The sequence below is a fragment of the bacterium SCSIO 12741 genome (genome assembly GCA_024398055.1).
In the GTDB taxonomy this organism is placed as follows: domain Bacteria; phylum Bacteroidota; class Bacteroidia; order Flavobacteriales_G; family Salibacteraceae; genus SCSIO-12741.
Genome location: CP073749.1, coordinates 519,044 through 576,714, shown reverse-complemented (window position 1 = coordinate 576,714; position 57,671 = coordinate 519,044). Strand labels below are relative to the sequence as shown.

Sequence of the window (57,671 nt, the reverse complement as noted above, 5' to 3'; positions counted from 1 at the left end):
TTAGCCATGTATATCTGGGCGGCCATCGTATCCTACAGCCGTATCTATTTGGGTGTACACTATCCGGGCGACATTGCCGGAGGTATTTTGTTAGGCCTAACCATAGGCTGCTTTACCGGCTGGCTTTTCACCACCGTCCACCAAAAAAAATGGGGAAGCCTCCCAAGCTGGACATAATTACACTTTTCAAAATTGAGGATTCAAGATTGGAGATTGGAGATTGAAAAGTTCACTCCGCCCGACAGCGTTTCTTACACCCAATCAAAGCATCATTATCCGCTTTTGATAATTGAGCCATAGGACCAATTTTCTTTAGCATTGGACGAGCCTTATCGCATTCACCCCGTTCACAGTAGGAAACACCAAGCCGGTATAAATAGATGGGATTATCGGGATCCAAATCCAGGGCTTGTTCCATGTAATCAAACCACTTTTTTTGGTAGCCAGCAGCGGCATTCGGATTGTCCTGAATCATCATGTTCTGGCAATCGGCCAGGTAGGAATAGAGTGCGGGATCTTCTGTGTCATTTTTTAATGCTCGTTCAAAGTAACCAACCGCATGCGAAGCTTGTCCTCTTTGGTAATAGCTAAGCGCCATTTGTTTATAGGCTTCAGGTCGATCCCGGTCAATTTTTGCAGCTTCCTGAAGAACGTTCCAAGCCAGTCGATAAAGACTATCACTGCGGGTAGGATTGGATTCGTTTAAGGAGAGGTAGTCCAAAACTTCAGCCTTTACGCAACGAGCCAGATAGGGTTCCTCTTGGTTTGCAATCAATTGATCGCAACGTTTCAACGACAGGTTAGCATCACCTACATCTCGATAGAAATAGGCCGCCATCATGTCCAGGCTGTTTATCTCTTCCCGGGGCTGATGGAAGGGGTTTAAAACCTTGGTCAACACCTTAGAAAGCGTACCCGGCTCCAGAGCTTGAGCATCAGAAAATATGTCCTGGTGGGCCTGATCGGGTTTCTTTTGAAAAAGGACACTAATTGGATCGGCATAGATCATCGTCCAATTTTCGGATTGGTTCAGGTAGCCAATGAGTGTGACAAAATCTGTTCGTTTGAGGTAGGCATATTGAAAGTCATGGCGTTTGTCAAAGTCTTCAAAAAAACGTGGGTTTTGATTCGCGATCAATACATCCGCAAAGAATTGTTCAGGAAATACATCCAAGTCTCGTAAATCGATAAAGGATCGGTAATCCGGACTCAAAGCCCATAGCGGATAGGACGAGGTTAGGTAATCTGAAAAATGGGGCTTGGAGTAGTCTATTTTCTTGAGAGCTTCTGTCATGCCAACGGGGGCGTATTCTTTATACACCTCCAAACCATAACGATCTCGTGAATCCGTCATCCGATAAAAGGAGTCGGTAACCACCAATACGTACAAAGCCAAAACCACTAACGGAGTGGCCGTACTCATCAATCGGCTAAGCTTTTCTTTCTCCCAAAATGAATAGGACCCAGCTAAAGAGGCCAGGAGGGGAGTGGCTGCAAAAACGAAAAAAGGAACATTCCGTTGAGATGTGAATCCCAAATAGGCCAGTCCGGCCAGCAAAACCAAGTAACCGAGGGAATGGTGGCCGAGAAAGGAACGGAGTCCCTGTTTTTTCAGATCGAGCAGCAGCAGGATAACGGTTAGGCCAATCCAGGTGAGAAAGGCATAAGATTGCCAGGGTTCCCACCAGGTAGCTGCAGAAACGGAATGGAGCTCCGTAGTAAATTGATTGGCTCCAAGCTGACCATAAATCTCCAAAGGATGAATGAGCATATACCATCCACGTGGGTTAATCATCACAGCCAGCACAGCAGCGGCGGCGGCCATCAGCCATTTTTTGTCCCACGTTTTTTCTTGGCGCCTTCTGATATCCCAAAGTTCGCTGGCCGATAATAGTCCAATGATTACGAACCCGGTACCATAAGCTTCGTGCAAATTGACCCACAAAGCCATGAGCGGTGCCCAAAGGAAAATGACCCAATCTCTTTTTCGGCGGTAAGCCAGGTAGATAGCCACCATCAGTAAGGTGAATAAATGGCTGATGGTTTCCGGACGAGCGGTCATCCGGTAGGAGCAAATAAGCAGCGCAAATGCGGCAATGAGATAGATTAGTGGTGACTGCCTATGGTTAGACAGTTCTCGATAAATCCAAAGCAGGGAGCCAACAATTCCAACAGCAACCAGCGATTGAAAAACGCCGACAAATTCGGGCCCAGATACTTGGGAAAAGGCATAAAGAATCCACTCGTAAAGCCATTTTACGTTAATCCATTCTGTACCGGGAAACGTGAATGAAAACTCATCCACCGTTGGAGCCGACCCATTTTGATGAATCCATTCTCCGGTTCTCAGGTACCACCAAATATCCGGTTCCAAAAGCTTTTTAAATCCTAAGGCAACGGCCAGAATAAAAAGAAATATTGCACTGATTCGGTTCTTGGTAAATGATAGTTTGTTTGCCATAGCCAGGACCAAAAATAACCATTTGACCGGCACTATCATCACCCTTTGGTATTCACGAAAATGTGTTGAGTTTTTTGCGAAACAACTGGAATTGGAGACCTCAAATCCGCTAAATTGCCGGCAAAACTCTCCTATGCTTGCAACGGTTGACTGGATCATAATAGGCTTGTACCTGGCTTTTACCCTGTTCATTGGATTTCGATTTCGAAACCAAGCCGGACAGAGCCTTGCCGATTTCTTTCTCGGTGGCCGAAACATGCCTTGGTATGTGGCCGGTATTTCCATGGTAGCGACCACGTTTGCTGCCGATACGCCATTGTGGGTAAGCGAGAAAATTGCACAATATGGAATCAGCGGAAACTGGCTCTGGTGGAACGCTTTGATCGGTGGAATGCTCACCACTTTTTTCTTTTCCAAGCTTTGGAGAAGGGCAAATGTATTGACGGAGTTGGAATTCATCGAATTACGATATAGCGGTATTCCAGCCCAAATCCTGCGGGGTTTCAAATCGGTGTACATGGGGCTCTTTTTGAATGTGGTGATCATCGGCTGGGTCAACTTTGCTTTGATGACCATCCTGCATGTATTTTTCGATATACCGGCCTACGATTCCAGTATTCCCTTTTATGAAAATGAGCTGCTCTGGTACATTGGTGCGGCCATGCTTTTGGTGGCCATATACTCGTCTTTGTCCGGATTAATCGGTGTGGCAATTACGGATATGGTGCAGTTTTTCATTGCCATGGCCGGCTGTATTGCCTTGGCCTGGTTTGCCTTGGATACACCTCAGGTGGGGGAATTGCTGGATTAAAAGAGCAGTTGCCCGAATGGAGATTCAACTTTTTCCCGGATATTGGCTCGGCATCGGTAAGTGATCAATTGGGGGTATATAGCATCAGTATTGCGGCCTTTTTTACCTTTTTTCTGGTGCAATGGTGGGCTAGCTGGATGCCAGGAGCTGAACCGGGTGGTGGTGGTTATGTAGCCCAACGAATGATGAGTACCCGAAACGAAAAGGATGCTTTGAAAGCAACCCTCTTTTTTCAAGTGGCCCATTATTGCTTACGCCCTTGGCCTTGGATTATCACTGGATTGTGTGCCCTGGTCTTGTTTCCGGATTTAGCTCCTTCAGAGGCCGGAAAGGGATTTGTACTCATCATGAAACACTACTTACCAGCAGGAGTCAAAGGACTGCTTTTGGTGGCTTTTCTTTCGGCCTATATGAGTACCATTTCCACTCAATTGAACTGGGGAGCGAGCTTCTTAACGAATGACCTCTACCGCCGTTTTATTCGGCCGGAAGAATCCTTTGCGCAGTACGATGGTCTATCCGATGATTCTGAAAAAGCAGCGCAAAAGCACTATGTAAAGGTTGCTCGCTGGTTTACCCTGCTTATCATGGTGATCGCGTTTTTTACCACCACCATGATCAGTACCATCGATGAAGCGGTCCGATTCTTAATTGCCGCAGGTGCTGGATTGGGTATGGTTCTAATCCTGCGCTGGTTTTGGTGGCGCATCAATGCCTGGAGTGAAATTAGTGCTTCACTATTTCCATTGGTGGGGTACCTCATAGCCAAAAAGGTCCTTCTCCTTTCAGAGCCCATGGATTTTTTGTTTACCGTAGCGGTTACCTCCGTGGGATGGATTTTGGTAACCCTGCTTACACCTCCTGAAAAGGAAACAACTTTGGACCATTTTTGTGATCGGGTCAAGCCTGAAGGATTCTGGAATCAGCGCAAGGGTAGTAGAGGCTGGCAAGGAACCTGGCCTTTATTTACGGCCTGGATTATGGGTGTTCTCATGACCTATTCCATTCTTTTTGCCATTGGCTACTTATTGTTCGTAGAATGGTCCTTGTTCGCGATTTGGGCTGGTTTGGCCTTGGTGAGTGGAATTATTCTTTTCAGAATGTTGGGAAAAGTGACGACTAAAGGTACTTAAGCACCTTGTTGATGAGTTCGCTGTGATCAACCGGCTTTGGTAAGAAATCATTGATTCCCGATTCGCGATAATCCCGTTGCAGCATGTGTCCCGAAGTAGCACTAATGGCGATGATGGGCAGTTCCTGCTCAGAATACTTTAGCCGGATTTTTTCAGCCGTAGAATAACCGTCCAATTCGGGCATTTGCAGATCCATAAGAATCAAATCGTAGTAGTCCGGCTCGATTTTTTGCAAGGCTATAAGACCATTTTCCGCAAATTCTACCTCACAATTGATGCCTTGTAGGTACTTGGAAATAATTAATCGGTTAATTCGGTTGTCTTCTACCAATAGCACCCTTCCGGTCTTGAGTTTTCCATCGAGTTCTTTGGTTTCAGGTTTGATAATCTGGAGTTTTTCTGCCCCGCATTTCAGGTTCAACGTAAAGTAAAAAGTGGATCCTTTTTGCAATTCACTGTTCACTTCAATTTCTCCTCCGAGAAGGTTGATTAGCTTTTGAGTAATTCCCAGTCCAAGTCCGCTTCCGCCATAGAGTCTTGGGGTGTCTGTTGTGGCCTGAACAAATTGACTAAATATCGCTCCGATTTTACTCGGTTCAATCCCGATTCCTGTATCCATAACAGAAAACTTCACGGGCACCTTCTCCTCCTGAGGGCCAACCCGTTCAACGCGCAAAGTGATGCTTCCGGAATGAGTGAACTTAATTCCGTTCATGATCAGATTAAACAGAATTTGGCTTATTCGCGTAGGGTCGGTAATTACTTGATTGGGGATGGTATTGTCGTACTCCAGTTGCAGGCTTAGGTTCTTGGCATTCGCATTCGGCTCAAGCGATCCAATAATCTTAGTTAGGAGTTTCTTGAGGTTAAACTCCCGGTCCTCTAACACCAGTTTTCCTGCTTCAATTTTCCCGAAGTCCAGTACATCATTAATCAGGCTGAGTAAGCTTTCAGATGAAAACTTGAGCAGATCCAGGTTCTTGGCCTGTTGGTCCGTCGATTTTTCCGTGGTTATAATATTGGTCAAGCCAATGACGGCATTGAGCGGCGTCCTTATCTCATGGGAAAGCATGTTGAGAAAGGCAATTTTTGCACTTACGCTTCGCTCCATCTCGTAATGAGCCTCATTGAGTTTGATGTTGGTCTCATTCAAAATTCGGTTCTTGTTAAGATTCTGGACATAGAGGATGGAACTAAGTAAAGCAAAGAAACAGGCGATGATACTGAGTACTCCAACCAGAATCCATTGATCTTTCAGACTCAAAGTATCTTCATACAGCTTTTGGTTTTCTTGCTGAATGAGCTCATTGGTCAATTGATAAAATTTGGCGACTTCCCGCTTGGAGGTGTTGACATCCAGGTTTGAGAGAAACAGGGTGATTTTACCAAGTAATTGTGGAGGGATGCAGCGTTTACAAATGGGTTGCGCGAATTCCTGCTGCAACTGCTCTGTATCCATCACATCAATATGACTTATGTCCTGGCGAAGTAGATTTAACTCCTCATTTAGCTTGCCCAAGGAGCGGAGGGTCACTTGATGCTTTTCTACTCGCGACTGAATCGTGGAGGCCTTAAACACCGTGAGCAGTATACTGGCGATAAAAGCTAAGGCCAGCACCGGGAGTATCCAGTATTTTAGTTTGTCTCTTTTCATCGAATCGGTCGAGTCGGTACAAAGATGAGAATTTCAAAGATGGTTCTAAGGTTATTTTTTGGGGACCGATTCAAAAAAAATGACGGACCAAAGTCCGCCATCATAAAGGTCCGAAAGAATGTAAATCCGCTGCATTCAATACGTATCATCCGGACCTCGTCAGGATAAAATCTCTTTATACGATTGAGTGCAGAAGTTCCCCTGCAAAAATGGGGCCTTAAAATTTTTGTAGATGGTGGTAGAGGGCGTTCATCGGCAGACCCACCACATTGTAGTAAGTTCCCTCCATCATTTTTACGCCAGTAAGTCCTATCCACTCCTGAATTCCGTAAGAACCAGCCTTGTCAAATGGGGAATAGGTATCCACATAAAAGTCAATGTCTTCTTGGCTTAGCTTAGAAAAGGTAATGTAGGTGACTGCATGAAAAACCACTTGCTGTTCATCGGATTGAATACTCACTCCGGTGATTACCTCGTGAGTCTTGTCAGAAAGCATCGAAAGCATTCGCACCGCCTCATCACGATTGGCTGGTTTGTTCAAGATTTCGTCTTCAAAGGTGACCAGCGTATCTGCTGTAATCACAATGGCTTTTTCATCGACCAAATCCTCGTAAGCTTCCGCTTTTTTGCGAGCCAGGTACTCTGCTACTTGACGTGGATTAAGATGTTTAGGATAATCTTCTTCAACTGATCTAACCAATACCTCAAAATCGATACCTAACTGCTCCATGAGAGCTTTGCGTCTTGGAGAGCCAGAGGCCAATACAATTCGACGATTCGTTAAGTTGGATAGGGGCATGATCAGGCAGATAAATGATAATAGACGATAAGCATGTACAAGATGCCCACCACGGAGGCAATTTTGTTCATCTCAGCCGGAAAACGAAACTGCTTGGATTCCTTTCCGCTATAGGTGAGCCACATGATAAACAGAATCAAGGGCCCCAGGAATCCATAAAAATACAAGGCCGAGAGTCGGTCGTACACATAGTTTACATGGAGAAAAACCACTAAGCCAAGTACAATAAGATAGATGGTGATGAGTATCCAGGAGGTTTTCCGAATTCCAAAAACCACTGGCATGGTCTTGCAACCAAAGGCACTATCACCCTTCATGTCCACAATATCCTTGGTGATTTCCCGAGCAAAAGTCATGAGAAAGGCAAAGCCAGAAAAAGCCAACGTCCAGAAAAATAGAGTTTTGATGGTATGCATGAAAGGGCCGTAAGCCTGTGGATGTTCCTCCAAGAAGGGATGATACTCGTCTACCAATGCAGGAACTTCATATATGCTTACCATTAGCGGGACAATGGCCACACAAAGAGCAATTGCCAAGTTTCCCCAAACCAACCGGCGTTTAAAATCCGTGGAATAGAACCAAAGTGTCGCAATAAGAATAACATGGATAAGTGCCAACTGATAGGAACCTGCTTTGATGGCAACATAACCTGCCAGGGCCACCGCAATTCCATTCATGACTATGTGAGATGCCATGGCTACCCGGCGTTTAATGTGCCTTCCCACGATAATTCGGTCAGGCTTATTTACGCGGTCAATCTTAATGTCGAAGTAGTCGTTGATGATATTTCCGGCACCAGCAACCAAAATCACGGACAATACGAGCAGGAAGAAGTCGAGTTCACTGAACTGAAGCTCTAAACTTTGGAGCGCTAAATAAGGTTTGAAAACAGCCCATCTAAGCAAGTACATGATGAGCGCCATGATGGCGAGATTTTGCCATCGAACGGCTTTTATATAGGCAACTACTGGATTCATTACCACATAAAGTCTTTAAAGTTACGTTGAGATTCTTCTTCTTTAAACCAGGTTCCCTGGGCCATCATGACTCCTTGAATCAAATCACGAACACACCCTTCTCCGCCAGCATAGGGAGAAACATATTGGCTAATTCCCTGAATTTCGCGAGCAGCATCTTTAGGACAAGCAGCCAAACCAACTCGCTGCATCACCTGATAGTCGGGAATATCGTCTCCCATGTAAGAACATTGAGCAGGATCGATGGAATAACCGGTAATGTGATCTTCAAATACCTCGAGCTTGTCATGGCATTTTAGGTAAATGTGTTTAATCCCCAATTGTTCGAGCTGAGCCTTAACGGCGGCGGAATTTCCACCGGTAAAGACGGCTAAATGATAGCCCTTTTTTACCGCTAACTGAACCGCGTAACTGTCCCGAGCATTGAGGGTTCTCACCAGTTGGCCATTTTCCATAACCCTTACATGGCCGTTAGTAAACACACCATCTACATCGAAAAAAAACGATTTGATTTGGGTTAGTGTATGGGCGAGTCCTGCCTTCATGATGGATTACGAAGATAGCGAATTGGGGTCGCTTGATTGTCCTCGTTGAATACTTTCAGTAAAGGATTGATAGAGCCCCTGAAGATTAGGATCGTCAGCCAACATGGCCAAATGCTTTTCCACGGTTTGCGAATCCCCTCTACGTGCAGGGCCGGTTTGAGCCTTATCTGGCCCCATTTCAATGGCCTTCGACAGGGTTTCAAACAAAAGAGGATAAAGTACCGCCTTAGGCAATTGCTGACTTTCTAACCAATCCATGGATAATTGGAACAAATGATTGGTGAAATTGTTGGCAATAACTCCTGCCAGATGCAACTTTCGACGATTTTCAGAACTCACTTCATAAGGATTGGCTCCTAAAGAAAGAGCCAGCTGACTCAAAGGTTCCAAAAAATTGGCCTGCGATACTTCCAGAAAAATAGGCACCTGTTTTAAACCAATATCTCGCCCCTTGGTAAAGGATTGGAAAGGATAAAAAACAGCCTTGGGTCCGGCATAGCGAATCTCTTCCAATGACTTGGCACCGCTGCAATGAACGGCCATTGCGTTAGTTACCGGCAATTGTTCTGAAACCGGGCCAATTTGATCGTCGCTAACGGCTAAAAAAATCAAATCGCTGGAAGGAAGGTCCGATAATGAATCGATGACGGATGTGGAAAGAGTTTGTGCCAGTTCAGCTGAATGTGCTGAATTTCTGGAATACACGGCCTTTAGTTCAAGCCCAGCATTTACCAAGGCTTTGCCCAGGACGTGTGCCACATTTCCTGAGCCAATCAAAGTGGCCGTTTTAAAACTCATTGTGTTTTATTGAAACCGAATCCGGTTATAGATCGCTAAGATAGTACCCAAAAACATCAGAATACTGCCAATCCAAAGAATATTGATGTAAGGAAACACAATAGCCTGCATCACGATGAAGTCACGACTCATTCCCTTCTTCTCTTCAATGGCGATTTCAAAGTTGTTTTCCATCGGATTGATCTTCGTGAAGGTTACGCGCATACCAATCTGCTCCAATTCATCTGGAATCGGAATGACATAGCTTGAATCGCGAAGTACAAATACCGGTGAAAGGTGATGGTGATCCGTATTAAAATCCCAGACCGAAAGATGGGCAGCTACAGATAGGTCCGTAGGCTTTAGGCCCAAAGAGGTGTCTGTGTAGCGAGCTACACTATCCAGTACCACTATCGCGTTTCTGGCAAATGCGGTATCCCCAATTTGAAGGGTAACCATTTTAGGCTCTTCGTAGTCGCCTTCTATGGGATCTTCCAATCGAGCCCAGGTAACGTGGGTATAAATGTCTTTGTTCAGGAAATGGCGCGTATCCGGCTCAGGTACATTACCCATTCGAGGGTTGGTTTGCACCCGAGGTCTGAGTGTAAAGGCATAGGGACCTGGACGATTGTTTTCTCCTTTTTCAAAGTACTCTACTTCGAATAGGATGTTTACTCCATCTCGTTCTTTACCTCCATAGCGAACCCAATAGTCACCCATCATGAGGGTGTCGTTTTCCATCAATAAGATGTTCTCCCGGTTGTTAAATTCCTTGTCCAATTGGCTCACGTCATAGCGAGAAGTATTGGCCGAAATCTTATCTTGTTTACCCATGGAAATGACGATTCCGAGCATCATCAGCCCAAAGCCAATGTGTGAAATAGAAGCACCGGCGTGGCGAATTTTTCCTTTGAGAATACGAAGCCAGTAATCAGTATTTCCAACTACAGCAAACCAGGAGGCTACCACTAAGAGTAGATGGAAGGCATCTGATATTTCCAGCAAGAGTCCCGTGCCAATGCCCAGTAACAAACTAATGATACCTGCTACTGAGGTTCGGTTGAGGTATTTTTTGAAAGGCGTTTTTCGGTAATTGAGGTATTGCGAAAACCCGATCAAGATCAAAATGATCAAGATAAATGGCGTTTGCCATGCGTTGTAGTGATCGATGGCATCTACCGGAGGAGCCATGTTGGTTCCAAATACTTTGTTGATGACCGGCTTGGAGGTGCTAAAGGTGATCTGGAACGAAGAGATCAATAAAACCAAAGAACCCGTAAACATCCAGAATTCTCTCGACCAGAGGGCTTCATCCTGATTGACCCGCGGAAAGCGGCGGTAGTTGCGAATGATAAGTCCGGCGGATAGGAAAAAATAGAACAACAGGTAAACCAACAATTGACCTGACATTCCTAAGTCGGTAAAGGCATGAACAGAAGACTCTCCCAATACACCACTTCGGGTAAGGAAGGAAGAGTACAATACCAGCACAAAACTTAAGGTTGAAAGTAAGAATAGGGTTACCAAAACACCACCTTTCTTCTGCTGAATGAGCATGAGGTGTGCAGCACCTACTATGATAATCCAGGGAACGAGGGAAGCATTTTCTACTGGATCCCAAGCCCAAAACCCACCAAAACTTAGCGCTTCGTATGCCCAGGCTCCACCCATTAAAATACCCAGCCCCAAAATGAAAATACTAAATACGGTCCAGGGCAATGCAGGCTTTATCCAAGAGTTAAAATCTTGCTTCCACATACCTGCTATGGCATAAGCGAAGGGGACGATGGTAGAGGCAAATCCTAAGAAAAGAGTAGGGGGGTGAATCGTCATCCAATAGTTCTGAAGCAATGGATTGAGTCCCCGGCCATCGATCAAATCGGTGTAATTCGGATTTTGAAAGGCAGGCAAGAACATAAAGTCAGGATGCTCTCGTAGCAATACGGTAAATGGATTGGATCCCAGGCGGTATTCGAATAGGTAAACTCCAAGAATCATCGAGATCAAGAATGCTTGGGTAGAACTGATTACCGCCATTACAGGGGCTTCCCAAGTTTTGGAGGTTCGGGTTAAAATGACTCCCAACACCGCATGCCAAAAAGCCCAAAGCAAAAAGCTCCCTTCCTGACCTTCCCAGAAACAGGAGAAAATATAACGTAGCGGAAGTTCCGAGCTGGAGTGGTACCAAACATAATGGTACTCAAACATATCTTGGAACAACATGTAGAAGAGGGTGCCTACAATTCCAAAGATTCCTGCAGTATGCAGGTAAAAGGCCTTGCGACCAATCGCTTTCCAACCGGCATCCGATCGGGTAGTGGCAAAGAAATAACTAATGGTTGCGAGCAGTGCTGCGCAGAAACTTAGAATGACAAAAAAATTACCTACCTGTCCTGGTAAAAGGTGCTCTCCGGGATATTCCATCTACTTCAGGCCTCAGCCATTGTTGCGTTCGGATTCGTATTCTTCCGGTGTTTTGAATTCCGGATTTCCATCGTTGTATTTGGATGGGCATTTTAATAAAATCTGGCTGGCGTGAAAGTCTTCTCCTTGAGCTTCTCCGATGATCACGATCTGCTCGGCATGCTCAAAATCCTGAGGTTTGTTTTTATGCAAAACCACTTTGCGCTCCTGGCCTTGCTTATCAACCATGTAAAACACAAAGCGATCCGGATCTACTTCCGGATTGTATTCAGTTTCCCTTCCGGGGCTAAGTTCGCCAACCACGTGAAACTCCGTTCCAGGTTGACCAAAGGCTTCTCCAAAATCGGCATAAGTACCGGCATCACCGATGGATCCGAAAATCACACCAATGGCGACAGCAATAATGATGATACCGATGATATGGGTCTTTTTCATGAGTCCAAATGCTTTTCAAGTTTTTTTACCTTTCTGTCGAGGTAAAACAAGTAGATCGCTACGCCGAGAAAAACGATACTCATCACAGCTACTACCACATAGATTTTTCCCTCTGCCCGAAAAGTATCAGCCATTTCTACTTTGGGGTTCGCCAAAGCTGCCTGAATGGAGCCAATCCAAAGAAGGACAACCGCCAAAAAGGTTTTCAAGCCTCGGGAAATGTTTATTTTATTCATCATGGTTTCGATTTTGAACCATTCAACAACAAGTGTTTCTCAATTTGATTCAGTTTGACCCGAAGCTGGGTAATCCACCATCCGATCAAAATCCATCCGACCACGGCAGGATAAAAAACCATTCTCATGGTATTGTCCATATCGTATTGGCTAAACGCAGGGTTACCTCCGTTTCCAGGATGCAGTGAGTCAGTAAGTCGGGGAAGTACGTTGATGAACAAGATCATCAGCACAAAGGCAAAGATGTTGTAAACAGCGGCTACTTTGCCTCGCTTTTGCTCGTCATCTAAAGAACCTCGCAAGATGGTGTAAGCTAAATAGATTAACAAGGAAACAGCGGTTCCGTTCAGTTTAACATCGTTGGTCCAGAAACTATTCCAGGTAAATTGGGCCCATACCATTCCAGTAAGCAATCCAAGTGTACCCAACATCAATGATACCTGAACGCTTTCGTTGGCAAGACGATCATACTTTTCATCTTCCGTTCTCAGGTAACGAATACTATTTACAATGGAAACAGTCATGAGGGCCATCATGGAGAACCACATGGGAATATGGTAATACGTATTTCGGATGGTTTCGTTAAGAATACCCCGGGCAGGAACATCAATAAGAAGTCCGCCAATGATCGAGTAAAAAACCAGTAAAATACCGAGGATTTTCCACCAATTCGCTTGCAACATCAGCCCCTCAATTAATCGCGCCAAAGGTAGGGAAATAATAGATAGGAAAGTATGACGACGATCACATTGATGGCCGACAAAACAAGGACCAAACGGAGGTTGATATCGGCGTCAATTCCACCAATTGCATTGCGTGATAAGGCAATTAAAGTGATGAGAAATGGAAGGATAATAGGAAAGCTCAAAATGGCCATCAAGGTGGGATTGTTTCCTGACTTGGCTGCTATGGCCGAAACCAGGGTGAGGGTGGAAGAGAAACCCAGGCTACCAAGTACCAAACAGAGCAAAAACAAGGGCATATCCTGAATGAGGTTGCCCAGAAGCAGGGTATACACCACAAACGATAATAAGGCCAACACCAACAACAAAATGCCGTTGTAAATAATCTTGCTCAGAATTACTCCTTGCGGACTTACGACCGAATAGAAGTACAGCATCCGCTCATCGTTTTCACGGATAAAGCTGCGGGAGACCGTATTGACTGCCGCAAACAACATGAGCACCCAGAAAAGGGCGTTATACATATCTTCGTGAACAATCCTTTTAAAGGCCAGCGAGCACAAGAACAAACTGGATACAACATAAATCAAAATCCCGGAAAGGGAGTTCTTCTGTTTCCACTCTGAAAGGAATTCTTTCTTTGTAAGCGATATGACTTCGCGGTAAACCAAAAGCAGCGTTGTTTTGTACTTAAAGCCTGCAAAGGTAAGTGCTAATAAAAAAGGAAATGATGAAACTGGATATTTTAGCAATTGGCGCTCATCCCGATGATGTGGAATTGGGAGCATCAGGAACCATTCTAAAACAAATTGAGCAAGGCTCTTCTGTAGGAGTGGTGGATTTGACCTTGGGTGAATTGGGTACCCGAGGAAGTGCAGAGTTGCGCCTGAAAGAAGCGGCAGCTGCTGCAAAAGTTTTGGGATTGACGGAAAGGCACAACCTGGAAATGGCTGATGGGTTCTTCGAAGTTTCAGAGGATAACCTCAAAAAATTGATTCGTCATATCCGTTATTTTCAACCAGACATTGTTTTGTGCAACGCTCCCAGCGATCGCCATCCGGACCATGGACGTGGATCGGAGCTGGCTTCCAGGGCTTGTTTTCTTTCTGGGTTAAGAAAGATTGAAACCAAGTGGGAAGGAAAGGTTCAGGAGCATTGGCGTCCTAAGGCGGTTTATCACTACATCCAGGACCGTTATATCGAACCTGACTTTGTGGTTGATATTTCTCCTTATTGGGAAAAGAGAATGGAATCCATTATGGCTTATTCGTCGCAATTTTTTGATCCGGCTTCCAAAGAGCCAGAATCACCCATATCCGGGCAATCTTTTTTGGATCACCTAAAAGGACGTTCTCAAAATTTCGGTCGCTTGATCCATGCGGAATATGGAGAAGGTTTTGTAGTTGAAAGACCGGTTGGTGTAAGAGACTTAAAAGATTTGTTCTGATCCTTTGATCAGAATTTAGAGCAAAAAAAATCCCGGTCATCCATTTGGATCGACCGGGATTTTTATTTCATAAACTTTCGTTATTTAGTGAACCATCACTCTTTCAGTGAAGGATGCACCGTCTCCTGAAATGTTCAGGAAGTATACGCCGTTATCCAAACCGTTCAGTTGAATAGCTTCAACTTGGTTTCCAGAAACAGCTACAACGTTTTGGTAAACCAACTGACCCAAAGAGTTACGTACCTCAATAGTCATATCGTCGATTTCAATTCCGCTGAAGGCTACTTCGAAGTTACCGTTGTTAGGGTTAGGGTAAACATTCACAGAAGTGTTTGTTCCGAATACTTCAGATACACCAATATTTGACTTGAATGTCTCTTCGTTTGAATCTTCAGACTCACATCCGTTGTCTTCAACGATTGCCTTAACACGAGTGTTGTTGCTCAATCCAGCAGCATTACCGTCGTAAGTCTGAGCAGTTACACCTGAGTAAATCCAGCTGTTACCATCGTAGAAGTACCACTTAGCGTTAGCTGTGTTAGCAGTGAATACACCAGCGTTCTGGCTAATTACAGGAGCGTTTGGCAAAGCCTTAACAGTTACTGTAATGTCGTTAGAGATAGCCGAGTCGTTACATGCATTGTAAGAGTAGCAGTTGTAAGTAGCTACTTGAACAGAGTCAGTGTTGATAGAGATGCTTGAAGAAGTCGCTCCAGTGTTCCACTTGAAAGTAGCACCAGTTTGACCAACAGCAAGAAGACTCAATGCAGCCTCACCTTTACACAATACTACTGCACCACTGGCAGAGATAGTTGCACTTGGAGCAGGCTCTACGGCTACCGTAATAGAATCTTTTGCAGAGAAACTTCCCTGACAAGCAGTAACTGTGGCAACGTAAGTTCCTGTTTGAGTTACGTTCAACTGACGGTTGTTTCCAACAACGCTACCAGAAAGAGTCCAAGTATAAGTTCCGTCTGGGTTATCTGGCACTTCCAATACTCCAGTTTCACCTGGGCAAAGGAAAGGACGACCAGAAACAGTAGCATCAGCGCTGCTAACAGAACCAATAGTGATAGAAGAGCTGGAAATTCCACCAACACAGTTAGTCACTTTTACAGTTACCACACCAGGACCAGTAGTTACGAAAGAATCAACTTGAGTAGAGATACCGTTGTTGTTCCACTCGTAGAACCCTGAAGATCCGATTGAGCTGTGCTGTACTTTAACAACAGCTTGGCTTCCTGAAGGACAAAGCTCAGTTGCAGAAGTAGTCAAGTTAATTTTCGGACCAACACCAACAGCCGGAGTTTTAACGTCAATTGTTTCGGTTACAGATCCACATGGAGTAGTCATGGTACAAGTGTAAGTACCGATAGTTTTAACCCAGATGGAAGCAGAAGTCTCACCAGTACTCCAGCTGTAAGCAGAAGCACAAGCAGCAGTCAATTCTACAGAATCACCAGGGCAAATTTCAGTTTCACCAGAGATGAAAGTGATACAACGATCAGCAGTAGCAGGGATAGCTGAAGTAGCTTGCTCTACGTATACGATTTCGTTAGTTACATCACTGTGGTTACCGTTTTGACCTTCAGGTCCAACAGCAGTACCAGGAGTCAAATCTTCTTGGTAGATGAAGCGAACTTTGTTGTCAACGTCTTTAGCCATACAACCGTAAGCACACTCTTCAAATCCGTTACCAGCATCGGTAAGGTCCATAGGCTTACCCCAGGTACATCCGCCGTCTTCTGACTTCATTACGAATTGGTGACGGTAGTGCTTAACACCATCGTTGTATCCTTTTCCGGAAGGACCAGTAGAACCATCTTCCATGATACCCATGAAAAGAAGGTAAATGTGTCCGTTAGCGTCCATACCCACAGATGGGTAAGAGTTCAAAGATTTTGAACCGTAATCAGTAAGAGCGTCAAATCCGCTACCGATGTTTACGAAGTTGAAGTTTGTTGGGTCACCATCTTGATCAATCAAGCTAACCAATCTTTGGTGGTTATCTTCACCAAAATCTTCTCTCCAGTAGTTCAAACCGTTAGCCAACTGGAATACAGAGTAGCTCTGGTCAGAAGTATCATCGTCCATCCACTGCCAGCTTCCGAAGAAAACGTGCAATTGATCGTTCTTGTCGATCAAAACATCACAGTTGTTGTCTGAAGTGATGGTAGTGTCAACCAATCTGTCTCCCAAAGAGAAAGCATCGTATGGGAAGTCAATTACTTTGTAAGAAGTCCAGGTAGATCCGTTGTCCATAGACTTAGCTACTGTAAGGTCTCCAAAACGGTGAGCCAAAACAACAGCTACAACATCTCCTCTAGAAGTAATAGAGTAAGAGTCAGCGTTTACGTTTGCATAAACTGTAGAATCCATTCCAGGAAGTACAATGTGCTTTCTGTCCCAGGTATTTCCACCGTCAGTAGAGCGGTTGTAAACCAATGCTCCATCCAATCCTTGGTAAGGAAGAGAACCAGTAGAACCTTGAAGTGTTGATGGCTCAGTAAGAGCAATCATGTGCAAGGTGTTTCCATTGTTTCCACCCACAACCATACGTGGCCATAGAAGGTAACCAGTTCCGATGTTATCGGTTTTAGCTCCGGTAGGATCCTTTACAGCAGTCCAGGTTCCAGAACCTTTACCATTACGGTGAATTAAGTGAATTTCGTCATTGTCAGTAGAGTGAGAAAGAATAACCTCACGTCCGCTTTTGGTATAGCCTACTGATGGCCAACCGATACGCTCGCCTTCTTCTCTTGAAGTAGGATTTTGTACAGTCCAGGTAGAACCATCATAGTAAAGGTAACCTGTACCACGATCTGCATAAGGATCAGCCTGAGTAGAGAAGGTATATGCTGCCGTCATTGTACCGTCTGAGTGGCGCTTCACCCGGTTGTCGATACTGGCGTTTGATTGTAAGTCGTAAATAGAGGTTCCGAGTTTTGTACCATTACTGGCAGTGGCACGGACACCTGTGTTCAAATGAATCACTCCTGATGAGGATCCTGTAGGTTTGGAACCATTACGGTCCAGTCTAACTACCTCATCAATGGATGCAGGGTGGGACGTATTTACATCCACCTTCCCGTTTTGTTGGGCAGTGGCTGTAAGTGCTCCCGCAGCCATCATAATAAACAGAGATAATTTTCTATTCATAGCCTGTGTTTTAGTTAACGAAATGTTTATGAATTGTTAAAAGCCTTCAAAAATAATTATTCAACCCTTTAACGCAAAATAATTGTAGCGGTTGGTAGACCAGATTACCCAAATAGGGGAAATTTTTTCCGAAAAGTGGGCCGAATCGAAAAAAAAATGAATTGATATTTTGTGTAATTAGCTGTTATTGAAGTGTTTGGTTTGTTTTTTGGCGAGCAAGCAGAATTAGGAGATACCAAAACGATTACACCAAATTCCCAGGGTAATCCACTTAAATAAGCGGTAATTCTCCATTTCTGGACCTGGATTATCCACTGCTTGAGACCAATATCGCCTCAAATTCTGCTTATTTACCCAAGAATCGGGAATGTAGTCGAGGTATTCCAGGAGTGCTGTTTTTTCTTCCTTGAGCCATTGATTATGTGGAGTGGCAAAACCCAATTTATCCTTCCTCTGCAAGAAGGAAATAGGGAGGCACTTCTTTTTTTGCAACAGACTTCTAAGCAAGGGTTTGTTCTCACCCGGCCTCAACTTAAACCCGGAGGGCAAAGCGAAAGCCCATCGAGCTAATTCCAGGTCATCAGCAAAGGGAACCCGGGACTCGATGCTAAATCTCATACTGTTGCGATCCTCAGCTCTCAATAGCGTACTGAGAAATCCTTGGTAATAATCTGCATACAAGTGTTCGTTGACGGTCGAATAGGCTGGATCGCCTGAAGGCTGGGCAAAAGGAGCAAATTCCGTGGACAGTAATTCGGGTTCGGGCAAGGTTTTTTCCAAGAGAGCGCTTCTAACCCCATCGAGTTTTAAGTTGGTAATTCCAGGTTTTAACCTCGATTTCAAGGTAGCTAAATTGAAGCCGGATTTGCTGAAAGCTTTGGCATTCTTAAAGTCCAGACGTTGGGCAAAATTCCAACTGGCTGTTTCAAAGTACCGATCGTAACCACCTAACAGTTCGTCGGCACCCTGTCCGTTCAATAGTACTTTTACATTTTGTTCCTGAGCCTTTTTCATCACCCGGTATTGAGCAAAGGTGCTGCTGGATAGCAAGGGCAAGTCCTGAGCATAAACCAAATCCTCGAGGTCTTGAATCAATCCGGATGAGTCTGGGAATACGGGATGCCACTGCAGCTCATACCGTTCGGAAAACTCCCGAATGTATTTTTCTTCGTTGACAGGTGACCCAGGAAAGAGTGCCGAAAAAGCGGGGAAACCAGGTTGTTTAGCCGATAGAGCAACGAGGGTAGACGAATCCAATCCACCACTTAAGCAGCTGCCTACTGGAACGTCTGAACGCAGATGCTGAGCCACGGCTCGCTCCAGTAACTCTTCTAAACGATCTACCTGTTCATCCCAATCCTTTCGAGTTGGCATACTCCATTTCTCGGTATTGAGGTCGGCCTTAAAGTAACGGCGGATTTCCAGGTCGTTATTCTGGAGCTGGTAAACAAATTGATGGGCGGGTGGAAGTTCTTTAATTCCCGCAAAGGGCGTTTGGTCTTGCCAGGAGAACTGGTTGTAGACCAATATCGAATACAATGTGGAAAGATTGGCAGAATTCTTTTGGGGATTGGCTAAGGCCTTCATTTCAGAGCAGAATCTGAATGACGTCTCATCCAACTGATAGTATAAGGGCTTAACCCCAGTTCTGTCTCGAGCTCCAAACAAACATTTCTTTTTGGCATCGTAAATCACAAAAGACCACATTCCATTAAAACGGTCTAAGCAGTGCGTTCCCCATTCGCGGTAGGCCGCCAAAAGAACCTCGGTGTCGGTTTCGGTTTGAAACTCGTGGCCAAGATTCGCCAACTCTTTTCGGAGCTCTATGTAATTGTATAGTTCTCCGTTGTAGGTAATCCAATTCTCATTTTGGTCGCTCAAAGGTTGATGTCCTCTGGCCGATAAATCGAGAATGGAAAGGCGACGGTGACCAAAGACCACTTGCGGCTGTCCACCAAAGTCTTCGCAAGAGTGCTTGGGAGAATAGCTCCATTCCTGATGTTGGGAAGGTAAAATGGTATCCAGATCAAAAAGAGGAGTGGCATTGCCATTGGCTTCAATGGCTACAAGACCTTCATCATCTGGTCCGCGATGCCGAATGCGGGCCTGCATAAATCGGATCGATTCTAGCCAGTTATCCGCTTTGGACGGATTTCTAACTACCAGGCCACTTATTCCACACATCAGCGTTTCATGATTTCGCGAAGCGCCAACCAACCTTCTTTTAACTCCTCTTCATTGGGAATAAAGGCCAAGATGGATGCTCCTGAATGTTGAACAAATAAAACCAATTGAATGATCAATTGAACGAGGTATACGCCGGAAACAACCAGAGCGGCGCCGTGCATACCATAATGGGGGATGATTAAGAAACTGCCCAAAATGTTGAGGGCCATACCGGCAAAACTTACCCAGGTATTGAAGTAATGTTTTCCAAGTCCAGCGAAATAGTGACTAATGATGGTGGATAGCCCTAAGGCCAAAATTCCCGGGGCCAAATATTTAAACAGAGACTGCGCCTCGCCAAAATCAGGACCGAAAATCCAAATAATCCATTCGGAAGGAATGAGCAGCAGGATTAAAATAGGTAGTAAGGTGACCAGGCCACTCCATTGAAAAAATCGAATGCTGACCTTTCGGGCAAATTCGGAATCATGGGCATTTGAGATTTTGGAATATTGAACCATGGCCATGCTGTTAGCCGGGATCAATGCTTTTTCAGAAAGTTGATTTCCGATGGAAAAAACGCCCAGGACGGCGGGGCTGAAAATTCGTTCCAAAATGAAGTAGTTGGCACGGTAAGCTCCCAATTGAAACAAATTAGCCATTTGAACCACTACGCCATACTTAAACACCTCCTGAACGATTCCGTAAAACGACTGCTTGGGCCAGGAGAAGCGCTCTCTTCGATACAACATTAAGGAGGAATAAGCCAAAAGGATGATTTGAGAAAACAAATACCCCATGAAAAAGGTGCTTAGGCTTGCTTGATCCAACCAATAGTAAAATAAGGCTAAAAAGCCGGCCAGGAAGCTCACTTGAGTCAGAGTAATGAGGTTGTAACTTCCAATTTTCTCAGCACCTACCAAAAGATGGAGATGAGTATGATTCAGGCACTGAACCGTTACGGCCAATCCAAACAGCAGCATCAAATCTGAGGGAAGAGGAAATAGAATGTATTGAATGGTAAATCCGGGTAACAGAATTAAAAGCGTCCACAGATAGCAGGGTAGGGCCAATTCGGATAGAGAGTACCGCGGAAGTAGATAGACCAGGGCAGCTCCGCCGGCCAATTCACTAACTCCGGTATACACAGCCACCAATACAAGAAGTATACTTAGTTGCCCAAAGGTGTCTGCTCCCAGAAAATGGGTATTTAGTGAAAGTGTTCCCAAACCAATAAGTGTAATTACAAATCGGCTGGCAGCGGTACCAAATACGAGCCCTATCAATTTGTTTGCTGCCATACTTCCTGGTATGCGGAATTTATTTTTTGGGCCACCTCTTCAGCAGAAAACTGTCGCCGTACAAAGCGACTTAATTCTTCCGGAGAATATTGGCTGAATTGATTACTCATCTGTTTCAAGGCCTGATCGAGTTGATCATCGTTTTCAGGATCAATGAGAAGGCCAAGGTTCTCGTTAAAATAATGCTCGGGTCCACCACAACGGGTAAGGACCACCGGCTTGCCAGCAGCAAGAAATTCAAAGGTAACCACTGAAAAAGTCTCTGCTCTGGAGTTAATGATGCCAAAAGAAGCCTGATGAATAGACTCAAGTACTTCTTCATTGGGCAAGAGTCCTTTGAAGTCCACCGACTTCTCAATTTTCAGTTCTTGAGCCAAGTTTTTAAGTTCTTCCGTATCGGGTCCTCCACCTATCTGAACCAGTCTTGCAGCTGGAAAATGCTCGAGCAATCGAGCGAATCCTTTGAGCAACCCGCTAATATTTTTATCTCGATCGATGTGATCGGCAATATTGTAAATCACCAGATCTTCCGGATGATCGCTGGGTTCTAAATGCAAGAAGGGAATAATGTTGGGCACTTGTTTTACAGGTCCATCGTATCCTCTTTTCTTCAAAGCACCAGCCAACCAGGGCGATACCACCAGCATCATTTGGCATTGCCTGAAAATCTGCTTGGTGATTCGTTTGCGAATTCGTCCGGAATACTGATCATCAAATCCATATCCCGACCAATGTTCACTACAAACCAAGGGAAGGTTCTTTTTTCGGGCGTAAAGACCAGCCACCCAGCCAGCGGGAAAAACTACGTTGAGGTGAACCAGATCGAATGTTTCCTTATCTATTTCAGCAAACAATTTCTGATAGGCTCTTCGCCATCCCAAAAAACTAAGTACCGGTGGTGATTTGTAGGTGTATAGAATTTCCCGAAAATCCCCGTCTTCTTCAATAACCATTGAATCGGATTTGCCCCGCTGGGCATAAACCACAGTTATTCGGTGGAACTGAGTTAAAGCCTGAAATTGTTTTTTGATGAAAATACCTAACTGAGGGTCTCTCCAGGTTGGGTACCAGCTTGAAAATACGAGTATGTGGCGTCTGTCGTTCAAGTGAATTGAATCCAACACAAACGTAAGTAAAGCCGGAAAATTTGACGGAAAACAGAGAAATGAAAAAACGGCTTGCGTTAATTTGATTTTTAATTAAATTTGCCGCCCCTTCTTGAGGTGTTAACCTCGTCTGAAGGATGTTCTTTAAAATGGTGGCTATAGCTCAGTCGGTTAGAGCGCTAGATTGTGGTTCTAGAGGTCGCCGGTTCGATTCCGGTTAGCCACCCTTATTTGAGAAGCGAGTGTGAGAAGCGAGAACGAGGTTTTTGCTTATTCCACTCGCTTTTTTTATGCCCTTTATTTTCTGCGGTTTACCATAAAAAAGAGAGGGGCAATGCCCCTCAAAACTATAGAATGGATATACTATGAATCACCTATTCTATGGATATGTCCTTTTCATGGAGTGCCTTACACTCTTTTGTTCATTTAGTCTGAATTCTTGCCTCTAATGTATTTCCTGTCACCGGTTGGGTTATTGGACGATCACTTTAGCTGTCTTGGTGAAGTCTTTATTTCGAAGAAGTAAACAATAGCTGCCCGGAACTAATTTTTTCAACGAAAGGGTTTGATCACCTCCAGTTGCAAAGGATTGATGCTCCACAATTTGTCCCTGAAGATTAAGGATGAATACTTCAGAGTCCTCTTGTAGCTCAACATTTAAAATATCTCGTGTGGGATTGGGCCATATTTTCAAGGATTGATCTTCTATTAAATTTTCCGAAACGCGCATCGCATTGATCATTCCGTCAAACCGAGCGATGTAAGTGGTGAGGTTGCCTAAATGCGGAGATAGGGTGTCGAAAAAGCTATTGGTGTTTTGAAGTCGCAATAGTGGTATGGCGGTCTTATCAATATTACTGGACCCTGAAGTGTAGATTTTTTGGTTGATTGGTTCGTAGGAAATCCGCTGGTATTGATCGGCATCGTTTCCTCCGTAAAAGGTGCTCCATTGCAGCTGGTGGCTTGCGTTGTAAACCTGAATGAACGACTCCCAGCTACCCTTGGAGGCTACCTGCCCAGAATCTCTTTGTAGCCAAAGTTGCCCGCCATTGTCGGCCATTGGGAATTGATTGGCGGTGGGAGGTGATCCATAATTCTGAGGAGACTGCGGATCGTTGCACAGGGTACCTCCGGTGACTAAAATTCCCAGGTTGTCGGCCATTTTGATGTCGGTTACCAGGGATAATGAGGAGTCACAACCAATGAGGGTGCCCCAATCAATGCTCTTTCGATCGTTGATTCGAATAACAAAACCTTGCATAACACCTGAAGTGTTCGGAGTCCATTGAAATCCCGGAGCTTGGTTAGGGATCGGAAAACTGGAAGGCCCCTCTGTCATTCCACCGAGGTAGACCATAGAAGGTTGATCGGGGTCAATTGCCAAATGTGCATTTTCAAGTTCGCTTTTTTCTGAACCTATTAAGGTCGCCCATTTCAGTTCGTCCAAGGAGTTAAACATACATACAAAAAGATCGGAGCCCGGTCCGGTATTGGTATCCCGAAAAATGGAATCGCCCAAGGACTGGCATAATTCAATTGGGGGATAATGGGTGTCGTTGGAAGGAGAGCAACTTACGGTTTCTGTTTTTCGAGTTTCGGTATAGCCTGCTATGTAGTAGTTTCCCAGACCATCGGATTGTACAGCCGTAACGGCATCCTTGGATCCACCTCCGTATTGGGTATTATGGATAACTGCACCCTGAATGGTACTTAGCCTGCTTATAAATCCTTCCTGAACAAAGGATAGTCGCTGGTGAAAACTGTTACCTCCGCGATTTACAAAGGTTAACCTTGAATTGGTACCAACTGGGGTATAGGTATTTCCAACGATCACGAATTCTTGATTCCCTTGATAACTGAGATCAGCTATTTCTAATTGAGCCGAACCGCCGTAGAAATCCTCAAAGAGTATTTGACTTAGATCATTGTCCCATTTGGTTACAATTCCCGAACTTGTTTGATCCTGTGGAGTTTTATCGGGGTTCGTCTTGCCATTTACTACATGACTCATGGTATTACCCGCTATGAGAATGTCTCCATTGGGCAGTGCCTCACCACAGGTAAAGGCGTCGTCTTTTTTTCCTCCGTAAAACGTGCCTTTGTAGTTACGCCCCTGATCGGTGAATTCCACGATAAAGGCATCCGTTTCTCCGACATGAGCCGTTTTGTTTGCAACCAAGGGAAACTTGCTACTCTGAGTGGTTCCAATTAAATAGGTGTACCCACGCTTATCGTGAAAAAGGTCATTAACACCATCCTGTTTCTTTTCACCGATATAGGTACTCCATTCCAGGTTGCGAATTGAACCCATGGGAGAACTTGGAAGGGGAGGAGCAGGTGGTGCCACTTGGATGACTAAGGTTTTGGTGGTATCGTAGCTGTCGGTGTAAAATCCCAAGGTGCTGTCTGGATAATGCCGGTAATAGGGTTGCCAGGAGGTTGGAGTGACTTGATTGTTCGCATCAATTTCATAGGCAATGGCTTGCTCCAAGGCTATTTGAATTTGATCTTGGAAAATTTCTACTTCTACCGAGTCCACAAGCAACTGATCCTGCCCGTCGAATTGAATGCGTATTTCGTTCGGATCCCCGCCGGGTTGAATCACCCAGTAAAATTTAAATCCAGCTGCATTGCTGTATACATGGTGATCAATGTGCGGGTAAACGTTAGGATAGACCACCCGCTGGTAGCTTTTCACTCCCTGAATTCCGGGTTGACAATGAGCAAGAAAATAATTGTCTTCTCTCAAGAGTTGTTCAACTGCGATGGGGCTTGAGGTAGAAGGGGTTAAAATTTCTTCATCGACCATGTGTGTCATGTCCAGCCGGCTAATTGAATCGGGAATGCCAGGATAAGAAGAAAGGTAGTTAAACCCAAAAACAACCCGACTATTTTCAAGTAGAAACAATTCGATGGTGGAGGATTCGTGGTAAAATTTGACTTCGGGCCTTGGGTCATAATTCAGATCGACCAATTGCCCTTTGTTTTCCGTGAAGAAAAGTTGGGATGACGCACTTTCGCCACGTCCATCGGGAATTACATGATTTTGACCATAGAGGTGCGGGCCTACCAAAAAGGCAAGCATAAGAGGAACAGAAAATTTAAGGTGCATAACAATTTAGTTTAAGGGTATAAGGAACTAAGGGCAGGATTTGCCCCCAGTTAAGTTTACGAGGTCAACTTCGTCGATCAACGACAATATTCAGTAGGGGCGTGTCCGAATTGACTTACACCAAAGGGGAAAGAAAAGGATGAGAAAAGAAAGGAGGCGGACAGCCCTAATTCTTAATCAAACTCACTGCATGTCCGGTTTCATCAACCATTTGATAACTGCCAGGATCCAGGTGGTGCAGATCGATGGTCTCGGTTGGAGAGTCTAAGGCTCCCGACCATACCAATCGTCCCTGATGATCAAATAGAGAATACCATCCAGGAGTTTGGCTTTCCAAAGTAACTTCACCGGTAAATGGATTCGGGTAAGCCCGCAAAGGCTTTTGGGATTCCAGCTGTGGCTCAACTTGGGTAGTGTAATTCCCAACTCGATTTACTTCCGTTGCCTGACTTTGCAGAGGCTGAAATTTTCCAGCCCATTTGGCTTGGTAGGCCACTGATTGACCTGGACCGGAGGAACCAATTTGCTGAAACGAACCGGTAATTAAGAGTGAATCCTCATAAAACACAGCATCGGAGATCCATTGATCAATGGAATCTGAACTGAAGGTGTAGAAATGATCGTCTTTCCAAACCGCTATTTTGGAAGCAGACATCCCGTTAGCAGATTCGAATCCGCCAAACATAAACAAGGAGCCATTGTGAACCTCCAAGTCATAAACGGTGTTGTCGAGTCCATTACCGAGCTCATAAAAATATTGGCCGTCGTATTTTACAACGCGGTTAGCTATTCCTTTTCCGTCAGATTTGCTAAATCCACCGGCGATGTAAAGCTCATCTTTGTACACGACCATGTCGTTTACCCAGCCTGAAGATGTACCAACGGACCAGCCATCAATACTTTTCCAGGAAGTGCCATCAAAGACCTGCAAATCTCGATTGGTGGGAGAATCTCCGAAAAAACCTCCTGCATACAAAAGGCCTTTGTACTCAATCAGACTGGTAATCTCAGTCAGCCCATTTTCACTGGCTTCGAGCACGGGGAAATCAGAAAACTCCTGACCATTCCAAGCAGCAATACTTCTACAGGATAGATGGTCCAAGCTGTCGAATCGACCGGCTAGAAGAAGTTGTCCGTCGTATTCGGTCATCGTTTGAATGTTGTAATTCCTCTTTAAGGCTTGCGAGGTCTCTTTAAATCCTGTATCGCCTAACTTACAGAAGGACTTTTGAACGCTGTTGGTGTCACCCATGTAGGAAAACGACCCACATACATAGAGTTCATTTTGATAGCGAAGCATCGAAGTAGAATAGTTACTCCGATTCAAATAGGTTCTTGAGCTATCGAGTACTTGGAATTGTCCGTTAGTCCAACGAACCAATCCAACCCGAAGGCTGCTTCCGGATAAGGAATACTCACCGGTGTGGTAGAGACTATTCGTCTCAGGATCGACAAAGAACTTCCCCATTCCAATTGATCCAGGTATTAAAGTTTGTGATAAAGGTGTCCAGCTTTGGGAACTAAGTGTTAATGTAAACAGGAAAAAAGCTAGCAAGGTTGAAAAAAGCTTTTTTGCATGCCTAAACGTGCAAAAAATCATATTGTAGAGTTTAAGGTGATAACATCTAATTTGGGGTTAAATGTTTACGCTAAAATAGGAAAAAAGTTTAACCGCAATGTTCCGTCAGTCAGATAATTAGGATTTTATCGCTTGAACTTGGAGGAATTTTGAGGTGACCTTTTGGAGGATGGTTTGATTGGTATTGTATTGAATATCAGTCGTTAATGGTGGGGTGAAAATGGCGGTTTTTATCCATTTCTGCTCAACTGAGAAACCCTTATCTTAGTATCAGATAACCAATAAGTAAGTCATATGGCAGGTTTCGGAGCCATCCAGGGCATGATCAATTCCTATAAGTCCAACCGGAATATGGGAAAAAACAGCGGGTCTTTAAAGAAGAAAACGGATTCCCTACGCACCTATAAGACCAAAGAGGCGATTGGAGGAAAGAAGATGACTCCAGAGGAATTTGAACAATTTAGACTTGAAGTAGCAGAAAAGGAGAGACAGTATCGCCTCAAAAAACTCAAGATCTTTTTGGGATTTGCCGCTTTGGTTATCGGATTGATGTATTTGCTCCTATTCGTACTTTAAGACCTTAGGAAAGAAGTTGGGTAATCCGTTGGTACCCGAGAACGAGCTACTTGATCATTCTTTGATGATTTTCTGCACGAAAGGTCCGTTTTCTGTCCTAACCTCCACATAGTAAACTCCTGCAGATAAAAAGCTGATGTCAAGCGTTGCCCGAGAACCTGAGAAATCGGATGATGAAAATACAACCTTGCCTTGCACGGACTGGATAATGACTGAGTTTAAAGTCGTCCCTTCGGCATCTACCTGCAGCTGTCCATGGGTTGGGACAGGATGAATCTTGATCGTTTCTTCAAATCGGTTACTATTCAGATTTTCGGTTGAATTTGGCGTTTCCCGAGCGGCAGAAATGGCATCGGTAGTCTGGCTGGCACTGCCTACAATTGACCAGGTGATGCCTCCATCTACAGTTTGTTTGATATTTCCACTGGGAGCCGTAACATATCCAACTAATTCGCTGGCGAAGGACATGTCTTCAGTCGTTTGTTGGGCATCTCCCACAATCGACCAGGTTACACCGCCGTTTGACGTTTTCTTGATATCTCCACTTGGAGATACTACATAGCCAACTAATTCAGTTGGAAAAGACAGCGATCTGGTGGTTTGTTGAGCGTCACCCATAATGGACCAAGTGACACCACCATCCGTGGTTTGTTTGATGTCTCCACTTGGGGATACAACATATCCGGTTGTTTCCGTCGGAAAAGAAATATCTCGTATAGTCTGTTGGGCATCTCCCACGATGGACCAGGTAACTCCACCATTGGAGGTTCGTTTAATATCTCCGCTGGGAGATACAACATAACCTGTTGATGCAGTTGGGAATGAAATTTTTTCTGTGGTTTGCTGAGCATCTCCAACGATAGACCAAGTGGCACCACCATCGGTGGTTTGTTTGATATCTCCACTTGGAGACGCTACATATCCCGTTAATTCGGTTGGAAAGGACATGTCTTGGGTGGTCTGTTGGGCGTCACCCATAATGGACCAGGTTGCCCCGCCATTGGTAGTTTGCTTAATATCTCCGCTGGGGGAAACCACATAGGCGGTATTCTGAGAACTGAGGAATGAACTATAGCCGATTAGCAGGCAAAAGAGTAGGGATTTTCTGAACATGGTTTTGGTATTGTTTGGTCGAAGGTACAACACAAACTAAAATCTGACAGGTGCACCATGTGTTATTAGGAATGCCAGAATACAGGTTGAGGTGCAGTAGTATGTCGTTAGATTGAGTTTACGGCTCAATTGTTCTTGTGAGGAGACATCACCAGCTTGCCAGCCTTCATTTCACGGTACTTCACAGCCAGGTAGGCGAATAGATCGGAAATGGTCTTGATGCTCTTTGCCGTTTCTTCGCTAATCTGCTTTTGCTTCATTTTTAGTAGAAGTGTACCGTAAAGTCCATTGAGTCCAGCTTCAATCGGAGAGATGTTTTTCTTACCTGATTTTTCAATGAGCGTAAGCAAATTCTCGTGAGCTTCCTTTTCCAATCGTTGGTAAATCGTGTCGTTGTACAAGTGAAGCAGACTTTGGTGCAGAAAATTGAGTTCCGTGATCAACTCATTTAAATCTGGAAGGTGCCCGGATTCAAGGATGTCATTTTCCCGCATGTCTTTGATAAGTTGAACATACCAATCGCGGATTTCTTCTTTTTTCTTTTCATCCACATCGTATTGGGCAATAACCTTGTCCTCTACCATGCCCAGATCCAAATTGAAGGAACGTAACAAGTCCTCTACATTCCACATGTAAAGAACGTATTCAATAATGTTATCCTTCTTTTTTTGCTCGGCTATAATCATTACTTCTTATCTCCTTGAACTGGATTTTTTTCCTTGGCGTATTCTTCGTTTAGGCCGACCATCACCTTTTGGGTAATGTCCATGCGACTGTTAGCGTAGTGGATACCACCCAGGTTACTTCTACCAAAAACGATTTCATAACCCATTTCTTCCTTGTAGCGATCCAGGTAATCAGCAATGCGATCCTTTACTTCCTGCAGCTTTTCCATCTCCAGTTTTTGAGATTCCAGTGCCAGATCCTGTTCCATTTCCATTAGCTCATTTTGGCGTGCCATCAATTTTTGTTGAGCAGCCTCTCCCTGAGATTGAGTCATAAATGGTGCTTTTTCGCGAAGTTCCAGGTATTCGTTTTCCAATTTCTGAACTTCTCTTTTGTACTTATCCTCCAAGCGGCGATTGGCCAAAATCAGGTCTTGTTTGGAGTCCTGGTAGAAATCGTATCCATTCAGTAAGGTATCGTTATTTACAAAGGCTATTGGGCCTTCAAACTTGGGAAGCGTATCAGGGGTTACCTGGGCTACTGTGTCTTCTGTTGGGATTTCTGCCTCCTGGGGTTCTGGAGATGAACCTGAATTCATAGTCCAAAGAAGGAAACCGACCAACAAGGTCAAAACCACATTCCATACGATTAATATCTGCTTCAATTTACTGGGGTATTTGGGTGATACAATTTCTAGCTGTTCAGGCTGTCAAAGGGCCTGATTTCTGGGGCAAAAGTAGTTGAAAAGATGCTGACCCGGTAAGCTTCTTTCCAAAAGAGAAGTTAACGGATAACCCGCTTGAGGCGATCGGGGTAGTTGGTAATGATTCCATCGACTCCTTTTTTCTGCAACTGCCTCATTCTTATTGGATTGTTTACCGTCCAGCAGCAGATTTTTTTTCGATGCCTGTGAATTTTTCGAATCAACGGGGGAGTCACAAAGCGGTGATCCATATTGATGCTTTCGTAATACGGTGTCTTTAGAATGTTTTCCAGCATCACCGTTTTGTCAAATTGCAATCCGATCAAAGGAACTTTTAAAACAATCAACTTCTGCAAACGCAAATCGGGTCGGAGGCGATGAATGTTTCTCAATACACGAGTGTCGAATGATTGCAGAATTACCCACTCGTGAGCCTGGTAGTGATCAATTAATTCAAACAACCGTCTCAAAAAAGGAGCCTTGATCAATCGGCCTTCACTTTTTATTTCAATCAAGAGTTCGCATTGACCATTGAGCAACTCCAGCGTTTGATCCAAGGTTGGAATGGTTTCGCCAAAGTAATCGGGCCTGCCGAACCAATCGCTGGCATCAGTGCCTTGGAGTTCTGCCAGGTAGCGTCGTCTCACTCTTCCGCGAAGCGGGGTAGTGCGGTTGAGGTTTTTGTCATGAAACACCACAATACGCTGATCGCGGGTAGGGCGAACGTCGATCTCGATCGCATCTACTCCAATGTCCAATGCTTTTTGGAAGGCGGCTAACGTATTTTCCGGAGCCCAGCCAGAAGCTCCTCGGTGTGCAATGATCTTCAAATAACCTGCAATTTTCTACAAATTTCGGAAATTCCGGCGAAACCTATTTTTACCTTTGTTCTATGGAGAAGACCATGTTCAAATTAAGACTGCCAACAGACCCACGCTGGGTGAATATTGCAGAGGGAAATATTCAGGAAATTTTGACCGATCACGCCTTTTGTGAGCAAAAAGCTGCATCCACAGCGATCTCTCTTTTAGTTACTTATCCCGAGCTCGACGATTTGGTAGAGGCTATGTCGGATTTGGCTCGTGAAGAAATGGCCCATTTTCAAATGGTTCACAAGCGGTTGAGAGATCGTGGATTTTCTTTGGGCCGTGAACGGAAAGATCCTTACGTTAATCTCCTGGCCAAGTTCATCCCAAAAGGATTGAACCGAGATCAAGCCTTGGTATATCGGCTGCTTTTTGCAGCAATGATTGAAGCCCGGAGCTGTGAACGATTCCGTGTATTATCGGAAAACATCAAAGACAAGGAACTTTCCTCCTTCTATTTTAGCCTGATGAAAAGTGAAGCCAATCACTACACCATGTTCTTAGGATTTGCCAGAAAATACGGTAAGGACCTCTTAGATGTAGAAAAAATCTGGAGCGAATTCCTGGACTACGAAGCGGAAGTAATCAGTCAATTCGGAAAGAGCGAACAGGTGCATGGGTGATTGAATCTTGAATCTCGATGTTCAATTTTCAATCTACAGAACCGTAAGCTAACTTGAAAATTCTGAATTCCGAATTCTGAAACTGCCTTTCAGAGGTCGCTCTTTAGCTAGGAATTGAGTCTGATCCGATGGCTATCGGATTGAACTTGAAGATTGAAGATTGAGTTTGAAGATTGAGTTTGAAGATTGAGCCTGAAAATTGAGCCTGAAAATTGATCAGGCTTTATTACTTTTCTCAGCATCCAAGGCGCTATACTCTGAGTTGTTGCTTTTGAATTCCGGAACCATTTTTTTCATGGTGCCAACCAGTTTAAAGCGATCCTTTTGGGTCGCCCCTGCCAGCTTGATGAGTTCCTTGATTTGGTAATCTACCTTTTCAAGATCATACTTTCTCACAGAGCCAATGGTAATCTGAGGGTGGTGAGTCGGTTTGTTGTTCTCTTCGTCAGCCAGAAGCTCTTCGTAGAGCTTTTCACCCGGTCTTAGACCCGTAAATTTGATATCGATATCGCGGCCGAGTTCCAAGCCCGATAGTTTGATCATCTTTTTGGCCAGGTCGATAATCTTAACTGGCTCGCCCATGTCGAAGATGAAAATCTCGCCACCGTTACCCATGGTTCCTGCTTCCAATACCAATTGACACGCTTCAGGAATGGTCATGAAATAACGAATGATTTCCGGATGCGTAACCGTGATCGGACCGCCATTTTCAATTTGCTTTCTGAATACCGGTATAACTGAACCGTTAGATCCCAATACATTTCCAAATCGGGTAGTAATGAAGCGAGTCTTGGAATGATCACCTACACATTGCACGTAGATCTCAGCAATACGCTTGGAAGCACCCATCACGTTAGTCGGGTTTACGGCCTTATCCGTGGAGATCATAACGAAGGTTTTAACTCCATATTTCTCGGCCAAATCGGCGAGATTTTGGGTCCCCATCACATTGGTCAAAATGGCTTCCTCCGGATTCTGTTCCATTAAAGGAACATGTTTGTAGGCAGCAGCGTGATAAACTACTTCGGGCTGATACTTGCGCATAATATCATCCATTCGGGCCATTTGACGGATATCCGCCACTTCTATTTTTAGGATGTTGTCACCGTATACTTCACTAATCTCATTGGCAATATCAAATAGAGCAGATTCTGCCTGATCGACGAGAACAATTTTTGCCGGGAAATACTTGCAAGCCTGGCGTACAATCTCAGCTCCGATACTTCCTGCCGCTCCGGTAATTAAAAGTGTTTTGCCACTAATCTGCTGTTTGATTTCACTGGCATCCAGCTTTATCTCCGATCGACCGAGCAAATCTTCAATTCGCATTTCGCGAATCTGGTTATAGCTCAACTCACCATTAATCCAATCGCGAACAGGAGGAACCCGGTGAACTTCAACCCGATGGTTGAGCCCCAGCTCGGTGATTTCCTCTTTCTTCATCCGATCCAACTGCTGAATGGAAATAATGATCTTGTCAATTTCCTTTTTGTCTAACAGAGTAGGGAGGTAGCTTCCGGGGTAGATCCGAATTCCTTCTAATTGCTTGCCGTGCTTTCGTGGATTGTCATCAATAAATCCAAGAATCTTGTGATTGGTTTGTGTGTCGCGTTCCAGGGTTCTTTTGGTAATAATCCCTGAATCACCGGCTCCATATATAAGTAGGTTTTCCTTGTTTTTCTTTTGACTGATAATTTCGAAGTAGATCAGCTTGACGGAAATCCGCATCAATACCATTAAGAAGATTACCGCTAAGTAGTCAATAATGATGACCGAAATTGGAATCACGAAGGCTCCATCGAAGAAGAAAAACCGAATGTAGTTCAGGGCCATAAAGCCCAAACTTCCCAAGGTAATGGTGCTGAATATGCGTTGCGTATCCGTGGTGCTGGTATACCTTATAATACCCGAATAGGTCTTTCCTAAAAAGAAGGACAATCCTCTAACACCAAGAACAATGGGGAAAACAAGGGGAAAGGTCTCAATTTCATTCGCTGGTATCGAAAAATTGAAGCGCACCAAGTAGGCCAACAGCGTAGCGAACAAACATATCCCCAAGTCTATGGTCAAAACGATCCAACGGGGAGTACTATCTTTAGCGAGGAACCAGCTCATTTTACCTGCTGCAAAGGTAGTTTAATTCAAATTCTTAGTCATTTTAGGCAGTGGGATACGGTAATTTTTACTTTTGCCTCTTAATCGAATTTGCGCTATGAAAAACACAGCTCTCACGCACTTACATATTGAACTGGGTGCCAAAATGGTACCTTTTGCTGGATACAACATGCCTGTTTCTTATGCAGGGCTTAATGAAGAACACGTGACCGTTAGGAACGGAGTAGGTGTTTTTGATGTATCCCACATGGGTGAGTTTTTCGTGTCGGGACCTGGAGCCATGGATTTGGTACAACGGGTTACCTCTAATGATGTGAGCAAATTGGTTCCTGGTAAAATTCAGTACTCCTGCATGCCAAATGGCAAAGGGGTATTGTAGATGATTTGTTGGTTTATTGTTTGGGAGAGGATGATTACCTGTTGGTGGTTAACGCTTCTAACATGGATAAAGATTATGACTGGATTCAGTCGCACAACAAAGACCAGGTAAAGATTGATAACCGTTCTGATGAATACTCGTTATTGGCTGTTCAAGGTCCGAAAGCGGCAGAAGCTCTTCAGTCTTTAACCGAAATGGATTTGGCCGGAATGACCTATTACACGTTCGAAACCGGAACTTTTGCCGGACGAGAAAATGTATTGGTTTCTGCTACCGGATATACGGGTGCCGGAGGATTTGAGGTTTACATTAAAAACGATGATGCCGAGGCCGTTTGGAATGCCGTTTTCGAAGCGGGAAAAGATTTGGGTATCAAGCCGATCGGATTGGGAGCCAGAGATACTTTGAGATTGGAAATGGGTTTCTGCCTCTACGGAAATGATATTGACGATACTACTTCACCTCTTGAAGCGGGGTTAGGATGGATCACCAAGTTGAATAAAGGTGAATTCGTTGATCGTGAGTTTCTTCAAAATCAAAAGGAAGCTTGTTTAACGCGTCGTTTATGCGGATTTGAAATGATCGACCGCGGAATTCCAAGACAAGGGTATGCTATCGCTGACGCTGAAGGAAACGAAATCGGTGTAGTAACTTCGGGTACCATGTCACCCTCCTTAAAACAAGGAATCGGAATGGGGTACGTAAATGTACCTTTGAACAAAGCTGATTCTGAGATTTATATCCAAATTCGCAACAAGAGCCTAAAAGCTAAGGTTGTTAAATTGCCTTTTTATAAAGGATAATTATGCCACAGGTTGAAGTAAGTTTCTCGCCAGACCTTTACCCCTTTTATGAGAATGAAGAGGCCATTGTAGTGGTCATTGATATTTTTCGTGCCACCTCTGCGATGTGTGCCGCTTTCCAAAATGGGGTCAAAGAGATGATTCCCGTTCGACGCATCGAAGATGCTTTGGATTACAAAAAGAAGGGTTACGTTGTAGCTGCCGAGCGCAAAGGAGAAGTCGTAGAAGGATTTCAATTGGGAAATTCACCCTTTCACTACATGAATGATTGGGTTAAGGATAAAACCATTGTGATTACCACAACGAATGGAACCCGGGCCATTTCAATGGCTAAAAGGGCTCACGAAGTGGTTGTCGGTTCCTTTTTAAATGCCTCGGTATTGGCGGACTGGTTGTGCGAACAAAATCGCGATGTGGTATTGCTTTGTGCAGGATGGCGAGGAAGGTTCAATATGGAGGACTCCCTATTTGCCGGATGTATGGTTGAGAAATTGGCCGAGTCTGGAAACTTCGATGAGTTTTCTGATTCAGCTCATGTAGCTCGTCAGATGTTTGAAATGGGAAAAAGCGACATGAATAAGTATTTAATTGACTCTTCACACCGCAGAAGACTCAATGGCTTAAACCTGGAAGAAGACATAAAATATTGCCTTCAAATGGATGTTGCCCCAGTATTACCTGTTTTGCAAAATGGTCGCCTAATTGACCTTTTAAAGGAAGAATTACTCCCGTAATTAAATTTACAACTCATTTATTTTTAGCGTGTTACCTATCGTTGGGTTACCTTGGTTTGAGATATTAACAAAATCGAAAAACGGTTAATAACTTTGTTGACAAGTGTGAAAATCACTTAAAAAAAACCGGGAGGCAATCTTTATAGATTTGTGTGAAACGCAAAGAAAGGGTCTCGATGTTTTCATTTCTTACCAAAAGAAAAATATCCGAAAATAAGTTGGCAAACCTTTTCGTCACGGGTATTCTCCAATTGGTTGATCGGGGCTTCCCGGACGTGGCTGCATTGATCAATGAAGATTCGGAATTAGCCACCCATCCCAACATTCGTCCAGAAGACGCTGATCGTTTTCTGATGATTGTTATTGCGGGTAACCTGGCCTATATTCCTAAACACTTCAACGACTATCAAGACATTCGTCTTATTGATAAGATCCATGTAGAATTGGCTACGGTATTAAATGTTGATCTGGAGAAGCTCAAGCAACACATTAGCTCTTACCAGAGTTACATGAACCGGATTAATATGCCTTCTAAGAATGTTCTTTACGGCATGTCAAAAGCGGTATTCTTCAAATATGACTTGAACAAGCATCAAGAAGAGTATTTCCGTCACATGAACTCTCCCAATCCACTTTTCCTAAAGCGTCTGGACGAAATCATGTCCAACTTCATCTGGGACTGGGGCGAAATCAAAGACAAGTATAAGCTTACAGAGTAGGCGGGGAATAATTTTAAATGTTAAGGCTAAACTCTAAATCGTAAGGATGGATAGGGGGCTTTCATTCCAGGCAATTAAACATTTAATATTTCCCCTAAGAGTTTAAGATTCAATTGATGGTTCAATCTTAAGGCTAAACTCTAAACTTTAAAGATTGAAGAGCGCTGTTCGTCGCCAAACGATTGAAAATTGAAAGTTGAAAATTGATCCTGAAAATTGAACAACTCCTCTTTTCGGTTTTAAAGATCAAAATGATCCTTGGCCATTTTCACCACTTCGCTTCCAATGGCCAGGCTTGCTGTAGCGGCAGGAGAAGGAGCATTTAATACGTGAATGCTATTGTCCTTGTATTCGATTCGGAAATCGTCGCGAGTATCTCCATCCATGCTCAATAGCATCGCTCTTACACCAGATCGACCTGGTTTGAGATCGTCCATTTCCAAGGAAGGGATAAGTCGTTGAAGTGTTTTTAGGAAGAGCTTTTTTGAAAAGGCACGACGGTATTCGTTAATACCGAATTGCATGTTGTTGAAGAACAATTTCCAAGTGCCTGAATAAGACAAGGCGTCTATCGTATCATTCAGGTTAAAATCGGTTTTGCCGTATCCTTCTCTTTTGAATGTGAATACCGCGTTGGGGCCACACTCAATTTCTCCGTCAGTCATTCGGGTAAAATGCACCCCGAGGAATGGGAAGTCAGGATTGGGTACAGGATAAATTAGGTGTTTTACTTTGTCTTTCCCCTTTTCGGTAAGTTCATAGTAGTCTCCTCGGAAACCAACTACTTTTTCCTTGAGTTTCACACCATCTTTCCGGGCCAGGCGGTCTGCTTGAAGTCCGGCGCAGAATATCATTCTGCGAGAAAGGAACTGATCCGTACGGGTGATGACCTTGGTTAACTCACCTTCTTTTTCCAGGTCGATTACTTCTTGGTTGTTCAACGTTTTAGAATGCTCGTTGATTCCTTCAACCAATTCAGCCATTTTGTTAGTAGCTGCTTTAAAATCGATGATTCCCGTGCAGCCGACCCGAACACCCTTAATGCCTTCGCAATAGGGCTCAATCTCTTTGATCTGTTCAGCGGTAATGTACTCCACATCTTCCACCTGGTTTTGAATTCCATTTTGGTAGATGTGCTCCATAAATGGTAATTCGCTCTTGTCGGTAGCTACAATTAGCTTTCCGCAGATGTCATGTGGAATGTTGTAGTCTTTGGCAAACTTGACCAATTCGTGGCGACCTTGAACGCAATTTCGAGCTTTGTAAGATCCCGGTTTGTAGTAGATTCCGGAGTGAATTACTCCAGAGTTGTTACCGGTTTGGTGAGGCGCAAAGCGGCTCTCTTTTTCCAACACCAGAATTTTCTTATCCGGAAAGCTTTGTTGAAGTTTATAAGCAGTAGCCAGTCCAACAATTCCTCCGCCTACAATCGTAAAATCATAAATTTCAGCCACGGGTCTCAGTAATTTATAGTTCGAAAGTATAAAACGTCCAAATAAAAAAAGGCCGCTCCCATCGGGAAGCAGCCTTTTCATTAGACTATAATTGAGTCAAGATCTTATTTTTTTGGAATTGAGTCAGAAACGGTTAAACTCTTTCTTCCCTTCGCCCTGCGGCTAGCTAATACCTTCCGACCATTCTTAGTAGCCATGCGCTCTCTAAATCCGTGCTTGTTCTTCCTCTTTGTATTCGAGGGTTGAAAAGTTCTCTTCATGAGTTAAAGTTTTCTGTTCCGAAAAACGAGGCGCAAAAATAAAAACATTTTTCAAACAGGCGATCAATTTTTCAATTTTTCCTGTCAATCTTTTGCCAGCCCTTTTTCTAATCGATTTGCCGCGAAAATAAGGAAGAAAAAAGGGAAATCACTTTCTGCCATTTGCCCATTTACTAACCAAGGTCGCAACGACAACGGCCATGTAAAATTGACCGGCTATGGCCAACACCACACTCGAGCGCTGAGCAGCATGACTTAAGGGGGTAATGTCTCCATATCCTAAAGTGGTAACGGTGACAAAGCTGAAGTAGATCAGGTTTTCAGATTTTTCGCTGAAAGGAAAGTCAAAGGAGCCTGGAAGGAAGTTTTCCAGGGTTATAAAATAGATGCCTCCCACATAGCCCAGAAGGAAGAAGCAAGTAATCGAACCATAGATCACATCGGCGTTCACTTCCTTTTCCCGAATTACCTGGCTGAGCACATAATAAAAGAGAAAGGCAAAGTAGAAGAGAAAAGTGAAGAGTTGAAACTGAGCCGTACTGTTGGTGAACATTTGAAAGGAAGCCAACCAAGACAAGGCAATGGTTAGAACACCACCATATATGGATAGGCGATAAACAGGAGTTCCTTTGAGTGCATGAATACCGGCTAATACCATAGCGGAAAAGGTGACCACAAATAAGGTGTCGGCAAGTAGCTCCTTTCGAAAGAAAGTAGGGAGCACCAAGGAGGCTAAAGTGGCCAGAAAAAGTAAGAGAAAACGATTCTCTTTTTTAATCCATTTCTTAATCATCGAATCTACTTCAAGCGAAAATAGCAAATTGGCGGGCTTCGGTTTGCATTCTTTGCTTAGTTTTATCCATCAAATTCTATCTTGATTCTAATGATAAAACTTTGCAACTTTCAATGGGTTTTCCTGGTAGCTTTTATGCTTTTTCAAGGAAACGTTTTTGGTCAACAGATTTTAGGACATTACGCTGCCAGCCAGGTAGTTGAAAATAAATTACTCCATGAGGATATGGTGTTGGTTTACCCTGACCGTTCCACAGGAGTGACGAACTTGTGGATGCAGGTGGATTTGACAAAAAATGGTGCGTTTATCGAAATGAAGGATGACAACCGGAGAAAACTTTTGCAAATCCTTGAAGCCTACATGGAATTGCACGATGTAATTTCTACTCCCGAGTCGTTGCCAGCAAAACAGAATATTGGTCGATTTAGTACCCGTGCTGCATTCATTGCTAATTCAGGTGATATCTATATAGACTCGTTTCAGGATATCTTGCTTTTCATGAAGTTTGCCAAAAGTGGTAAGAAGACCTTGGGTATATATGTTGGAAAATTGGAAGCAGACAAAAAGAAAACAGAAACGTTCGAAGTTCCCAACTTGTGGTTGACGATGGATGAGGTAAAGGCGCTTTACTACGAGTTGTCTGATCAAAACATCAACCGTTTCTTAAGTAATAAAGGAGGAGCTGTAAATCCTGAAGTTTTGCGTATTCTGCAAGAAGATAAAGAGGAAAGCAAATAGACTCCTAACAAAGGTTAAATGATTCGAAGCCTGGTTCTTTTGAGATCCGGGCTTCTTTTTTTTGTGCCCGATCCTAGCCTAATTTTGCATCCTTATGGCAATGTTTGGTCGAAAGGAGAAGAAAGAAGAAAAGGTTAAAGTATCAAAGTCCTCGCTTAAGAAGGCGTTTAGGCTATACCGTTTTGTGGTTCCTTATATCTGGTATCTCATTGCCGGATTGGTGTTTCTCTTGCTCTCCAGCAGTGCCACCTTGATCTTCCCCTGGCTATTGGGGGATTTGCTCAATGCTGGTGGAGTAGAATCTATCAATAAGATTGGTTTGATCTTACTCGGTGTATTCTTTATGAATGCCATCTTTTCTTATTGTAGAATCATTCTTTTTGAAAATGTAGCTCAACGTTCCCTGGCTTTACTCAGGCAGACTACCTACGCGCATTTGATTCGGCTGCCAATGAATTTCTTTGCCACCAGAAGGGTAGGGGAACTTAATAGCCGGATTTCAGCTGATATATCCTTGCTTCAGTCCACTTTTACAACCACTACGGCCGAGTTTCTTCGTCAAGTGCTGACTATTGTGGCGGGAGTTGGTTTGCTTCTAACCATATCTCCAAAGCTTACCTTGTTTATGCTCGGCATTGTACCGGTTATTATGTTGGTGGCTGTGTTTTTTGGGCGCTATATTCGAAAGCTGTCCAAGGCTGCCCAGGATGAGGTGGCTGAGTCCAACACCATTGTGGAAGAAACACTTCAAGGGGTAAACAATGTAAAATCCTTTGCCAACGAGTTATTTGAGATTGAACGCTACAACAAGTCAACCAACAACGTGGTTAGCATTGCTATAAAGGCAGCCAAGTATCGGGGAGCCTTTGTTTCCTTCATCATTTTTGGGTTGTTTGGCTCCATTGCAGGGGTCATTTGGTACGGATCCATTCTGACTTACAACGGAGAAATTGACTTTGGGCGATTGGTGTCGTTTGTTCTTTACACTGTTTTTGTAGGAGCATCTATTGGTGGTATTGCCGATTTGTATGCTCAATTGCTGCGTGCAGTGGGTGCCACCGAGCATTTGATGGAGATTTTGGATGAAAGCACAGAAGACATAGCCAAAGAACGATTAACCTCTGGTGAGGCTGCTGAGGAAATTAAACTGGAAGGAGGGGTTCAATTTGATCAAGTTTCTTTTGAGTACCCATCTCGTCCCGATATTCCGGTACTCAAGAAGATTTCCTTCGAGGTAAAACCGGGTGAAGAAGTAGCCTTAGTTGGGCCAAGTGGAGCTGGTAAGTCTACCATTGTATCGCTGTTGTTGCGATTCTATGATCCGGTTTCGGGGCAAATTAAGATTGACGGAAAGGACATTCAATCCTATAATCTTACAGGATTACGAAATCAAATGGCCATCGTTCCACAGGAGGTATTGTTGTTTGGAGGAAGCATTCGGGAAAACATTGCTTACGGAAAGCCAGGGGCGAGTGATGAAGAAATCCGTCATGCTGCCGAACAGGCCAACGCGCTGGACTTTATCGAACAGTTTCCGGAAGGCTTAGACACCATCGTGGGTGAACGAGGAATTCAGCTTTCAGGTGGACAACGTCAGAGGATAGCCATAGCCAGAGCGGTCTTAAAAAATCCAAGTATTCTCATTCTTGATGAAGCTACATCATCGCTCGATTCTGAAAGTGAAAGATTGGTTCAGGAGGCTCTTGAAAGACTCATGAAGGGTAGAACTTCATTTGTAGTAGCCCACCGCTTGTCTACGATTAAGAAGGCCAATCAAATTCTCGTAATCGACGGGGGAGAAATCAAGGAAACCGGAACCCACGAGGAGTTGATTAAGCTTGAAAAAGGAATTTACGCCAACCTAAGTCAACTTCAATTCAATTTGAATAACGAGGAAGATTAATTGGTTTTAAAAACCCGGGCACCGGCAGAGTTGGCTTTGATCTGTTCTTTGGTCAAGGTGTCGGTAATGGGTACAAAATCCTCCACATAGGCTGAACTTGGATCAATAGGAAGATCGTAAAATTCGATGGTTCTGAGCTTCGAGTAGTCGATGGGAATAATGGCGATTTCATATCCCTGTTCTTCGATCACTTTTTCCAGGTAACCTGCTTGCCAGGGATCGGTGGCTAAGGCAATATTTTTCCAGCCCATTTTCTCCGCATACTTTACGCTGTAGAAGATGTTTTCCGTTGAATGCTCTGCATCTTCCTCGGTGTAGATAATGTTGGAATCCACATTCATACAAATCGCAGCCTCCCGCATAATTCGGGATTCAATCCAAGGGGTATATACCGCAGATCCCGAGTAAAGAATGTTTTCCGTCATTCCAATTTCCCAGATGTATTTGGACCAGGTAATTCGGGAGATGAGCAAGCCTTCGTATTCAGGAACATTGAACGGACATCCCGGCACAATGATGGCATCAAATGGCCCTTTCTTAAAGGATGCAATAATGTACTCCGAGGTTTGCAGGGACAAACAGGAAGAAAAGAAAACCGTCAATATCAAGCCAAGCAAAGTCTTTTTCATCGCAGTGATTTTCGTTTTTTACGAGCTTCTTTTTCCATTTCCCGGAAGGCACGATTGCGGGCTCTTTCTTTTTCCTTATTCTCTTTATACAAGCGGTGTTGTTCCTTTTTCTCTTCCTTGTATTCTTGCTTGATGCGCTTCTTTTCGGCTCGGGCCTCGGTGGTCAAATTCCAATTGACAAAAGGCAGTACTTTCAAACCATCCTTATTGGCCTTGTTGATGTTGATCAATCCTACCTGAACACAGTACTTGCTATGGGTTACATTAACCAATCCAAACTGAGTAGTAAACTGCTGATCGGTTTCATTTACAAGACCAAATTGGAAGAGAACGCTACGCTTTAGAATAAGCTTGTAGTTCATGTCATTTTCATCCACGTAATAGTCTTTCCCAATCTCTTGAAGTGCAAAATTGGCCAATCCCCATTGAACACCAGAAATACGCTGGCTGGCATTAAGAAAACCGATATTCACACCATGAGCAATCCGGGTCCAGTTGCAAAAGCTAATGGAAACCCCATCCAGGTAGCTGGCAGCCATAAGGAAACTCAGCCCCGTACCTCGAAAATCGAGCGTGTATTCGCGGTAGTTTTTATAGTCGCCGATAATGAAAGGAGCCGCAGAAAACCCACGAATTTTTTTGGACTTGATATAGACGAGTGAGCCGGATACCCCGTAAAGACCTTTGTCAAATGTTTTGAGTGCAAAAAGAGCTCCGGATACTCCTGATCTTAGATTTCCAGAATTGATGATTCCTCCACTAAACCCACGAACTTCATCTTGAAAGTCACCCATGGGATAGAAGGAAAAACCATAGGTATTGCCCCGCAATGCAACGAAGCCTATGTTGGCCCCAAAAACAATGTCCTTACCCGAGCGGGTATTGCTCATTTGGAGCGCACAAACGTTGATGCCACGAACTTCGTTGTAGTCCGTATTGATCAAATTGAGCTTAATGCCATTAATGATCTGGTCGGCCCCTCCGATAACGAGCCCGTTGTTTTCTAAAGCAATTCGAAATCCGAGGCCAGTGCTCTTTTGGGCTGATAACCCTCCGGCAAGTAGGATGAATATGGCAATTAAAAGACGACGCATGATGAAAGCGAGCTTATTCAATAATAATGAATAATGCTTTTGGTCTGGAAAAAATCTTCTTCAAAATAGCGTCCAATGGCAGTCTGAACAATACGATTTTGGAAGGCGGCCAGTTCTTGGTCCAGGTCTCCACCCTTGAGGTAAATAATACCATAAGGTTCACTCGGTGATGGAGCTTCCATGAGGTTTTTTCTTACCAGATTATAGAAAGCGCCAAAGTTGGTTACCGCTCGGGAAACAACATAATGGAATTGACCCTTTACCTGTTTTACATTGGCGTGCTGCGGAACGCAATTGTCTAAAACGAGGGCTTCTTTAACGGCACTAACCACCTTGATTTTTTTTCCGATAGAATCCACCAGGGTAAATTCGGTTTCTGGAAACAGAATGCAAAGCGGAATTCCTGGAAATCCACCACCAGTGCCTACATCGAGAACGCGTTCTCCGGGTTTGAAAGAATGGTATTGTGCAATCGCTAAGGAGTGGAGCACATGACGTTCATACAACTGGTCAATATCTTTTCTGGAAATGACATTAATCTTCTCGTTCCATTCGCGGTAGAGTGGTCCAAGTAGTTCCAGTCGACTATACGTTTCGTCGGAGAGTTCCGGAAAGTACTTCCGGATAATTCCATAATCCATGGGACTAAATCTTTCCCTTTTTATCTTTTAGAATCTCGTAAAGCAATTCCTTCGCTCTAAACAACTGGGCCTTTACGGTACCCAGAGGAATGTCCACCTCTTCGGAGATTTCCTGGTAGGAATACTCCTTGAAGTAGCGAAGCTCAATCAGATTTCGGTAGCGAGGCTTTAAGTAAGTCACTACCTGTCTCATCAATTCAATTTTTTGGTCTTTGATGGTTTTTTCTTCTGGGGTAAGGTTGCTCGAAGGAAGTTCTACTTTGTATCCACCGCCTTCGTCTGAGCCAAATTCTTGATCAATGCTCAGGGTTTGTCCGCGTTTTTTACGGATAAAATCAATGCAGTTGTTGGTTGCAATTTTATAGAGCCAGGTACTAAAAGCATGAGAAGGAGAGTACTGATGCAGTCGCTTAAAGGCCTTTCCAAATGCTTCGATGGTTAGATCTTCCGCATCAATTTCGTTGTTCACCATTTTAAGCAACATGTAATAGATGGGCTCACGGTATCGACTCATGATCTCAGCATAAGCCTTCTCGTCGCCATCTTCTACAGCACGCCTCACCAATTGATAGTCGTACTTGGCTTTATCGGATAGGTTTTCGTTTAGAAGTTTTTCCATGGACTGCCACTAATAAGGGTGTTCCAGATAAATGCAAAGGGATAAAACAATAAAGTAAACCACTCTGTTAACGGGGTCCAAAATAATAAATCCATGGAATCCGTCTTGCGCAATGCTGGGTAGCTTACTAAAATGATTACTCCTGTGTTTACAGTAATAGCAATAAGGCCTGGCCAAATAAAAGGTAAAATCATAAAAGATAAGCCTACTGCAGCGTAAAAACTATAATGAAGGAGAGAAATTAACAAAAGTGCGGCCTGTGAGCCTGCAGAATAACGAATGGAGGTGGTGAGATGTCTTCTTTTTTGATGGAGGTAGTCCGAGAATCGTTTTTCGGGAACGGATAAGGTGTAATGGTCTTTCCCAAAAGCGATGCTGGCGTTTTTTCGGGTGGCTACTTCATTGATAAACAAATCGTCGTCTCCAGAAATTACTTCCTGGTGAGAAGCGAAGCCCTTGTTGTCAAAAAACAATTCACTGCGGTAGGCAATGTTTCGGCCCACACCCATGTAGGGAAGTCCCAATCGAGCGAGCCCGAGGTATTGTTGTGCAATTAAAAAGGTTTCAGAACGGATGAGTTTGTTTAGCAATCCCGTTCCCTTGGAGTAAGCTCCGTAGCCCAGAATAACCCGGCGTTGACGGAGGAATCCACGAGACATCGCTTTTAACCATTGATTAGAAACCGGAACGCAATCGGCATCGGTGAGAACCAGATGCTCGTATTTAGCCGCCTTTATTCCCATGGTAAGGGCAAATTTTTTCCCTCCCCAATACAATTCCGTGTGCTTGACCAAACTCAAACGCAAATTTTCATGCCTCAATTCCAGGGCTTTGAGAATTTCCTGAGTTTCATCCACTGATCGGTCATTCACCACCACGACTTCAAACTCGGGGTAATCCTGATTCAAAATAGCAGGAAGGTATTCGATCAAATTTTCGGCTTCGTTGCGGGCGCTAATAACCACAGATACAGGTGGGTAGTTGATTTTGCCCTTCATTTCGGGTTCGCGGTAGTAAGAGATTTGACCTGAAACCACCAGGTAATACAGCCAGTGCAGCAGGCTTAAACCGCCTAATACAGCCAGAAAAATGATCTCTCCTTGCGAAAACATGGTATGCAAATTTTCTTTTTTTTCGCGGCTGGGAATAATCGCATTAATTAACTTTTCCACAAAATGTGCGGTTGTATCTTTGCGCGCTAATACCAGAAAATGAAATTTGAATTACTGGCACAAGATCAGCAGGGAAAGGCTCGGGCCGGACTGCTACAAACGGACCATGGAACCATTGAAACGCCCATCTTTATGCCGGTGGGTACAGCGGGTTCTGTAAAGGCTGTTCACCAAAGAGAATTGTCTCAGGACATTCAGGCTCAAATCATTCTGGGCAACACCTATCACCTGTATCTACGACCTGGGTTGGATAATCTGAAGGGAGCTGGAGGACTTCATCAGTTCATCAACTGGCAAGGCCCCATCCTTACCGATAGCGGAGGATACCAGGTTTATTCCTTATCCGGTACTCGAAAAATTCGGGAAGACGGTGTTCAATTTGCCTCCCATATTGATGGTTCACGTCACTTATTCACACCCGAGCGAGTGATGGATATTCAACGAACCATTGGTGCGGATATTATTATGGCCTTTGATGAGTGTACTCCTTATCCTTGCGATTATGAGTATGCCCGGAAGTCGCTCGATATTACCCACCGCTGGTTGGAACAGTGTTTTACCCGTTTTCGGGAAACTGAGCCACTTTATGGCTACCAGCAATCTTTGTTTCCCATTGTTCAGGGAAGTGTATACCCCGATTTACGGAAAAAATCAGCGGAGGTAATTGCTTCCTACGAAGCCGACGGAAATGCGATCGGCGGTCTTTCGGTAGGTGAACCGCATGAAGATATGTATGCCATGACCGAAGAGGTATGCGACATACTTCCCAGCGACAAACCCCGTTACCTGATGGGAGTGGGGACACCAGAAAATATTTTAGAATGCATCGATCTCGGAGTAGATATGTTTGACTGCGTTATGCCTACACGTAATGCGAGAAACGGTCAACTTTTTACGTCCGAAGGAATTATCAATATTCGGAATAAGAAATGGGAGAATGATTATTCTCCTGTTGATCCTATGGGACATACTTATGTGGACACGGCTTATTCCAAAGCTTATTTGAGACACCTGGTCACTTCCCGTGAAATGCTCGGCGCTCAAATTGCATCCATCCATAATTTAGGTTTTTACCTGTGGCTTGTTAAAGAAGCTCGTAAGCATATTATTGCAGGAGATTTCAAATCCTGGAAAACGGAGCAGGTGAAAAAATTAACCCGTAAAATTTAGTTTCGGCTTGAAAATCATTGACCGGTATATTCTCAAAAAGTTCCTGGTAACTTTTTTCTTCATGCTTGGGCTCATCATGCTCATTGCCTGTGTCTTTGATTTCTCCGAGAAGATGGATGACTTCATGGAGCGAAAGGCTCCATTCCTAGGCATTCTGACAGACTACTACCTCAATTTTGTTCTGTTCTACGGAAACCTGTTTAGCCCGCTGCTCATTTTTATCACGGTGATTTTCTTCACCTCTCAAATGGCCAGCCGAACCGAGATTGTCGCTATTCTGAGTAGTGGGGTGTCTTTCAAAAGAATGCTGCTGCCTTATCTCATCGCGTCCATCTTTCTCAGTTCAATGTCCTTGTACTTTAATCACTACCTGATTCCCTACGCCAACAAAAGGCGAATCATGTTTGAAGAGGCCTATTTTAAGCATGCCTTTAAGAATTTTGATAAGGATATTCACAAACAAATCGGGCCAGGAGAGTACACTTATTTTGATAAATACAACGCCCAAAACGATATTGGCTACAAGTTTACCCTCGAGAAATGGGAGGAAGGTGTTTTGGTCTTTAAACTTCAAAGCGACTACACCCAATGGGATTCTACCACTTCCAATTGGAAGGTTCATAACTACACCATTCGGGAGTTTGATGGGATAGAGGAAACCATGCGACGAGGTTCGGTAATGGATACAGCTATTAATATGCATCCTTCGGAGTTTGAGCAAAGGCTGGAATACACTACTCAGATGATGAGTACCCCTGAACTGAGCGCTTACATAGAAGAAGAGGTTGAAAGTGGATCTGAAAATGTGACCTTCCACCTCATTGAAAAGTACCAGCGAAGCTCCATTCCATTTGCCACCTTTGTATTGGTGTTAATTGGAGTATCAATCTCGAGCCGCAAAACTCGGGAGGAATTGGGATGCACCTGGCCTTAGGGCTGCTCTTAGCGGTGACCTATATTTTTATCATTAAGGTTACCGCCGTTTATGCCACCAATGCAGGGTTCTCGCCTTTTTGGGCATGTTGGGCCCCCAATGTACTGTACGGTCTCATTGCTGTATACATGTTCCGGGTAGCGCCCAAATAGGACTTAGGCAAGCGTTCCACCCCAATGTTTGTATTCCGCTAACTTTCCTTCAAGAACAACAGGCTTGTCAAAAAAAGCGTACACAGAACTTCCTGTACCCGTCATGGACGCGTACCAGGCACCCGCCTCATATAGCGATTGTTTGATCCGCTCGATTTCAGGAAATAAGGGGAAAATGGTATGTTCGAAATCGTTCTTAACCCGATCTTTCCATTGCTCTTTGGGGAGTTGATTTAACTCATCCAGATTAAAATCCGGTTGGGTTGGTTTAATTCCGCCAAAAGCTTGGGCGGTGGAAACATGAATTCCAGGGTGAATAATCACGCAAAAGCAAGAATTTAAATCCAGGGAATAAGGACGCAAAATTTCACCACGGCCAGAAACCCGACAGAGCTGATTTTTAACAAAGAAAGGACAGTCACTTCCCAATTCCGCGGCCCGATCTTCTAACGCTTCCTCAGTCAAGCCAAGGTTAAAGTACTTGTTTAGCAATACCAAAGATGCTGTTCCGTTGGAAGATCCGCCTCCCAATCCGCCACCAGTTGGTAGTTGCTTCAAGAGCTGAAAATGAACCGGTGGTAGAGGGAACTCCCGCTTTAGAATTTCATAAGCCTTCCAAACCAGATTTTGTCGGTAGTCTTCAGCCCAGGGCATTCCATAAACCTGAACGCCCATTTGCTCTTCGCTTTCAACCGTCTCAATTTCCAAGGCATCGTGCCAGGGGATAGGGGCGAAGATGCTCTCGAGATTGTGAAATCCATCAGGCCTCTTTTCAGTGACGAAAAGACCAATATTAATTTTACATCCGGGAAAGGTGACCATGGTCTTGAAATTCGTCGCAAACATAGCCAATTCAGTCTTCGATTCACTTTGGTATTTAGGAATAGATTCGATGAAACCCAGGTTATCGCTCTGGTTAAAAGGCAGATCAACATTATTTAAAGAGGTGTGACCCCTGTTTTTCGTTTTCATTAATTTTGTCGGCTAATTTTGATTGATATGCCCACATTTCTGGATTTCGAAGAACCGATAGCTGATCTGTACGAGCAGCTGGAAAAAGCAAACCAAATCAAAGCCAAGGGAAAGGTTGATGTAACCGAAACCTTGAAAGACATTGAGAACAAAATCGTAGAGACGAGAAAAGAGATTTACGAAAACCTGACTCCTTGGGAAAAGGTTCAAACTTCTCGTCACCCTGAGCGTCCGTATGCGTTGAGTTATATCAAGGCTATGACTGGGGAAGATTTCGTTGAGCTTCACGGAGATCGCAATGTGAAGGATGACAAGGCAATGATTGGTGGCTTCGGAAGCTTGGATGGGCAAACTGTCATGTTTATTGGTCAGCAAAAGGGAGAGAATACCAAGATGCGCCAATACCGCAACTTTGGAATGCCAAACCCTGAAGGATACCGCAAGGCTCTTCGGTTGATGAAATTGGCCGAAAAGTTTAATAAACCTGTCGTTACCTTAATTGACACTCCGGGAGCTTTTCCTGGTTTGGAAGCTGAGGAAAGAGGGCAGGGTGAAGCTATTGCCCGAAATCTTTTTGAAATGGCCCAGCTTAAAGTTCCTGTGATCTGCATCATTATTGGTGAAGGTGCCTCTGGTGGAGCTTTGGGTATCGGCGTAGGTGATCGTGTACTTATGCTCGAGAATACCTGGTATTCGGTTATTTCGCCTGAATCTTGTTCTTCCATCTTATGGAGGAGCTGGGAGCACAAGGAAAAAGCGGCCAATGCTTTGAAATTAACTGCCAAGATGATGCATGGCAATCACCTGATTGATGGAATTATCAATGAACCTGTAGGTGGTGCACATTCTAATCGCGAAGAAATGTTTGTGAACGTGAAAAAAGAGATTCTTAAGCAGTTAAAAGAATTGAACAGCATGGACGTAGATGAGCGAATCAATCAGCGAATTGAGAAGTTCTGCTCCATGGGTGTAGTTTCTGAGTAATTCAGAAGTTCCAAACTCTTTTCCAAGTATTTCCTGGTGGAAGGTTTCCCTTCCGAAATCAAACTCTAATCCAATTCGATTGGATAGACTCTAATCGTTGCGTTTGAAGGATTGTTACGGGTTAGGTATACTGACTTGGTAGCAATGTTCATGGTGACCACTCTATCCGCATAAACGATGGTAGAGAATCCTGATTTGGCATTAACCTTTATCCCATAAGAATAGGAAAAGGAATTGTTTTCAGCGTAATAAGGTACCAATCCACCGCCTTCTGAAAATGCATATACCTGACCTGACTGCATACCAATAAAGCATCGGTTATCATACTGGTAGGCGTAAGACTGCTCATAACTCTCATTGCTTATTCTTGAGATGTACTCATAATTTCCCGTTTGGGAGGAGAACTTAAAGTAGTCGTTAAAATAGAAGAAGTACAAGTTATTTTCATTTCCAGCCCCAAACATATAGTGGCAGTAGTCATTCAAACGGGTGTTGCGAATGAGTTGATTGGAAGAAACCTGATAAGCAGCAATCCAATTGTAACCGCCCATGTTGTAATAGATGTAAAGCACATCCTCAATTTGGTACATGTTTAGGATCGAATTGGCGCCATTTAACTGGGCTGAAAACTGCTGGGCTCCCGACTCATCAAATCCATAGATATACTCGTTTCGCTCCGATAGGTAAACTCGATTGGCAGCACTGTATATCCGAGGATTGTGGAAAGACGCATTACTACTCCAAATGGGGCTAATGTTTTGCGTTTTTAGATCCACCATATATAAAGTAGGTGTGCCAAAGTCAGCGCAGACAAAGAGTTTACTTCGTGTAAATCCAGAGGAGAGTAGGTCGTCGTTAATGGTTAATCGGTTTAGATCCGTTCCATTGAGATCGTAAGCATCGATATAGGTTGAGTTGTTGTCCGTATTTACAGATACCGTCAATTTACTGTCGGCACCCGGATGTTCTTTGTAAGTCAATGGATAGGTCTCGGTAATTTCTCCATTGCTACCAATAACCCGTACACGGATGGTATAGTTTCCTTTGGGCATGAGCGAAGCATTGAAATAGTGAGAAACGTCCACTTTATACTCCGATTCAAAGGGATATTTAAAGAACAGTTTAACCACCGTGTCACCCGCTTGGTTTTCCACAACACCGTCTGCATATAGCACCTGGCTTTCATCCGATACTGTACCGTTCAGGATGATTGGATCTCCAGGAAATACAGAAGAGGAGATGGTAGACCATTCCATTTTCGGTATGGGATCCGATTTCTTACAGCCAGATACCGATAGAAGTACAAGGCCAATAACAAATAGAGAGGTAAATCTTAAGTTGGTAAAAGAAAACGTCATAACTGATTTCATGATTGCTTTATTCATTCACAAAAATAGCAGATAATGAATAGGATGCCACATTGATCCATGGGCGGTGGAGTTAAGGAGGACCTTTAGCTAAGGAATAGTGACGATTTGTGCATCGCTATTTTGTCCGCCAATCTCCAGGGTAAAGACCTTAGTGAGTCCATTACCTTCATAAACCTTCAGGCTGCTTCCATCTACAATTCCGAGGTATTGATTGCCATCGTATCGAATGGCTTTAACGTCGGAAAAAGCTCCTGGCGGGAATACTTCGCTAATCACTTCGGAGGAGGAAAAACCAAGAATGCCTCCCGCCGGAGTTGCGAATAGAGCTCTGTTATTAATCACGGCAGCTTCTTCCTCCAACTCCAGAATGGGTTGAGAAAACTTGAAGGGTAAAATTGAGGTACTGTTCAATACATCATTAACCCGAACAATAGTGGCCTTGTTGTTTTCATTAAAGATGTAATAGGCCTTGTGAGCCTCATTTTCAAACGAACAGATGCCATGCACGAGGGTTGACTGGCCGATGAAACCGGTCAGTTTTCCTGCGGTTCCAGCGTGATAAACTTGCATCTCGGGCTGAATGCCAAATTTGGTTCGGGAATAGACGAATAGCTTTTCGCTATTTTCCGTGAGCAACAGTGGAGTTTTATTCATGTTTACCGTAAATACTTGACCGGTTTGGTCAAACCCCAAAATGGTCTGTTGTTTGAATGCGATGTATATTTTTTGCTTTCCGGATGCATGAGAACGAATTCCACCGAGACTCCCACCTTGCCAAATCTCTTCAATTCTTTTATTCTTAAGATCGATTTTTTTGACCCGGATGTATGGATTATCGAATACGGAAACAAACAAGAATTCATTCAGCGTGGCCGATCCTAAGTATTCGCCCTCAAAACTCCATTGCTTCACCATGTCTCCCGTGGTGCTTAAATGATTGACGTAGGTTGTGTGTTTCGATTGCTGAAATACACTGTTTAGGGTTACAATCGCTGTGCCTGCATAAGGATCTTGATCACCCAATTGAATTTTCCGGGTGTACGTCGCTTCCTCCGATGATCCTACCAAATGAGCCGAAAGAGTATACCTTCCTTCAACCAGGGAATGGTTGTCAAAGTCTAATCTATGGCTAAACTGGTATTCCTTTGCTGACGGAGCAGCGCGGTCAATGACTCTTGCAGTAGCTCCTTGCTCATCAAGAAGACGGAGTTCAAAAGACTTTAATTGCTCCTCATCTCGGGCAACCCCTCGAATGATGATATCCTCACCGAAATCAAATACCTGATTTTTTTCAGGGGATTCGTAGCTAATACTCGGAGGACCAGCTGGATCTTTTTTACAACTGCCCAAAAAAGTGAGCACTAAGAGAAGGGCTAAAGCGTTTCTTATCAATGAAAAGTGATTTATAGCAAAGGTGATCATTCTTCTTGCTCCTGGTTAAAAAGGCTTATTAAACGGTTTTTCCACAAAATCATTTTTCAAATGCGGAATATTGGGCTTAATTTTTGTAATTTAAAGCCTCCGTTGTCAATCAACTTTGGCCGATGTGATTTAGGTTAAGTATCGTTTTACACGATGCACTATGGAAAACCAACGTGAATCAATAAAAATAATTTGCCAGAAGTTTGGTTTATTTGACGGACATAATTATTTATTAATGAAATGTTAGTAATTTTATTGAATCTGCATTTGTGCATTCAATAATCTGAAAATACTTTTGTAGAGCAAATTTACAGCGATGAAAAAAATAGTTTGGATACTCGGAATTGTCTTTGTTTTAGCGGTAATTTCTTCCTCTTGTAAGAGCCACGAACGTTGTCCTGCGTACAGCAAAACGGCCCCTACTACCCAGCAGGCTTAGAGTCCGGTTGACGAAACACAAGATAGTTGGAGGTTTCACTTCTCAAAATGTAGGAGTGAAACCTTTTTTATTGTTCTTTTGTAGCCCTTATGACGGCGTACAAGAACGATTTAATTCTCCGGGCTGCCCGGGGAGAAGAGGTAGATAGAACTCCGGTATGGCTAATGAGGCAAGCAGGCAGGATATTGCCTGAGTACCGAGCAGTGAGAGCGAGCCTTTCAGGGTTCAAGGAATTAGTAGAAACTCCTGATTTGGCTGCGGAAGTAACCATTCAACCAGTCGATATCCTCGACGTTGACGCCGCCATTATCTTTTCCGACATTTTAGTGATTCCCGATGCTATGGGGTTGCCGTACCAAATGAAACCAGGTATTGGACCTTGGTTTGATCAGGTGGTGCAAGACCAATCGGATATTGAAAAACTTAAAGTGGCCGATCCGGCAGACTTAAGTTATGTAACCGATGCCATCAAAATTACTAAAGAGCGATTGGATGGTAGAGTTCCTTTGATTGGATTTGCAGGAGCTCCTTGGACCATTTTAACTTATATGGTGGAAGGAAAAGGAACCAAAACCTTTTCTCAAGCTCGTAAAATGCTCTACTCCCGCCCGGATTTAGCTCATCAATTACTTCAAAAAATTACAGATTCTACCATCGATTACCTCAAATCGCAGATTGCTGCGGGTGCAGATATCATTCAGCTATTTGATAGCTGGGCTGGTATTTTACCTCTTAATCAGTACCGCGAATTTGGAATTCGATACCTGGCTCAAATTTGTGATGCGATCAACGAAGTTCCCATCACTGTATTCGCCAAGGGCGCTTGGTTTGCGCTTGAAGAATTAGGTGAGTTAGACTGCCAAACCATCGGCCTTGATTGGCACATGGAACCAAAAGTGGCAAGGAGATTGGTAGGAGAAGATAAAACCTTACAAGGAAATTTGGATCCTTGTTTGTTGTATGCATCGGATGATCAGTTGGTTGAGGGAACCAAAAAGATGTTGTCCGATTTTGGTGGTAAACGACATATTGCTAATTTAGGCCACGGAGTCTACCCCGATACTTCACCCGAAAAAGTGAAGCTATTTATCCAAACCATTAAGGAAAATTCAAGTAGAACCCAAAAATAGTTGACATGAAGAGGAATGCACTTAAAATAACCTTTGCCTTAAGCGCTGTGCTGTTGGTTACTGCTGTTCAGGCCCAGGTAAACAAGGTTCCAAACCCGAATTTCGAAGAAATTGAAAAGAAGATTAAAGGCCCAGGTCAAATTGAGGCTGTATTAGAATGGTACTCACCTGAAGGCATGGAGCCAGCAGATGTTTTCTGCACGGATGCGAAAAAAGAAGAAGTACAAGTTCCGATGAACATCAGAGGACGTGCTGAAACCGTGGAAGGAAAGAATATGGTAGGAATTTTGGCTTACAGTGAAAGAGAAGCTAAGCCAAGAACTTACATTCAAACCAAAATGGCCAAGAAATTGGTAGCTGGAAAGAAATACTGCATCAAAATGCACATTTCTTTGAGCGACCTGTCTAAGTATGCTGTTGACAACGTAGGTATGCTCCTTTCTGGAAAGGCATTGCGTCAAAAAGACTTGGAAGCCTACGATCAAACACCCCAGTTGACTTATGTTGGCTTGGAAGGAAATAACATTGTTGACGATCAGTATGACTGGGTAGAGCTTTGCCGCGAATATGAAGCTGACGGAACTGAGCGCTACGTAACTATCGGAAACTTTGCTCCTCAATCGGCTGTGAAGTCTAAGAAAATGAGACGTCCAAGAGAGTTTAAAACGCCTCAAACACGCGATGCTTACTACTATGTAGATGCCGTATCCGTAATTGCCTTGGGACACTTAGAAGGTCCATGTGACTGTACGGTTAAGCCAAGCGGTCCTGTATTGGATGTAAAATATACCCACAACGTATCTGAAGGAATGGAAGGATCGGCTGCTGAAAGAATTGAGCACGCCATTGTTCATTTTGATTTGAAATCAGATGCTTTGAATGATGAGGACAAAGAAAAATTGAATTCGATTGCGACTTTGATGAAAGAAGACGCTGCTGTAAAAATCAACGTGGTAGGCCACACGGCTGCTAATGAAGATGAAATGGTAGCCAGCAAACGTGCAACCGCTGTTAAGGCTTACCTGGCAGAACAAGGTGTCGACGGTGGTCGTATCACTGTGGAAGGCCGCGGATACACTGAGCCTAAAGTTGAAGGCGAAGATGCACGTGCGAATGCAGAAAACAGAAGGGTTCAATTTGAAATAAAGTAATCCGCTGAGACCACATCAAGGAGTTGCTCTTCTCGGGGCGCTTCTTCTACATACTTATTTAATGACTCAAAACCTGGTTCCTAATCCGGGTTTTGAGCTTTATGGGCAATGCCCAAGCCGCTATGGCGAGCTGACCAAAGCCGATGGCTGGTATTCGGGCAATACCGGAACCCCTGAGTATTTTAGGCTGGATTGCCGCTATGAGCAAGGACCGGCTCATTCAGGGCAAGGGTATGCCGGGCTCATCCTGTTTGGAGACTACGACAAGGCCATTGAATATCTGGTTGTGGAGTTAGACACCCCTTTGAGGGCTAATCAGTTGTATTGCGGGGGATTTTACCTGCGTGCTGAGGAATCATTCATGTACATCGATCGGGTGGGAATGTTGCTTAGCCAGGAAGATCAAAAAAAAGGGGAGTGGGTGCCCATTGTGAGACATGCTCAGATTACCAGTCCCGAAGGGATGCCCATGGTACCTGAATTGGGATGGAATCTCGTAGAACAGCAATTCGTTGCTCAGGGTGGAGAGCGATACCTGACCATGGGAAACTTTTATCCACCCGAACAACACCTCATTCATCTTAACGAATTTGCAGCCTCCTTTGAGCCGGGATGGAATTCCTATTATTATGTGGACGATGTATTTCTCTATGCTTTGGGCACAGGGGAAACTTGTCAGTCCGTTCGTCAAAAGAGCCTGGTCAAAATAACTCATGAAGAACCTGAAATAGCCCCCATCGATACGCTCCAAGTACGTGATACCGTATGGTTTGACTTTGATCAATGGAGGTTGACGGAGCATGCTGAAAAGTCGCTTGATGAGTTTTGGTCCATAGCAGAAGGGCAAGAATGGGTTACGATTTATTTAAATGGTCATACCGATACGGTGGGTACACCCGGGTATAATCTATATTTGTCTGAAAGGCGCTTAGAGGAGGTTAGTCAATATTTCAGTCAGAAAGGGATTCAAAGGGAACAAATGCAATTGAATCCTCAGGGAGAAAATCAAACCCTCATTCTGGATGATAAACCCGCATCGAATCGACTCAATCGCCGAGTTACAATAACCCTTCGTTATGCTCGAAAAAGGAAATAAAAAGATTATCCGTGCCTGGACCTTTTACGATTGGGCCAACTCCGTTTACCCGCTTGTGGTTACCACGGCCATTTTCCCCCCGTTTTATGAAGCGATTACCAGTTCAGAGGAAACCGACATGGTTTCTTTTTTTGGTTTAGACCTTCACAATTCAGCGCTTTATGCGTACGTAGTTTCAGCATCATTCTTAGTGGTAGCCATTCTGTCTCCACTTCTTTCAGGGGTTGCTGATTATTGGGGAAACAAAAAATTCTTTTTGAAGGTCTTCTGTTATTTAGGGGCAGGTGCCGTAGGAAGTATGTACTTCTTTGGTAACTTCTTCGATGCAGGGTTATTGGAATTGGGGATGCTTTCTCTGTTTCTTGCAAGCATTGGCTTTTGGGGGAGCTTAGTCTATTACAACGCTTTCTTACCAGAGATTGCCGAACCTGAAGATCATGATAGTATTAGTGCAAGGGGATATTCCCTCGGCTATTTCGGAAGCTCTATTCTACTGATTATTATTTTGGCGATTTACCTTGGAAAGTTCATACCAGGTCCACCCAATTGGAGTTTTCCGATCGTTATGATTTGGTGGATTGGATTTGCGCAATACACCTTCTTTCGCCTTCCCAAATTTGCCTATCACCACAACAAAGCGGGTAAAGGAATTTTATACAAAGGATTCCACGAATTACAAAAAGTATGGCAAGAGCTTAAAACGCTAAAGGTGATTAAGCGTTACCTCACCGCCTACTTCTTCTACAGCATGGGAGTGCAAACGGTGATGCTCATGGCTGTGATCTTTGCGGCTAAGGAAGTGCAATGGGAAGATGATGGTAAAACCGGTCTTATCATATCCGTTCTGATCATTCAGTTTATTGCCATTCCAGGAGCTTTCGCCTTTAGTAAAGGTTCGGCCATTTGGGGAAATATTTCCGTACTTAAAGTGGCGGTTTTCTTCTGGATTGTAGTTTGTACCTGGGCTTATTTTATTCATTTGCCCTGGCAGTTTTACCTCACTGCGGTTGGAGTTGGATTTGTAATGGGGGGAATTCAATCCCTCTCCCGATCCACCTATTCCAAGATGCTGCCGGAGACGGAAGACCACGCCTCCTATTTCAGTTTTTATGACATGTTGGAGAAGTTGGGAATCATGATCGGAACCTTGGTTTTTGCATCCATTGAAACCTACACCGACAACATTCGTGACTCCATTTTTGGAATTATCATCTCCTTTGTTATCGGGTTGATCTTGTTGTTCCGTGTACCCAAAGAAAAGCGGGTAAATCCGAACGGATAGATTGCTGGAATCCGCACCAGTGCGCTATTTCCGCATCAATAGATAGGGTTAAATTCATTCGGGAAACTGATTCTGGCAGTTGGGAAAGAAAGCTCAGTTTATCTTTTTATTGGCTTTCTGACATCGTATCTTAGGGTTTCAATTACGTAAACCTTAGACTGTCA

The 57,671-nt window shown here is 44.0% G+C and carries 49 protein-coding genes, 1 tRNA gene and 2 pseudogenes (2 of these 52 running past the window's edge); 19 read left to right on the top strand and 33 right to left on the bottom strand.

Annotated elements, in window-relative coordinates:
* Nucleotides 1-177: the 3' end of a phosphatase PAP2 family protein gene (locus KFE98_02510; GenBank protein ID UTW63048.1), read on the top strand. It extends 408 nt beyond the left edge of the window; 177 of the gene's 585 nt are visible here — the last part of the coding sequence; its start codon lies off the left edge, out of view; its stop codon occupies nucleotides 175-177.
* A 52-nt stretch (nucleotides 178-229) separates the two neighbouring features.
* Here KFE98_02510 and KFE98_02505 read toward each other — a convergent pair whose 3' ends face one another.
* A complete protein-coding gene (locus tag KFE98_02505) occupies nucleotides 230-2,461 on the bottom strand; it encodes a hypothetical protein (GenBank protein UTW63047.1) in 2,232 nt (743 codons plus the stop codon).
* A 133-nt stretch (nucleotides 2,462-2,594) separates the two neighbouring features.
* Between KFE98_02505 and KFE98_02500 the strand changes: the two are divergent.
* A pseudogene (locus KFE98_02500) lies at nucleotides 2,595-4,405 on the top strand (Na+:solute symporter).
* Here KFE98_02500 and KFE98_02495 read toward each other — a convergent pair.
* The 10 genes from KFE98_02495 to KFE98_02450 all read right to left on the bottom strand — a co-directional run bounded on the left by KFE98_02495 (nucleotide 4,392) and on the right by KFE98_02450 (nucleotide 13,723).
* Nucleotides 4,392-6,059: a response regulator gene (locus KFE98_02495; GenBank protein ID UTW63046.1), complete on the bottom strand. Its 1,668-nt coding sequence runs from the start codon at nucleotides 6,057-6,059 to the stop codon at nucleotides 4,392-4,394. The pseudogene KFE98_02500 and the gene KFE98_02495 sit on opposite strands and share 14 nt — an antisense overlap.
* 217 nt (nucleotides 6,060-6,276) lie before the next feature.
* A complete protein-coding gene (maf, locus tag KFE98_02490; GenBank protein UTW63045.1) occupies nucleotides 6,277-6,858 on the bottom strand; it encodes a septum formation protein Maf in 582 nt (193 codons plus the stop codon).
* A 2-nt stretch (nucleotides 6,859-6,860) separates the two neighbouring features.
* On the bottom strand, nucleotides 6,861-7,835 hold the full coding sequence (locus tag KFE98_02485) for a geranylgeranylglycerol-phosphate geranylgeranyltransferase (protein UTW63044.1): 975 nt from the start codon (nucleotides 7,833-7,835) through the stop codon (nucleotides 6,861-6,863).
* Nucleotides 7,835-8,380: a 3-deoxy-D-manno-octulosonate 8-phosphate phosphatase gene (locus tag KFE98_02480; protein UTW63043.1), complete on the bottom strand. Its 546-nt coding sequence runs from the start codon at nucleotides 8,378-8,380 to the stop codon at nucleotides 7,835-7,837. Before KFE98_02480 ends, KFE98_02485 begins: the two co-directional genes overlap by 1 nt.
* A 6-nt stretch (nucleotides 8,381-8,386) precedes the next feature.
* Nucleotides 8,387-9,178 carry a DUF2520 domain-containing protein gene (locus tag KFE98_02475; GenBank protein UTW63042.1) on the bottom strand — a complete coding sequence of 264 codons (792 nt, stop codon included), beginning with the start codon at nucleotides 9,176-9,178 and terminating at the stop codon, nucleotides 8,387-8,389.
* 6 nt (nucleotides 9,179-9,184) lie between these two features.
* Nucleotides 9,185-11,581 (bottom strand): cytochrome c biogenesis protein CcsA, encoded by a 2,397-nt coding sequence (gene ccsA, locus KFE98_02470; protein ID UTW63041.1) that lies wholly within the window; start codon nucleotides 11,579-11,581, stop codon nucleotides 9,185-9,187.
* 12 nt (nucleotides 11,582-11,593) lie between these two features.
* Nucleotides 11,594-12,016, bottom strand: a complete 423-nt coding sequence (locus tag KFE98_02465; protein UTW63040.1) for a cytochrome c maturation protein CcmE — start codon at nucleotides 12,014-12,016, stop codon at nucleotides 11,594-11,596.
* Nucleotides 12,013-12,252 (bottom strand): CcmD family protein, encoded by a 240-nt coding sequence (locus KFE98_02460; protein ID UTW64621.1) that lies wholly within the window; start codon nucleotides 12,250-12,252, stop codon nucleotides 12,013-12,015. Before KFE98_02460 ends, KFE98_02465 begins: the two co-directional genes overlap by 4 nt.
* Complete coding sequence (gene ccsA, locus KFE98_02455) at nucleotides 12,252-12,932, bottom strand: cytochrome c biogenesis protein CcsA (protein UTW64620.1); 681 nt, start codon at nucleotides 12,930-12,932, stop codon at nucleotides 12,252-12,254. Before ccsA (KFE98_02455) ends, KFE98_02460 begins: the two co-directional genes overlap by 1 nt.
* Nucleotides 12,933-12,946: 14 nt before the next feature.
* Entirely contained in the window at nucleotides 12,947-13,723 is a 777-nt protein-coding gene (locus tag KFE98_02450; protein UTW63039.1) for a heme exporter protein CcmB, read from the bottom strand.
* Here KFE98_02450 and bshB1 point away from each other — a divergent pair.
* Nucleotides 13,666-14,382, top strand: coding sequence for a bacillithiol biosynthesis deacetylase BshB1 (gene bshB1 / locus KFE98_02445; GenBank protein ID UTW63038.1), 717 nt, complete (start codon nucleotides 13,666-13,668; stop codon nucleotides 14,380-14,382). The two genes, KFE98_02450 and bshB1, sit on opposite strands and share 58 nt — an antisense overlap.
* 84 nt (nucleotides 14,383-14,466) lie before the next feature.
* Here bshB1 and KFE98_02440 read toward each other — a convergent pair whose 3' ends face one another.
* The 4 genes from KFE98_02440 to KFE98_02425 form a co-directional block, all read right to left on the bottom strand.
* Nucleotides 14,467-17,541: a T9SS type A sorting domain-containing protein gene (locus KFE98_02440; GenBank protein UTW63037.1), complete on the bottom strand. Its 3,075-nt coding sequence runs from the start codon at nucleotides 17,539-17,541 to the stop codon at nucleotides 14,467-14,469.
* 225 nt (nucleotides 17,542-17,766) lie between these two features.
* The gene (gene asnB / locus KFE98_02435) at nucleotides 17,767-19,725 is read right to left on the bottom strand and encodes an asparagine synthase (glutamine-hydrolyzing) (GenBank protein ID UTW63036.1); all 1,959 of its coding nucleotides are present in this window, start codon (nucleotides 19,723-19,725) and stop codon (nucleotides 17,767-17,769) included.
* Nucleotides 19,725-21,008, bottom strand: a complete 1,284-nt coding sequence (locus tag KFE98_02430) for a polysaccharide biosynthesis C-terminal domain-containing protein (protein UTW63035.1) — start codon at nucleotides 21,006-21,008, stop codon at nucleotides 19,725-19,727. Before KFE98_02430 ends, asnB begins: the two co-directional genes overlap by 1 nt.
* Nucleotides 20,990-22,114, bottom strand: coding sequence for a glycosyltransferase (locus tag KFE98_02425; protein UTW63034.1), 1,125 nt, complete (start codon nucleotides 22,112-22,114; stop codon nucleotides 20,990-20,992). The genes KFE98_02430 and KFE98_02425 overlap by 19 nt, the downstream gene beginning before the upstream one ends.
* A 152-nt stretch (nucleotides 22,115-22,266) precedes the next feature.
* Here KFE98_02425 and KFE98_02420 point away from each other — a divergent pair.
* Nucleotides 22,267-22,340: transfer RNA gene (locus KFE98_02420), tRNA-His, on the top strand.
* 246 nt (nucleotides 22,341-22,586) lie between these two features.
* Here KFE98_02420 and KFE98_02415 read toward each other — a convergent pair.
* Both KFE98_02415 and KFE98_02410 read right to left on the bottom strand, forming a co-directional pair.
* Nucleotides 22,587-25,226, bottom strand: a complete 2,640-nt coding sequence (locus KFE98_02415) for a T9SS type A sorting domain-containing protein (GenBank protein UTW63033.1) — start codon at nucleotides 25,224-25,226, stop codon at nucleotides 22,587-22,589.
* Nucleotides 25,227-25,392: 166 nt separating this feature from the next.
* Nucleotides 25,393-26,694: a T9SS type A sorting domain-containing protein gene (locus tag KFE98_02410; GenBank protein ID UTW63032.1), complete on the bottom strand. Its 1,302-nt coding sequence runs from the start codon at nucleotides 26,692-26,694 to the stop codon at nucleotides 25,393-25,395.
* A gap of 405 nt (nucleotides 26,695-27,099) precedes the next feature.
* On the opposite strand from KFE98_02410, the gene KFE98_02405 reads away from it, so the two are divergent.
* Nucleotides 27,100-27,381, top strand: a complete 282-nt coding sequence (locus tag KFE98_02405) for a hypothetical protein (GenBank protein ID UTW63031.1) — start codon at nucleotides 27,100-27,102, stop codon at nucleotides 27,379-27,381.
* Between the two features lie 54 nt (nucleotides 27,382-27,435).
* Here the strand turns inward: KFE98_02405 and KFE98_02400 are convergent, their stop codons facing one another.
* The 4 genes from KFE98_02400 to KFE98_02385 form a co-directional block, all read right to left on the bottom strand.
* The gene (locus tag KFE98_02400; protein UTW63030.1) at nucleotides 27,436-28,494 is read right to left on the bottom strand and encodes a T9SS type A sorting domain-containing protein; all 1,059 of its coding nucleotides are present in this window, start codon (nucleotides 28,492-28,494) and stop codon (nucleotides 27,436-27,438) included.
* A gap of 125 nt (nucleotides 28,495-28,619) precedes the next feature.
* The gene (locus KFE98_02395) at nucleotides 28,620-29,180 is read right to left on the bottom strand and encodes a DUF4924 family protein (protein UTW63029.1); all 561 of its coding nucleotides are present in this window, start codon (nucleotides 29,178-29,180) and stop codon (nucleotides 28,620-28,622) included.
* On the bottom strand, nucleotides 29,180-29,824 hold the full coding sequence (locus KFE98_02390) for an OmpH family outer membrane protein (protein ID UTW63028.1): 645 nt from the start codon (nucleotides 29,822-29,824) through the stop codon (nucleotides 29,180-29,182). Before KFE98_02390 ends, KFE98_02395 begins: the two co-directional genes overlap by 1 nt.
* A gap of 119 nt (nucleotides 29,825-29,943) precedes the next feature.
* Nucleotides 29,944-30,693, bottom strand: coding sequence for a hypothetical protein (locus KFE98_02385; protein ID UTW63027.1), 750 nt, complete (start codon nucleotides 30,691-30,693; stop codon nucleotides 29,944-29,946).
* Nucleotides 30,694-30,767: 74 nt separating this feature from the next.
* Between KFE98_02385 and KFE98_02380 the strand changes: the two genes are divergently transcribed.
* A complete protein-coding gene (locus tag KFE98_02380) occupies nucleotides 30,768-31,352 on the top strand; it encodes a tRNA-(ms[2]io[6]A)-hydroxylase (protein UTW64619.1) in 585 nt (194 codons plus the stop codon).
* Nucleotides 31,353-31,568: 216 nt separating this feature from the next.
* Here KFE98_02380 and KFE98_02375 read toward each other — a convergent pair whose 3' ends face one another.
* A complete protein-coding gene (locus KFE98_02375; protein UTW63026.1) occupies nucleotides 31,569-33,467 on the bottom strand; it encodes a polysaccharide biosynthesis protein in 1,899 nt (632 codons plus the stop codon).
* A gap of 97 nt (nucleotides 33,468-33,564) precedes the next feature.
* Between KFE98_02375 and gcvT the strand changes: the two are divergent.
* The 3 genes and pseudogenes from gcvT (at nucleotide 33,565) to KFE98_02360 (ending at nucleotide 36,102) form a co-directional block, all read left to right on the top strand.
* A pseudogene (gene gcvT / locus KFE98_02370) lies at nucleotides 33,565-34,649 on the top strand (glycine cleavage system aminomethyltransferase GcvT).
* A gap of 2 nt (nucleotides 34,650-34,651) precedes the next feature.
* Nucleotides 34,652-35,383: a 2-phosphosulfolactate phosphatase gene (locus KFE98_02365; GenBank protein ID UTW63025.1), complete on the top strand. Its 732-nt coding sequence runs from the start codon at nucleotides 34,652-34,654 to the stop codon at nucleotides 35,381-35,383.
* A gap of 218 nt (nucleotides 35,384-35,601) precedes the next feature.
* Nucleotides 35,602-36,102 carry a hypothetical protein gene (locus KFE98_02360; protein UTW63024.1) on the top strand — a complete coding sequence of 167 codons (501 nt, stop codon included), beginning with the start codon at nucleotides 35,602-35,604 and terminating at the stop codon, nucleotides 36,100-36,102.
* A 239-nt stretch (nucleotides 36,103-36,341) separates the two neighbouring features.
* Here KFE98_02360 and lhgO read toward each other — a convergent pair whose 3' ends face one another.
* The 3 genes from lhgO to KFE98_02345 form a co-directional block, all read right to left on the bottom strand.
* Nucleotides 36,342-37,637, bottom strand: a complete 1,296-nt coding sequence (gene lhgO / locus KFE98_02355; GenBank protein UTW63023.1) for an L-2-hydroxyglutarate oxidase — start codon at nucleotides 37,635-37,637, stop codon at nucleotides 36,342-36,344.
* Nucleotides 37,638-37,660: 23 nt separating this feature from the next.
* Nucleotides 37,661-37,816 carry a 50S ribosomal protein L34 gene (gene rpmH / locus KFE98_02350; GenBank protein UTW63022.1) on the bottom strand — a complete coding sequence of 52 codons (156 nt, stop codon included), beginning with the start codon at nucleotides 37,814-37,816 and terminating at the stop codon, nucleotides 37,661-37,663.
* Nucleotides 37,817-37,964: 148 nt separating this feature from the next.
* On the bottom strand, nucleotides 37,965-38,609 hold the full coding sequence (locus tag KFE98_02345; protein ID UTW63021.1) for a two pore domain potassium channel family protein: 645 nt from the start codon (nucleotides 38,607-38,609) through the stop codon (nucleotides 37,965-37,967).
* A 90-nt stretch (nucleotides 38,610-38,699) separates the two neighbouring features.
* On the opposite strand from KFE98_02345, the gene KFE98_02340 reads away from it, so the two are divergent.
* Both KFE98_02340 and KFE98_02335 read left to right on the top strand, forming a co-directional pair.
* Nucleotides 38,700-39,347 carry a hypothetical protein gene (locus tag KFE98_02340; protein UTW63020.1) on the top strand — a complete coding sequence of 216 codons (648 nt, stop codon included), beginning with the start codon at nucleotides 38,700-38,702 and terminating at the stop codon, nucleotides 39,345-39,347.
* Nucleotides 39,348-39,441: 94 nt separating this feature from the next.
* The gene (locus KFE98_02335) at nucleotides 39,442-41,250 is read left to right on the top strand and encodes an ATP-binding cassette domain-containing protein (GenBank protein ID UTW63019.1); all 1,809 of its coding nucleotides are present in this window, start codon (nucleotides 39,442-39,444) and stop codon (nucleotides 41,248-41,250) included.
* On the opposite strand, the gene KFE98_02330 is transcribed toward KFE98_02335, so the two are convergent.
* The 5 genes from KFE98_02330 to KFE98_02310 are packed head-to-tail and all read right to left on the bottom strand — an operon-like array spanning nucleotide 41,247 to nucleotide 45,345.
* Nucleotides 41,247-41,879, bottom strand: coding sequence for a YdcF family protein (locus KFE98_02330; protein ID UTW63018.1), 633 nt, complete (start codon nucleotides 41,877-41,879; stop codon nucleotides 41,247-41,249). The two genes, KFE98_02335 and KFE98_02330, sit on opposite strands and share 4 nt — an antisense overlap.
* A complete protein-coding gene (locus KFE98_02325; protein UTW63017.1) occupies nucleotides 41,876-42,994 on the bottom strand; it encodes a hypothetical protein in 1,119 nt (372 codons plus the stop codon). Before KFE98_02325 ends, KFE98_02330 begins: the two co-directional genes overlap by 4 nt.
* On the bottom strand, nucleotides 42,991-43,614 hold the full coding sequence (gene rsmG, locus KFE98_02320) for a 16S rRNA (guanine(527)-N(7))-methyltransferase RsmG (GenBank protein UTW63016.1): 624 nt from the start codon (nucleotides 43,612-43,614) through the stop codon (nucleotides 42,991-42,993). The genes KFE98_02325 and rsmG overlap by 4 nt, the downstream gene beginning before the upstream one ends.
* Nucleotides 43,615-43,618: 4 nt before the next feature.
* Nucleotides 43,619-44,233 (bottom strand): sigma-70 family RNA polymerase sigma factor, encoded by a 615-nt coding sequence (locus KFE98_02315; GenBank protein ID UTW63015.1) that lies wholly within the window; start codon nucleotides 44,231-44,233, stop codon nucleotides 43,619-43,621.
* On the bottom strand, nucleotides 44,218-45,345 hold the full coding sequence (locus tag KFE98_02310; GenBank protein ID UTW63014.1) for a glycosyltransferase: 1,128 nt from the start codon (nucleotides 45,343-45,345) through the stop codon (nucleotides 44,218-44,220). Before KFE98_02310 ends, KFE98_02315 begins: the two co-directional genes overlap by 16 nt.
* Nucleotides 45,346-45,444: 99 nt before the next feature.
* Between KFE98_02310 and tgt the strand changes: the two genes are divergently transcribed.
* Both tgt and KFE98_02300 read left to right on the top strand, forming a co-directional pair.
* Nucleotides 45,445-46,575 carry a tRNA guanosine(34) transglycosylase Tgt gene (gene tgt / locus KFE98_02305; protein UTW63013.1) on the top strand — a complete coding sequence of 377 codons (1,131 nt, stop codon included), beginning with the start codon at nucleotides 45,445-45,447 and terminating at the stop codon, nucleotides 46,573-46,575.
* 61 nt (nucleotides 46,576-46,636) lie between these two features.
* Nucleotides 46,637-47,509, top strand: a complete 873-nt coding sequence (locus tag KFE98_02300) for an LptF/LptG family permease (protein UTW63012.1) — start codon at nucleotides 46,637-46,639, stop codon at nucleotides 47,507-47,509.
* Between the two features lie 155 nt (nucleotides 47,510-47,664).
* Here KFE98_02300 and KFE98_02295 read toward each other — a convergent pair whose 3' ends face one another.
* Nucleotides 47,665-48,633 carry a 4-(cytidine 5'-diphospho)-2-C-methyl-D-erythritol kinase gene (locus tag KFE98_02295; GenBank protein ID UTW63011.1) on the bottom strand — a complete coding sequence of 323 codons (969 nt, stop codon included), beginning with the start codon at nucleotides 48,631-48,633 and terminating at the stop codon, nucleotides 47,665-47,667.
* Between the two features lie 27 nt (nucleotides 48,634-48,660).
* Here KFE98_02295 and KFE98_02290 point away from each other — a divergent pair, with 27 nt between their 5' ends.
* Nucleotides 48,661-49,617: an acetyl-CoA carboxylase carboxyltransferase subunit alpha gene (locus tag KFE98_02290; protein ID UTW63010.1), complete on the top strand. Its 957-nt coding sequence runs from the start codon at nucleotides 48,661-48,663 to the stop codon at nucleotides 49,615-49,617.
* A gap of 65 nt (nucleotides 49,618-49,682) precedes the next feature.
* Here KFE98_02290 and KFE98_02285 read toward each other — a convergent pair whose 3' ends face one another.
* Both KFE98_02285 and KFE98_02280 read right to left on the bottom strand, forming a co-directional pair.
* Nucleotides 49,683-50,987 carry a hypothetical protein gene (locus KFE98_02285; protein ID UTW63009.1) on the bottom strand — a complete coding sequence of 435 codons (1,305 nt, stop codon included), beginning with the start codon at nucleotides 50,985-50,987 and terminating at the stop codon, nucleotides 49,683-49,685.
* An 87-nt stretch (nucleotides 50,988-51,074) separates the two neighbouring features.
* Nucleotides 51,075-52,379: a hypothetical protein gene (locus KFE98_02280; GenBank protein ID UTW63008.1), complete on the bottom strand. Its 1,305-nt coding sequence runs from the start codon at nucleotides 52,377-52,379 to the stop codon at nucleotides 51,075-51,077.
* 558 nt (nucleotides 52,380-52,937) lie between these two features.
* On the opposite strand from KFE98_02280, the gene hemE reads away from it, so the two are divergent.
* From hemE to KFE98_02255, 5 genes are all read left to right on the top strand, one after another.
* A complete protein-coding gene (gene hemE / locus KFE98_02275) occupies nucleotides 52,938-53,978 on the top strand; it encodes a uroporphyrinogen decarboxylase (protein ID UTW63007.1) in 1,041 nt (346 codons plus the stop codon).
* A 5-nt stretch (nucleotides 53,979-53,983) separates the two neighbouring features.
* Nucleotides 53,984-55,129 carry an OmpA family protein gene (locus KFE98_02270; protein UTW63006.1) on the top strand — a complete coding sequence of 382 codons (1,146 nt, stop codon included), beginning with the start codon at nucleotides 53,984-53,986 and terminating at the stop codon, nucleotides 55,127-55,129.
* 61 nt (nucleotides 55,130-55,190) lie between these two features.
* Nucleotides 55,191-56,225 (top strand): OmpA family protein, encoded by a 1,035-nt coding sequence (locus KFE98_02265; protein ID UTW63005.1) that lies wholly within the window; start codon nucleotides 55,191-55,193, stop codon nucleotides 56,223-56,225.
* On the top strand, nucleotides 56,206-57,507 hold the full coding sequence (locus KFE98_02260) for an MFS transporter (GenBank protein UTW63004.1): 1,302 nt from the start codon (nucleotides 56,206-56,208) through the stop codon (nucleotides 57,505-57,507). The genes KFE98_02265 and KFE98_02260 overlap by 20 nt, the downstream gene beginning before the upstream one ends.
* A 163-nt stretch (nucleotides 57,508-57,670) precedes the next feature.
* Nucleotide 57,671 carries a 1-nt sliver of a hypothetical protein gene (locus KFE98_02255; protein ID UTW63003.1) on the top strand. The gene runs 284 nt beyond the window's last position, so a 1-nt sliver of its 285-nt coding sequence is all that appears in the window; only part of the start codon is in view: it crosses the right edge, with 1 base visible at nucleotide 57,671; its stop codon lies beyond the right edge, outside the window.

What these genes read in the sequence shown, in the direction of transcription:
- tgt (UTW63013.1), top strand. Translation starts at nt 45,445, where the DNA reads ATGAAATTTGAATTACTGGCACAAGATCAGCAGGGAAAGGCTCGGGCC.
- maf (UTW63045.1), bottom strand. Translation starts at nt 6,858, where the DNA reads ATGCCCCTATCCAACTTAACGAATCGTCGAATTGTATTGGCCTCTGGC.
- KFE98_02505 (UTW63047.1), bottom strand. Translation starts at nt 2,461, where the DNA reads ATGGCAAACAAACTATCATTTACCAAGAACCGAATCAGTGCAATATTT.
- KFE98_02460 (UTW64621.1), bottom strand. Translation starts at nt 12,252, where the DNA reads ATGAATAAAATAAACATTTCCCGAGGCTTGAAAACCTTTTTGGCGGTT.
- KFE98_02415 (UTW63033.1), bottom strand. Translation starts at nt 25,226, where the DNA reads ATGCACCTTAAATTTTCTGTTCCTCTTATGCTTGCCTTTTTGGTAGGC.
- KFE98_02375 (UTW63026.1), bottom strand. Translation starts at nt 33,467, where the DNA reads ATGAGCTGGTTCCTCGCTAAAGATAGTACTCCCCGTTGGATCGTTTTG.
- KFE98_02270 (UTW63006.1), top strand. Translation starts at nt 53,984, where the DNA reads ATGAAGAGGAATGCACTTAAAATAACCTTTGCCTTAAGCGCTGTGCTG.
- lhgO (UTW63023.1), bottom strand. Translation starts at nt 37,637, where the DNA reads ATGAAAAGGCTGCTTCCCGATGGGAGCGGCCTTTTTTTATTTGGACGT.
- rpmH (UTW63022.1), bottom strand. Translation starts at nt 37,816, where the DNA reads ATGAAGAGAACTTTTCAACCCTCGAATACAAAGAGGAAGAACAAGCAC.
- KFE98_02480 (UTW63043.1), bottom strand. Translation starts at nt 8,380, where the DNA reads ATGAAGGCAGGACTCGCCCATACACTAACCCAAATCAAATCGTTTTTT.
- KFE98_02475 (UTW63042.1), bottom strand. Translation starts at nt 9,178, where the DNA reads ATGAGTTTTAAAACGGCCACTTTGATTGGCTCAGGAAATGTGGCACAC.
- KFE98_02495 (UTW63046.1), bottom strand. Translation starts at nt 6,059, where the DNA reads ATGAAAAGAGACAAACTAAAATACTGGATACTCCCGGTGCTGGCCTTA.
- KFE98_02265 (UTW63005.1), top strand. Translation starts at nt 55,191, where the DNA reads ATGACTCAAAACCTGGTTCCTAATCCGGGTTTTGAGCTTTATGGGCAA.
- KFE98_02405 (UTW63031.1), top strand. Translation starts at nt 27,100, where the DNA reads ATGGCAGGTTTCGGAGCCATCCAGGGCATGATCAATTCCTATAAGTCC.
- bshB1 (UTW63038.1), top strand. Translation starts at nt 13,666, where the DNA reads ATGAAACTGGATATTTTAGCAATTGGCGCTCATCCCGATGATGTGGAA.
- KFE98_02430 (UTW63035.1), bottom strand. Translation starts at nt 21,008, where the DNA reads ATGGCAGCAAACAAATTGATAGGGCTCGTATTTGGTACCGCTGCCAGC.
- KFE98_02330 (UTW63018.1), bottom strand. Translation starts at nt 41,879, where the DNA reads ATGAAAAAGACTTTGCTTGGCTTGATATTGACGGTTTTCTTTTCTTCC.
- KFE98_02300 (UTW63012.1), top strand. Translation starts at nt 46,637, where the DNA reads ATGCTTGGGCTCATCATGCTCATTGCCTGTGTCTTTGATTTCTCCGAG.
- KFE98_02400 (UTW63030.1), bottom strand. Translation starts at nt 28,494, where the DNA reads ATGTTCAGAAAATCCCTACTCTTTTGCCTGCTAATCGGCTATAGTTCA.
- ccsA (UTW63041.1), bottom strand. Translation starts at nt 11,581, where the DNA reads ATGGAATATCCCGGAGAGCACCTTTTACCAGGACAGGTAGGTAATTTT.
- KFE98_02315 (UTW63015.1), bottom strand. Translation starts at nt 44,233, where the DNA reads ATGGAAAAACTTCTAAACGAAAACCTATCCGATAAAGCCAAGTACGAC.
- KFE98_02260 (UTW63004.1), top strand. Translation starts at nt 56,206, where the DNA reads ATGCTCGAAAAAGGAAATAAAAAGATTATCCGTGCCTGGACCTTTTAC.
- KFE98_02380 (UTW64619.1), top strand. Translation starts at nt 30,768, where the DNA reads ATGTTCAAATTAAGACTGCCAACAGACCCACGCTGGGTGAATATTGCA.
- KFE98_02410 (UTW63032.1), bottom strand. Translation starts at nt 26,694, where the DNA reads ATGGGGAAGTTCTTTGTCGATCCTGAGACGAATAGTCTCTACCACACC.
- KFE98_02440 (UTW63037.1), bottom strand. Translation starts at nt 17,541, where the DNA reads ATGAATAGAAAATTATCTCTGTTTATTATGATGGCTGCGGGAGCACTT.
- KFE98_02365 (UTW63025.1), top strand. Translation starts at nt 34,652, where the DNA reads ATGCCACAGGTTGAAGTAAGTTTCTCGCCAGACCTTTACCCCTTTTAT.
- KFE98_02340 (UTW63020.1), top strand. Translation starts at nt 38,700, where the DNA reads ATGATAAAACTTTGCAACTTTCAATGGGTTTTCCTGGTAGCTTTTATG.
- KFE98_02295 (UTW63011.1), bottom strand. Translation starts at nt 48,633, where the DNA reads ATGAAAACGAAAAACAGGGGTCACACCTCTTTAAATAATGTTGATCTG.
- hemE (UTW63007.1), top strand. Translation starts at nt 52,938, where the DNA reads ATGACGGCGTACAAGAACGATTTAATTCTCCGGGCTGCCCGGGGAGAA.
- asnB (UTW63036.1), bottom strand. Translation starts at nt 19,725, where the DNA reads ATGTGTGGAATAAGTGGCCTGGTAGTTAGAAATCCGTCCAAAGCGGAT.
- KFE98_02485 (UTW63044.1), bottom strand. Translation starts at nt 7,835, where the DNA reads ATGAATCCAGTAGTTGCCTATATAAAAGCCGTTCGATGGCAAAATCTC.
- rsmG (UTW63016.1), bottom strand. Translation starts at nt 43,614, where the DNA reads ATGGATTATGGAATTATCCGGAAGTACTTTCCGGAACTCTCCGACGAA.
- KFE98_02290 (UTW63010.1), top strand. Translation starts at nt 48,661, where the DNA reads ATGCCCACATTTCTGGATTTCGAAGAACCGATAGCTGATCTGTACGAG.
- KFE98_02450 (UTW63039.1), bottom strand. Translation starts at nt 13,723, where the DNA reads ATGCTCCCAATTCCACATCATCGGGATGAGCGCCAATTGCTAAAATAT.
- KFE98_02285 (UTW63009.1), bottom strand. Translation starts at nt 50,987, where the DNA reads ATGAAATCAGTTATGACGTTTTCTTTTACCAACTTAAGATTTACCTCT.
- KFE98_02465 (UTW63040.1), bottom strand. Translation starts at nt 12,016, where the DNA reads ATGAAAAAGACCCATATCATCGGTATCATCATTATTGCTGTCGCCATT.
- KFE98_02310 (UTW63014.1), bottom strand. Translation starts at nt 45,345, where the DNA reads ATGTTTTCGCAAGGAGAGATCATTTTTCTGGCTGTATTAGGCGGTTTA.
- KFE98_02335 (UTW63019.1), top strand. Translation starts at nt 39,442, where the DNA reads ATGGCAATGTTTGGTCGAAAGGAGAAGAAAGAAGAAAAGGTTAAAGTA.
- KFE98_02345 (UTW63021.1), bottom strand. Translation starts at nt 38,609, where the DNA reads ATGATTAAGAAATGGATTAAAAAAGAGAATCGTTTTCTCTTACTTTTT.
- KFE98_02395 (UTW63029.1), bottom strand. Translation starts at nt 29,180, where the DNA reads ATGATTATAGCCGAGCAAAAAAAGAAGGATAACATTATTGAATACGTT.